Source organism: Rugamonas brunnea (assembly GCF_014042345.1).
Lineage (GTDB): Bacteria > Pseudomonadota > Gammaproteobacteria > Burkholderiales > Burkholderiaceae_D > Rugamonas > Rugamonas brunnea.
This window is the reverse complement of sequence record NZ_JACEZT010000014.1, coordinates 57,117-112,812: the sequence shown is the minus strand read 5'-3', so window position 1 is coordinate 112,812 and position 55,696 is coordinate 57,117. Positions and strand designations below refer to the sequence as shown.

At 66.1% G+C, this 55,696-nt stretch carries 53 protein-coding genes and 1 riboswitch (2 of these 54 only partly in view); of the genes, 27 read left to right on the top strand and 26 right to left on the bottom strand.

Annotated features, from left to right (window positions below; translation table 11 throughout):
- The 4 genes from murU to H3H37_RS19510 form a co-directional block, all read left to right on the top strand.
- Window positions 1–598, top strand: partial view of an N-acetylmuramate alpha-1-phosphate uridylyltransferase MurU gene (gene murU, locus H3H37_RS19525; protein WP_182165629.1) — the 3' portion only. The gene continues 134 nt to the left of window position 1, outside the view; only the last 598 of its 732 coding nucleotides appear in the window; its start codon lies beyond the left edge, outside the window; its stop codon occupies window positions 596–598.
- Window positions 514–1,932: an aminopeptidase P N-terminal domain-containing protein gene (locus H3H37_RS19520; RefSeq protein ID WP_182165627.1), complete on the top strand. Its 1,419-nt coding sequence runs from the start codon at window positions 514–516 to the stop codon at window positions 1,930–1,932. The genes murU and H3H37_RS19520 overlap by 85 nt, the downstream gene beginning before the upstream one ends.
- A gap of 8 nt (window positions 1,933–1,940) precedes the next feature.
- The gene (locus tag H3H37_RS19515) at window positions 1,941–3,137 is read left to right on the top strand and encodes a UbiH/UbiF/VisC/COQ6 family ubiquinone biosynthesis hydroxylase (RefSeq protein WP_182165700.1); all 1,197 of its coding nucleotides are present in this window, start codon (window positions 1,941–1,943) and stop codon (window positions 3,135–3,137) included.
- A gap of 105 nt (window positions 3,138–3,242) precedes the next feature.
- Window positions 3,243–3,346: riboswitch (SAM-I-IV-variant riboswitch) on the top strand.
- 41 nt (window positions 3,347–3,387) lie between these two features.
- Entirely contained in the window at window positions 3,388–3,714 is a 327-nt protein-coding gene (locus H3H37_RS19510; protein WP_182165625.1) for a hypothetical protein, read from the top strand.
- Between the two features lie 57 nt (window positions 3,715–3,771).
- Here the strand turns inward: H3H37_RS19510 and H3H37_RS19505 are convergent, their stop codons facing one another.
- The 3 genes from H3H37_RS19505 to H3H37_RS19495 are packed head-to-tail and all read right to left on the bottom strand — an operon-like array spanning window position 3,772 to window position 6,700.
- A complete protein-coding gene (locus tag H3H37_RS19505; RefSeq protein WP_182165623.1) occupies window positions 3,772–5,229 on the bottom strand; it encodes an NAD(P)(+) transhydrogenase (Re/Si-specific) subunit beta in 1,458 nt (485 codons plus the stop codon).
- Window positions 5,226–5,570, bottom strand: coding sequence for an NAD(P) transhydrogenase subunit alpha part 2 (locus tag H3H37_RS19500; protein ID WP_182165621.1), 345 nt, complete (start codon window positions 5,568–5,570; stop codon window positions 5,226–5,228). Before H3H37_RS19500 ends, H3H37_RS19505 begins: the two co-directional genes overlap by 4 nt.
- Window positions 5,571–5,587: 17 nt before the next feature.
- Window positions 5,588–6,700 carry a Re/Si-specific NAD(P)(+) transhydrogenase subunit alpha gene (locus H3H37_RS19495; RefSeq protein ID WP_182165619.1) on the bottom strand — a complete coding sequence of 371 codons (1,113 nt, stop codon included), beginning with the start codon at window positions 6,698–6,700 and terminating at the stop codon, window positions 5,588–5,590.
- A gap of 372 nt (window positions 6,701–7,072) precedes the next feature.
- Between H3H37_RS19495 and H3H37_RS19490 the strand changes: the two genes are divergently transcribed.
- Entirely contained in the window at window positions 7,073–7,561 is a 489-nt protein-coding gene (locus tag H3H37_RS19490) for an NUDIX hydrolase (RefSeq protein ID WP_182165617.1), read from the top strand.
- A gap of 31 nt (window positions 7,562–7,592) precedes the next feature.
- Window positions 7,593–8,699 carry a tRNA 2-thiouridine(34) synthase MnmA gene (mnmA, locus tag H3H37_RS19485; protein WP_182165615.1) on the top strand — a complete coding sequence of 369 codons (1,107 nt, stop codon included), beginning with the start codon at window positions 7,593–7,595 and terminating at the stop codon, window positions 8,697–8,699.
- Here the strand turns inward: mnmA and H3H37_RS19480 are convergent.
- The 3 genes from H3H37_RS19480 to H3H37_RS19470 form a co-directional block, all read right to left on the bottom strand.
- Window positions 8,682–9,152, bottom strand: a complete 471-nt coding sequence (locus H3H37_RS19480; RefSeq protein ID WP_182165613.1) for a response regulator — start codon at window positions 9,150–9,152, stop codon at window positions 8,682–8,684. The two genes, mnmA and H3H37_RS19480, sit on opposite strands and share 18 nt — an antisense overlap.
- A 33-nt stretch (window positions 9,153–9,185) precedes the next feature.
- Entirely contained in the window at window positions 9,186–9,962 is a 777-nt protein-coding gene (locus H3H37_RS19475; protein WP_182165611.1) for a 5'-3' exonuclease, read from the bottom strand.
- Window positions 9,963–10,032: 70 nt separating this feature from the next.
- Complete coding sequence (locus tag H3H37_RS19470) at window positions 10,033–10,704, bottom strand: glutathione S-transferase (RefSeq protein ID WP_182165609.1); 672 nt, start codon at window positions 10,702–10,704, stop codon at window positions 10,033–10,035.
- A 180-nt stretch (window positions 10,705–10,884) separates the two neighbouring features.
- On the opposite strand from H3H37_RS19470, the gene H3H37_RS19465 reads away from it, so the two are divergent.
- Window positions 10,885–12,495, top strand: coding sequence for an FMN-binding glutamate synthase family protein (locus tag H3H37_RS19465; RefSeq protein ID WP_182165699.1), 1,611 nt, complete (start codon window positions 10,885–10,887; stop codon window positions 12,493–12,495).
- A gap of 1 nt (window position 12,496) precedes the next feature.
- Here H3H37_RS19465 and H3H37_RS19460 read toward each other — a convergent pair whose 3' ends face one another.
- The 6 genes from H3H37_RS19460 to H3H37_RS19435 form a co-directional block, all read right to left on the bottom strand.
- On the bottom strand, window positions 12,497–12,790 hold the full coding sequence (locus H3H37_RS19460; RefSeq protein ID WP_182165607.1) for a BrnA antitoxin family protein: 294 nt from the start codon (window positions 12,788–12,790) through the stop codon (window positions 12,497–12,499).
- Window positions 12,756–13,043 carry a BrnT family toxin gene (locus H3H37_RS19455; RefSeq protein WP_182165605.1) on the bottom strand — a complete coding sequence of 96 codons (288 nt, stop codon included), beginning with the start codon at window positions 13,041–13,043 and terminating at the stop codon, window positions 12,756–12,758. The genes H3H37_RS19460 and H3H37_RS19455 overlap by 35 nt, the downstream gene beginning before the upstream one ends.
- 90 nt (window positions 13,044–13,133) lie before the next feature.
- Window positions 13,134–13,412 (bottom strand): DUF6587 family protein, encoded by a 279-nt coding sequence (locus H3H37_RS19450; protein WP_182165603.1) that lies wholly within the window; start codon window positions 13,410–13,412, stop codon window positions 13,134–13,136.
- 1 nt (window position 13,413) lies between these two features.
- On the bottom strand, window positions 13,414–15,306 hold the full coding sequence (feoB, locus tag H3H37_RS19445) for a ferrous iron transporter B (protein ID WP_182165601.1): 1,893 nt from the start codon (window positions 15,304–15,306) through the stop codon (window positions 13,414–13,416).
- A gap of 2 nt (window positions 15,307–15,308) precedes the next feature.
- On the bottom strand, window positions 15,309–15,575 hold the full coding sequence (locus H3H37_RS19440; RefSeq protein ID WP_182157048.1) for a FeoA family protein: 267 nt from the start codon (window positions 15,573–15,575) through the stop codon (window positions 15,309–15,311).
- Complete coding sequence (locus H3H37_RS19435) at window positions 15,572–15,847, bottom strand: hypothetical protein (protein ID WP_182165599.1); 276 nt, start codon at window positions 15,845–15,847, stop codon at window positions 15,572–15,574. The genes H3H37_RS19440 and H3H37_RS19435 overlap by 4 nt, the downstream gene beginning before the upstream one ends.
- Between H3H37_RS19435 and H3H37_RS19430 the strand changes: the two genes are divergently transcribed.
- Both H3H37_RS19430 and bfr read left to right on the top strand, forming a co-directional pair.
- A complete protein-coding gene (locus H3H37_RS19430) occupies window positions 15,828–16,049 on the top strand; it encodes a (2Fe-2S)-binding protein (protein WP_182165597.1) in 222 nt (73 codons plus the stop codon). The genes H3H37_RS19435 and H3H37_RS19430 overlap by 20 nt on opposite strands.
- Before the next feature lie 104 nt (window positions 16,050–16,153).
- On the top strand, window positions 16,154–16,624 hold the full coding sequence (gene bfr, locus H3H37_RS19425; protein WP_182165595.1) for a bacterioferritin: 471 nt from the start codon (window positions 16,154–16,156) through the stop codon (window positions 16,622–16,624).
- Between the two features lie 32 nt (window positions 16,625–16,656).
- On the opposite strand, the gene H3H37_RS19420 is transcribed toward bfr, so the two are convergent.
- The 6 genes from H3H37_RS19420 to H3H37_RS19395 all read right to left on the bottom strand — a co-directional run bounded on the left by H3H37_RS19420 (window position 16,657) and on the right by H3H37_RS19395 (window position 25,358).
- Window positions 16,657–18,042, bottom strand: coding sequence for an MFS transporter (locus H3H37_RS19420; protein WP_182165593.1), 1,386 nt, complete (start codon window positions 18,040–18,042; stop codon window positions 16,657–16,659).
- A 14-nt stretch (window positions 18,043–18,056) separates the two neighbouring features.
- Complete coding sequence (locus H3H37_RS19415) at window positions 18,057–19,013, bottom strand: PfkB family carbohydrate kinase (protein WP_182165591.1); 957 nt, start codon at window positions 19,011–19,013, stop codon at window positions 18,057–18,059.
- A 32-nt stretch (window positions 19,014–19,045) separates the two neighbouring features.
- Window positions 19,046–20,938: an alpha-amylase family protein gene (locus H3H37_RS19410; RefSeq protein WP_182165589.1), complete on the bottom strand. Its 1,893-nt coding sequence runs from the start codon at window positions 20,936–20,938 to the stop codon at window positions 19,046–19,048.
- A gap of 64 nt (window positions 20,939–21,002) precedes the next feature.
- A complete protein-coding gene (locus tag H3H37_RS19405; protein WP_182165587.1) occupies window positions 21,003–23,324 on the bottom strand; it encodes a TonB-dependent receptor in 2,322 nt (773 codons plus the stop codon).
- Between the two features lie 347 nt (window positions 23,325–23,671).
- Window positions 23,672–24,742, bottom strand: a complete 1,071-nt coding sequence (locus H3H37_RS19400; protein ID WP_182165585.1) for a LacI family DNA-binding transcriptional regulator — start codon at window positions 24,740–24,742, stop codon at window positions 23,672–23,674.
- A gap of 7 nt (window positions 24,743–24,749) precedes the next feature.
- Window positions 24,750–25,358, bottom strand: coding sequence for a glutathione S-transferase family protein (locus H3H37_RS19395; protein WP_182165583.1), 609 nt, complete (start codon window positions 25,356–25,358; stop codon window positions 24,750–24,752).
- Window positions 25,359–25,582: 224 nt separating this feature from the next.
- On the opposite strand from H3H37_RS19395, the gene purB reads away from it, so the two are divergent.
- From purB to H3H37_RS19375, 4 genes are all read left to right on the top strand, one after another.
- The gene (gene purB / locus H3H37_RS19390; RefSeq protein ID WP_182165581.1) at window positions 25,583–26,959 is read left to right on the top strand and encodes an adenylosuccinate lyase; all 1,377 of its coding nucleotides are present in this window, start codon (window positions 25,583–25,585) and stop codon (window positions 26,957–26,959) included.
- A 184-nt stretch (window positions 26,960–27,143) separates the two neighbouring features.
- Complete coding sequence (locus tag H3H37_RS19385) at window positions 27,144–27,668, top strand: cytochrome b (RefSeq protein ID WP_182165579.1); 525 nt, start codon at window positions 27,144–27,146, stop codon at window positions 27,666–27,668.
- A gap of 40 nt (window positions 27,669–27,708) precedes the next feature.
- Window positions 27,709–28,260 carry a YceI family protein gene (locus tag H3H37_RS19380; RefSeq protein ID WP_182165577.1) on the top strand — a complete coding sequence of 184 codons (552 nt, stop codon included), beginning with the start codon at window positions 27,709–27,711 and terminating at the stop codon, window positions 28,258–28,260.
- 33 nt (window positions 28,261–28,293) lie between these two features.
- Window positions 28,294–28,860 carry a YceI family protein gene (locus tag H3H37_RS19375; RefSeq protein WP_182165575.1) on the top strand — a complete coding sequence of 189 codons (567 nt, stop codon included), beginning with the start codon at window positions 28,294–28,296 and terminating at the stop codon, window positions 28,858–28,860.
- A 110-nt stretch (window positions 28,861–28,970) separates the two neighbouring features.
- On the opposite strand, the gene H3H37_RS19370 is transcribed toward H3H37_RS19375, so the two are convergent.
- Window positions 28,971–29,570 (bottom strand): DJ-1/PfpI family protein, encoded by a 600-nt coding sequence (locus H3H37_RS19370; RefSeq protein ID WP_182165697.1) that lies wholly within the window; start codon window positions 29,568–29,570, stop codon window positions 28,971–28,973.
- Between the two features lie 82 nt (window positions 29,571–29,652).
- Between H3H37_RS19370 and H3H37_RS19365 the strand changes: the two genes are divergently transcribed.
- The 7 genes from H3H37_RS19365 (at window position 29,653) to H3H37_RS19335 (ending at window position 35,417) form a co-directional block, all read left to right on the top strand.
- Entirely contained in the window at window positions 29,653–30,720 is a 1,068-nt protein-coding gene (locus tag H3H37_RS19365; RefSeq protein ID WP_182165574.1) for a GlxA family transcriptional regulator, read from the top strand.
- 110 nt (window positions 30,721–30,830) lie between these two features.
- Window positions 30,831–31,205 carry a hypothetical protein gene (locus H3H37_RS19360; RefSeq protein WP_182165573.1) on the top strand — a complete coding sequence of 125 codons (375 nt, stop codon included), beginning with the start codon at window positions 30,831–30,833 and terminating at the stop codon, window positions 31,203–31,205.
- Between the two features lie 73 nt (window positions 31,206–31,278).
- The gene (locus tag H3H37_RS19355; protein ID WP_182165572.1) at window positions 31,279–31,593 is read left to right on the top strand and encodes a hypothetical protein; all 315 of its coding nucleotides are present in this window, start codon (window positions 31,279–31,281) and stop codon (window positions 31,591–31,593) included.
- 164 nt (window positions 31,594–31,757) lie between these two features.
- On the top strand, window positions 31,758–32,105 hold the full coding sequence (locus H3H37_RS19350; RefSeq protein ID WP_182165571.1) for a type II toxin-antitoxin system RelE/ParE family toxin: 348 nt from the start codon (window positions 31,758–31,760) through the stop codon (window positions 32,103–32,105).
- Window positions 32,102–32,416 carry a helix-turn-helix domain-containing protein gene (locus tag H3H37_RS19345; protein ID WP_182165570.1) on the top strand — a complete coding sequence of 105 codons (315 nt, stop codon included), beginning with the start codon at window positions 32,102–32,104 and terminating at the stop codon, window positions 32,414–32,416. The genes H3H37_RS19350 and H3H37_RS19345 overlap by 4 nt, the downstream gene beginning before the upstream one ends.
- A gap of 125 nt (window positions 32,417–32,541) precedes the next feature.
- Window positions 32,542–34,698 carry a S46 family peptidase gene (locus H3H37_RS19340; RefSeq protein WP_182165569.1) on the top strand — a complete coding sequence of 719 codons (2,157 nt, stop codon included), beginning with the start codon at window positions 32,542–32,544 and terminating at the stop codon, window positions 34,696–34,698.
- A 143-nt stretch (window positions 34,699–34,841) separates the two neighbouring features.
- On the top strand, window positions 34,842–35,417 hold the full coding sequence (locus H3H37_RS19335) for an NADPH-dependent FMN reductase (protein ID WP_182165568.1): 576 nt from the start codon (window positions 34,842–34,844) through the stop codon (window positions 35,415–35,417).
- Between the two features lie 55 nt (window positions 35,418–35,472).
- Here the strand turns inward: H3H37_RS19335 and H3H37_RS19330 are convergent, their stop codons facing one another.
- Window positions 35,473–36,237 carry a hypothetical protein gene (locus tag H3H37_RS19330; RefSeq protein ID WP_182165567.1) on the bottom strand — a complete coding sequence of 255 codons (765 nt, stop codon included), beginning with the start codon at window positions 36,235–36,237 and terminating at the stop codon, window positions 35,473–35,475.
- A 205-nt stretch (window positions 36,238–36,442) separates the two neighbouring features.
- Here H3H37_RS19330 and H3H37_RS19325 point away from each other — a divergent pair, with 205 nt between their 5' ends.
- From H3H37_RS19325 to H3H37_RS19305, 5 genes are all read left to right on the top strand, one after another.
- On the top strand, window positions 36,443–38,131 hold the full coding sequence (locus tag H3H37_RS19325) for a M14 family zinc carboxypeptidase (protein ID WP_182165566.1): 1,689 nt from the start codon (window positions 36,443–36,445) through the stop codon (window positions 38,129–38,131).
- 227 nt (window positions 38,132–38,358) lie between these two features.
- On the top strand, window positions 38,359–40,527 hold the full coding sequence (locus tag H3H37_RS19320) for an FUSC family protein (RefSeq protein ID WP_182165565.1): 2,169 nt from the start codon (window positions 38,359–38,361) through the stop codon (window positions 40,525–40,527).
- A gap of 146 nt (window positions 40,528–40,673) precedes the next feature.
- A complete protein-coding gene (locus H3H37_RS25910) occupies window positions 40,674–41,300 on the top strand; it encodes a PEP-CTERM sorting domain-containing protein (RefSeq protein WP_229218921.1) in 627 nt (208 codons plus the stop codon).
- Between the two features lie 107 nt (window positions 41,301–41,407).
- Entirely contained in the window at window positions 41,408–41,716 is a 309-nt protein-coding gene (locus H3H37_RS19310; protein ID WP_182165564.1) for a YkgJ family cysteine cluster protein, read from the top strand.
- A 71-nt stretch (window positions 41,717–41,787) separates the two neighbouring features.
- Window positions 41,788–42,714: an EamA family transporter gene (locus tag H3H37_RS19305; protein ID WP_182165563.1), complete on the top strand. Its 927-nt coding sequence runs from the start codon at window positions 41,788–41,790 to the stop codon at window positions 42,712–42,714.
- 60 nt (window positions 42,715–42,774) lie between these two features.
- Here the strand turns inward: H3H37_RS19305 and H3H37_RS19300 are convergent, their stop codons facing one another.
- On the bottom strand, window positions 42,775–44,277 hold the full coding sequence (locus tag H3H37_RS19300) for a GGDEF domain-containing protein (protein ID WP_229218920.1): 1,503 nt from the start codon (window positions 44,275–44,277) through the stop codon (window positions 42,775–42,777).
- 261 nt (window positions 44,278–44,538) lie between these two features.
- Between H3H37_RS19300 and H3H37_RS19295 the strand changes: the two genes are divergently transcribed.
- Window positions 44,539–44,784 (top strand): hypothetical protein, encoded by a 246-nt coding sequence (locus H3H37_RS19295; protein ID WP_182165562.1) that lies wholly within the window; start codon window positions 44,539–44,541, stop codon window positions 44,782–44,784.
- Between the two features lie 257 nt (window positions 44,785–45,041).
- On the opposite strand, the gene H3H37_RS19290 is transcribed toward H3H37_RS19295, so the two are convergent.
- Window positions 45,042–46,517 (bottom strand): APC family permease, encoded by a 1,476-nt coding sequence (locus H3H37_RS19290; RefSeq protein ID WP_182165561.1) that lies wholly within the window; start codon window positions 46,515–46,517, stop codon window positions 45,042–45,044.
- Between the two features lie 273 nt (window positions 46,518–46,790).
- On the opposite strand from H3H37_RS19290, the gene H3H37_RS19285 reads away from it, so the two are divergent.
- A complete protein-coding gene (locus H3H37_RS19285; protein ID WP_182165560.1) occupies window positions 46,791–47,363 on the top strand; it encodes a glycine zipper 2TM domain-containing protein in 573 nt (190 codons plus the stop codon).
- Between the two features lie 154 nt (window positions 47,364–47,517).
- Here the strand turns inward: H3H37_RS19285 and H3H37_RS19280 are convergent, their stop codons facing one another.
- The 4 genes from H3H37_RS19280 to astD form a co-directional block, all read right to left on the bottom strand.
- Window positions 47,518–48,549, bottom strand: coding sequence for a succinylglutamate desuccinylase (locus tag H3H37_RS19280; RefSeq protein ID WP_182165559.1), 1,032 nt, complete (start codon window positions 48,547–48,549; stop codon window positions 47,518–47,520).
- Window positions 48,550–48,559: 10 nt separating this feature from the next.
- Complete coding sequence (locus H3H37_RS19275; RefSeq protein WP_182165557.1) at window positions 48,560–53,272, bottom strand: NAD-glutamate dehydrogenase domain-containing protein; 4,713 nt, start codon at window positions 53,270–53,272, stop codon at window positions 48,560–48,562.
- Between the two features lie 254 nt (window positions 53,273–53,526).
- Window positions 53,527–54,870, bottom strand: coding sequence for an N-succinylarginine dihydrolase (gene astB / locus H3H37_RS19270; RefSeq protein ID WP_182165555.1), 1,344 nt, complete (start codon window positions 54,868–54,870; stop codon window positions 53,527–53,529).
- 8 nt (window positions 54,871–54,878) lie between these two features.
- Window positions 54,879–55,696, bottom strand: the 3' portion of a protein-coding gene (gene astD, locus H3H37_RS19265) for a succinylglutamate-semialdehyde dehydrogenase (RefSeq protein WP_182165553.1). It continues 664 nt past the right edge of the window; 818 of the gene's 1,482 nt are visible here — the last part of the coding sequence; its start codon lies beyond the right edge, outside the window; the stop codon is at window positions 54,879–54,881.

The window sequence follows — 55,696 nt, the reverse complement described above, 5'->3', positions numbered from 1 at the left end:
CATCACCGACATCGTCATCAACCACGCCCACCTGGGCGACCAGATCGAACAGGCGCTGGGCGACGGCAGCCAGTACGGCGCGCGCATCGCCTACTCGCCCGAGCAGACGGCGCTGGAGACGGCCGGCGGCGTGGCCGCCGCCCGCCACCTGCTGGGCGACGAGCCGTTCCTGGCCATCTCGGGCGACATCTACTGCCCCTACTTCGACTTCGAGGAAGTCAAGGACGTGCTGCACGACGCCGACATGTGGGGCAACCCCTACCCGGCCGACAAGCGCGACGTGGCCTGGCTGTACCTGGTCAAGAACCCGCCGTTCCACCCCGAGGGCGACTTCGGCCTGACCATGTACTCGGTCACCAACGATGGCGACCCGCGCTGGACCTTCGGTAACATCGGCGTCTACCGCCCTGAGATCTTCGACGGCATCGCCGCCGGCGAGTACGCCAAACTGGGCCCGCTGCTGCGCCAGTACATCGAGCGCGGCCAGGTGGGCGGCGAAGTGTACGAGGGCGAATGGCACAACGTGGGCACCATCGAGCAGTTGGAGGCGCTCAACGTGACGCGCGCCCCTGCCGCCCGCAACGGAGCGGCCAAGTGACTGGCGCCTGCGCCGCGCGGCGCGCCCGCCTGATGGCGCAGATGGCGCCCGGCGCCGTGGCCGTGCTGCCCACGGCGCAGGAAGTGGCGCGCAACGCCGACAGCGACTACCCCTACCGCCACGACAGCTATTTCTACTACCTGAGCGGCTTCACGGAACCGGAGAGCGTGGTGGTGCTGGTGGCCGCGCGCGGCGATGCGCCGGCCCGCTCCATCCTGTTCTGCCGCGAGAAAAACGTGGAACGCGAGATCTGGGACGGCTTCCGCCACGGCCCGGAAGCGGCACTGAGCGCGTTCGGCTTCGACGCCACCTTCCCCATCGATGCGCTGGACGCGCAGATGGAACAACTGCTAGCCAATGCGCCGGCCCTGTACTACGCGCTGGGCAGCGACGCCGACCTCGATGCGCGCGTGCGGCGCTGGTTGCAAGCCGTGCGGCGCCAGGGCCGGCTGGGCGTGACGCCGCCCGCCGCCGCCCACGACCTGCTGCCGCTGCTGGACGAAATGCGCCTGCTCAAGGACGACAGCGAGCTGGCCACCATGCGCCGCGCCGCCGCCATCTCCGGCCGCGCCCACGCGCGCGCCATGCGCGCCACCCGCCCCGGCATGCATGAATACGAAATCGAAGCGGAACTGCTGTACGAATTCCGCCGCAGCGGGGCCCAGCATCCGGCCTATAGTTCCATCGTCGCCAGCGGCGCCAACGCCTGCGTGCTGCACTACAGCGCCAACAACGCGCCCTGCCGCGACGGCGAACTGCTGCTGATCGACGCCGGCTGCGAACTCGATGGCTATGCCTCCGACATCACCCGCACCTTCCCCGTCAACGGCCGCTTCACGGCGCCACAGCGGGACCTGTACGAGCTGGTGCTGGCGGCGCAGGCGGCCGCGCTGCACGCCATCAAGCCCGGCCACCGCTACACGGCCATCCACGACGCCGCACTGCAAGTGCTGGCCCAGGGCATGCTGGATCTGGGCCTGCTGGACAAGAACAAGGCCGGCAGCGTGGCCGACGTCGTCGCCAACAAGAGTTACCTGCCGTTCTACATGCACGGCACCGGCCACTGGCTGGGCATGGACGTGCACGACGTGGGCCAGTACCGCGACGTGAGCGCACCGGACAAGCCCTCGCGCCCGCTGCAGGCGGGCATGGTGGTGACGGTGGAGCCGGGCATCTACGTGCGGCCGGCCGAGGGCGTGCCCGAGCAGTTCTGGAACACCGGCATCCGCATCGAGGACGACGTGATCGTCACCCCGACCGGCCACACCATCATCAGCGCCGCCGCCCCCAAATCGGTGGCCGACATCGAACACCTGATGCAGCAAGCACCATGACCATCACCATGAATCCTGGCACCGCCCCGCACCATGCCGCCGCCGCGCACTCAACAGACCTCGACATCGCCATCTGCGGCGCCGGCCCGGCCGGCATGGCGCTGGCCGCACTGCTGGTCAAGCGCGGCGTGGCGCCGCAGCGCATCGGCCTGATCGATGCCAAGACGCTGGCCCAGGCCAGCAACGACCCGCGCTCGCTGGCCCTGTCCCATGGCAGCCGGCAGATACTGGAGGAGATCGGCGCATGGCCCGTGGCCGGCACGCCCATCCACCAGATCCACGTGTCGCGCCGCGGCCAGTTCGGCCGCAGCATGATAGACCGCGACGAACACGGCGTGCCCGCGCTGGGCTACGTGGCGCGCTACGGCGACCTGGTGACGGTGCTGGGCGCCGTGTGCGAACGGGCCGGCATCCGCATGCTGCGCCCCGCGCGCGTGACGGGCAGCGCGGAACACGCGGACCGCATCGACCTGCATATCCAGCACGAAGGCGAGCCCGATGCGCGCACGCTGAGCGCGGCCATCATGGTGCAGGCCGAAGGTGGCCTGTTCAGCGACCAGGAAAGCAAATCCGTGCGCCGCGATTACGAGCAGACGGCCATCATCGCCCAGGTGCGCACCAGCGCGCCGATCGCCCACCGCGCCTACGAACGCTTCACCGAACAAGGCCCGCTGGCGCTGCTGCCGCAGGACAGCCGCGACGGCCAGGCCGAATACTCGCTGGTGTGGTGCGTGCGTCCCGAACAGGCGCAAACGCTGCTGGCATTGGACGACGCGGCTTTCCTCGCGCAACTGGGCGCCGCGTTTGGCGACCGGCTCGGCAAATTCGTCGCCGCCACGCCGCGGCTGGGTTTCCCGCTGGGCTTGAACGCGGACGCGCGCAGCACGGCGCGTTCGGTCGCCATCGGCAATGCGGCGCAGACCATGCACCCGGTGGCCGGCCAAGGCCTCAATCTGGGTTTGCGCGACGTGGCCGTGCTGGCCCGCCTGCTGGCGCCGGGCGCCACGCCGGACAACCTGGCGCGCTACACGGCGCAGCGCCACGCGGACCGCAGCACCACCATGCGCGTGACGGACACCATGGCCCGCATCTTCGCCAACGACTCGCCGGCGCAGGCGCTGCTGGGCGTCTCGCTGGCCGCCATCGACCTGTTCCGCCCCGCGCGCAGCCTGCTGGCGGAGCTGATGATGTACGGCCGGCGCTAGCGCCCCCCCCCTATTGCCGATCCGGCGAAATTCCGCTATATTGAACACAAGTTCTGTATAGCGGATTTCGGCAACAAATCTCGGCACACCATACGGATATGAGCAAATTTGCATCAAGAGTCGGTTTACCCGACGCCAACCTGCCTACCCGGGCAAGGTGGATGCCTTCACGGCGATGCGGCCTATTAACGGCAACGAAGCGGGCGCGACATGGATTGCTCCGAATCGGGCCAGGATTTTTGGAGTGACCATGACCACGCAACCAACCTTCTCCCCCTCCGACGACATCAGCGCCTGGCGCAGCCAGTTCCGCCTGACGCACACCTTCCACGTCCTGCTGGGCACCAGCGAACCGGTCGCCGGCGCGCTGGAAGCGCTATTGAAGCGCGCCGGGGCGCGCATCGAAAAATGGGTGATCGTGCGCCGGGCCGGCTGCTACGAGCACTGCATCATTGTGGAAGGGATCGACGACGAGGCGGCGCGCGCCCTGCGCAAGGAGTTCGCCGGCCTGACGGGCCAGATCAAAGTGCACGTCGAGCACATGCTGCACCTCGACGGCGGCGTGGCGCGCCACTGATAAAAAAACCGCACCGCCGTGAGGCTGGTGCGGTTTTTCGCGGAGTGGCAATGCGGCTTAGTCGACCGCTTTCACCATGTCCTCGATGACCTTCTTCGCATCGCCGAACACCATCATGGTATTGGCCTGGTAGAACAGGTCATTGTCCAGGCCAGCATAGCCGGACGCCATGGAACGCTTGTTGACGATGATGCTCTTGGCCTTGTACGCCTCCAGGATCGGCATGCCGGCGATCGGCGACTTGGGGTCCTTGGCGGCCGGGTTGACCACGTCGTTCGCGCCCAGCACCAGCACCACATCGGTCTGGCCGAATTCGCCGTTGATATCTTCCATCTCGAACACCTGGTCGTACGGCACTTCCGCCTCGGCCAGCAGCACGTTCATGTGGCCGGGCATACGGCCCGCCACCGGGTGGATCGCGTACTTCACGGTTACGCCCTTGTGGGTCAGCTTCTCCACCAGTTCCTTCAGCGAGTGCTGGGCGCGCGCCACGGCCAGGCCGTAGCCGGGCACGATGATGACGGTTTCCGCGTTCGACATGATGAACGCCGCGTCGTCGGCCGAGCCGGATTTGACGGGACGCTGCTCCTTCGCGCCCGCCGGGCCGCTCTCGGCCGCGTCGCCGCCGAAGCCGCCCAGGATCACGTTGAAGAACGAGCGGTTCATGGCCTTGCACATGATGTAGGACAGGATGGCGCCCGAGGAGCCGACCAGCGAACCGGCGATGATCAGCATCGCGTTGTTGAGCGAGAAGCCGATGCCGGCCGCGGCCCAGCCCGAGTACGAGTTCAGCATCGACACCACCACCGGCATATCGGCGCCGCCGATCGGGATGATGATCAGCACACCGAGCACGAAGGCGATGGCCGTCATGACCAGGAACGGCAGCCATGCCGGCTCCGTGCCGCCGGCCGTCACGAACACCAGGCCCAGGCCCACCATCACGATGGCCAGGATCAGGTTCAGCATGTGCTGGCCCGCGAAGTTCACGGGCGCGCCCTGGAACAGGCGGAACTTGTATTTGCCCGACAGCTTGCCGAACGCGATCACGGAGCCCGAGAAGGTGATGGCGCCCACGAAGGTGCCGATGAACAGTTCGATGCGGTTACCGAACGGCAGCGCCTCGCCCACGGCGGCGATGCCGAAGGCGTGCGGTTCCGACACGGCGGCCACCGCGATGCAGACGGCGGCCAGGCCGATCAGCGAGTGCATCGCCGCCACCAGTTCCGGCATCTTGGTCATCTCGACCTTTTTGGCCAGCGTGGCGCCGATGCCGCCGCCGACCACCACGCCCAGCGCCACCAACGCGAAGCCCATCGAGCCCTGCTCCACTTCGGCCTTGAGCTTGAGGATCAGCGCCAGCGTGGTGATGGCGGCGATTGCCATGCCCGACATGCCGAACGCGTTACCCGTGCGCGCCGTGGCCGGCGAGGACAAGCCCTTGAGCGCCTGGATGAAGCACACCGAGGCGATCAGGTACATCATCGTGACCAGATTCATGGTGATGAAACTCATGCTTGGCTCCCTTGCACGATGCCTTGCGGTGCCTGCTTGGGTGCGGCCGCCTTAGGCTCTTTTTTCTTGAACATCTCCAGCATGCGCTGGGTGACGAGGAAACCGCCGAACACATTGACGGCGGCCAGCGCCACGGCCACGGTGCCGGCGATCTGGCCCACGGGGCCGGTGGTGAGCGCGGCCGCCAGCATGGCGCCCACGATGATGATGGCCGAGACGGCGTTGGTGACGGCCATCAGCGGCGTATGCAGCGCCGGGGTCACGGTCCACACAACGTGGTAGCCGACGTAGATGGCCAGCACGAAGATGATCAGATTGATGATGGTATGACTGACTTCCATGATTTCTCCAGGTTCGGTTATTTGCGCAGCACGTCGCCGCCGGCGCACACCAGGGTGGCCTTGATGATCTCGTCCTCGCGGTCGATCACGAGCTTGTCTTCCTTGTCGATGATCAGCTTGAGGAAGTCGAGCACGTTGCGCGCGTACAAGGCCGAGGCGTCGGCCGCCACCAGCGTGGCCAGGTCCGGCTCGCCCACGATGTAGACGCCGTGCTTGACCACCGTCTTGCCCAGTTCGGACAGCGGGCAGTTGCCGCCTTGCGAGACGGCCAGGTCGACGATCACGGAGCCGGGCTTCATGGCCTTCACGGTTTCCTCGGAAATCAGAGTCGGCGCGGGACGGCCGGGGATCAGTGCCGTGGTGATGATGATGTCGGCCAGCTTGGCCCGCTCATGCACCAGTTCCGCCTGGCGGCGCATCCAGTCGGCCGGCATGGGACGGGCATAACCGCCCACGCCCTTGGCGATTTCCTTTTCCTCCTCGGTCAGGAAGGGCACATCGATGAACTTGGCGCCCAGCGACTCGACCTGCTCCTTGACGGGCGGCCGCACGTCGGACGCCTCGATCACGGCGCCCAGGCGCTTGGCCGTGGCGATGGCCTGCAGACCGGCCACGCCCACGCCCATGATCAGCACGCGGGCCGCCTTCACAGTGCCGGCGGCCGTCATCAGCATGGGCATGAAGCGCTGGTAGGTGTTGGCGGCCATCATCACAGCCTTGTAGCCGGCGATGTTGGCCTGCGACGACAGCACGTCCATCGACTGGGCGCGGGTGATGCGGGGCACCGCTTCCAGCGCGAACGCCTGCAGCCCGGCGGCGGCCATGGCGGCGATGTTCGCGCTGTCGAACGGGTTGAGCATGCCGATCACCACGGTGCCGGCCTTCATCAGCCCGCGTTCATCGGCGTTCGGCGCGCGCACCTTGAGCACCACGTCGGCGGCGTAGGCTTCGGCCATGCCGACGATCTGGGCGCCGGCGGCCGCGTAGGCGTCATCCGTCACCGAGGCCGGCATACCAGCGCCCGACTGCACCACCACCTGATGTTTCGCTGCGAGCTTCTTGACTGTTTCGGGCGTCGCCGCGACGCGGGTCTCGCCCGGCCGGGTCTCGACCGGTATGCCTATTCTCATAAAAACTGCCTCCAAAGGATTGATAAACTGACTAGATGACGGAAATCTAACACGGAAAGTTGTGGCAAAACGCTATTTGTCCGGGCACTTCGATAGTGGTGTCCCACTAATTGAGGGGTGGACGGCTGCGCCGTTGGGCGCACTATACTTAGTAAGCATTTATCAATAAATAGGTCAATTATCACTACATTTATTACTATTTGTAATGAATTGACGTGGATTAACAACTATCTGACCACAAATTTCTGCTGCATAGCAACAAACCGGCACGAAGTTTGAGCAATTTCAATGCCAAGCTGTGTACAAGTCATACGGGTGTCATATCCGCTGCCCCAGAACAGGCTAAAATGGCGGCTCTTTCAAGGATGACCCATGCCGCGTATCTGGAAACCCTCTGTGACTGTCGCCGCCATCATCGAACAGGATGGCAAGTTCTTGCTGATCGAAGAAGAGACCAGCGAGGGCGTGCGCATCAACCAGCCGGCCGGCCACCTGGATCCGCACGAGTCGCTGGAACAGGCCGTGATCCGCGAGACGCTGGAGGAGACGGCGCACGACTTCACGCCCACGGCGCTGGTGGGCATGTACATGTCGCGCTACACCTCGCGCCGCACGGGCGAGGAAGTGACGTATTTGCGCTTCACCTTCTGCGGTGTGCCGGGACAGCGCCACGAGCGGCCGCTGGACGAGGGCATCCTGCGCACCATGTGGCTCACGCGCGACGAACTGGCCGCCTGCCGCGACCAGCACCGCAGCCCGCTGGTGCTGCAGTGCGTGGACGAATACCTGGCGGGCCGGCGCGCGCCGCTGGAACTGCTTCACACCCACGCTTCCGTGTTCAAGGAAGTGGTATCAAACTAACAAAGTAACGGAATCTGTAGGAATAAGTAAGATGAGCAAGAAAAAAGTCGTGATCGGTATGTCAGGCGGGGTCGATTCCTCGGTCGCGGCGTGGATGCTCAAGGAGCAGGGCTACGAGGTGGTGGGCCTGTTCATGAAGAACTGGGAAGACGACGACGATTCCGAATACTGCTCCACGCGCCAGGACTGGATCGACGCGGCCAGCGTGGCCGACGTGATCGGGGTCGACATCGAGGCCGTCAACTTCGCGGCCGAATACAAGGACCGCGTGTTCGCCGACTTCCTGCGCGAATACCAGGCCGGCCGCACCCCCAACCCGGACGTGCTGTGCAACGCCGAGATCAAATTCAAGGCCTTCCTCGACCACGCCATGCACCTGGGCGCGGACCTGATCGCCACCGGCCACTATGCGCGCGTGCGCCAGAATGGAACACAATTCGAATTACTGAAGGCGCTCGACCACACCAAGGACCAGAGCTACTTCCTGCACCGCCTCAACCAGGCGCAATTGTCCAAGACCCTGTTCCCGCTGGGCGAGATCCCCAAGACGGAAGTGCGCAAGATCGCCGAGAAACTGGGCCTGCCCAACGCGGCCAAGAAGGATTCGACCGGCATCTGCTTCATCGGCGAGCGCCCGTTCCGCGAATTCCTGAACCGCTACCTGTCGTACAAGCCGGGCCCGATGAAGACCCCGGACGGCAAGGTGGTGGGCGAGCACGTGGGCCTGAGCTTCTACACGCTGGGCCAACGCAAGGGCATCGGCGTGGGCGGCCTGAAAGCGTACAAGAACGACGACGGCAGCAGCGACGCGTGGTACGTGGCGCGCAAGGACATCGCCAGCAACACGCTGTACATCGTGCAGGGCCACGACCATCCGTGGCTGCTGTCGGCCACGCTGCGCGCCGACCAGGCCAGCTGGATCGCCGGCGCGCCGCCGGCGCCGCGCGCGCTGTCGGCCAAGACCCGCTACCGCCAGGCCGACGTGGCCTGCACCGTCACGCCGGAGGGCGAGGCCAACTTCTCGCTGCAGTTCGAGCAGGCCCAGTGGGCCGTCACGCCCGGCCAGTCGGCCGTGCTGTACGACGGCGACGTGTGCCTGGGCGGCGGCATCATCGCCGGTTCAGACTTCAGCGCCTGACGCGTCGCCGGCAGCACCGTCGCCGGGCTGGCCGCCATCGGCCGGCGCGGCGGCCGCCTGCTGGGCCGCCATCGCCGCGCGCTGGCGCTTGACCATGGCGATCACCGTGTTGCGGATGGTGTTGAGCACCGTGTCGGCCTTGAACGGCTTGACGATGAAACCGTTCACGCCCATCGCATGGGCGGCCTGGATGGTGGCGGCGTCGAATTCGCTCGACACCATGAAGATCAGCGTCTTGGGCCAGCTGCCCTTGATCTCGCGCACCACGCCGGTGTCGGCTTCGATCTGCTCGCGCGCGATGCAGACGATGTGGGGCTGGTGCTTGAGCAACAGCGCCATGCCGCTGGCGCAGGTGTGGCTCTGTCCCACCACGTCGTAGCCACCGTCGAGCAGGACGGTGTTGAGCAGGCCGCGGGCCACGGCGCTGCTGTCGATAATGACTGCCTTTAACATCGTAAAACCTTTCTCGTGAACGCCGCCGGCTTCCTAATGCCGATCCCAGGCCAGCATGTTCCAGCTCACGCCGACCCGCACGTCCGTTTTTAATTGCACCAGTTGTCGGGAAAGATACAACATTTCGCGCTCTTTTCGTAGGGTTTCGCCCAGCGTGTCCTTCAGAATGCCGGCGCCGGCCATGATGGCGTCCAGATTGCCGTATGTACGCAACAGTCGGGCCGCGGTCTTGGCCCCCACCTTGGACACGCCAGGGATGGAATCGGTGGCGTCGCCCATCAGCGCCAGCAGGTCCGGCAACTGCTCGGGCGGCACGCCCCATTTGCGCTCGACCCAGGCGTGGTCGTGCCATTCGCCCTTGAAGTGGTCCCACACGCGCGCGCCGTTGGCGATCAATGGATGCAGGTCCTTGTCGGTGGTGGCCACGGTCGCCTCGCCGCGGCCCTCGCCCAGCCAGCGCAGCACCACGGTGCCGATCACATCGTCCGCCTCCACCTCGGGCAGCGAGACCACGCGCAAGCCCCAGCCTTCCAGTTGCGCGTAGAACGCCGGCAGCGCGGCGCGCAGTTCGGCCGGCATGGGCGCCCGCCCGGCGCGGTAGCCGGCGTACAGCGCGTGGCGCCAGGTGGGGCCGCCGAAGTCGAAGGCCGGCAGCACATGGCTCGGTTCATGTTCGGTGATCAGTTTGCGGAACGAGGACAGCGCATGGCGCAGCGCGAGATCGGCCTTCTCGGGCGAATCCGGTTCGGGGCTCGCTTCGTAGACGCGGCGCACGATGTTGAGGCCATCGATGGCGAGGAGTCGGCTCATGAGGTTTTATACTGGCTGATTCAAGCGCGCATTCTACCGCAAGGGCACGGCGCCGCCGGGCCGTTTCCCCTTATTTCAGCAGCTCGTACGGCCCGCCGCGCTCCAGCGCGCGCTGGAACGCGGGACGCGCGTGGATGCGGTCGAGGAAGGCGCGCAAATGGGGCCGGCGGCCATCGAGCCCGGCGCGGGCGGCGGCCGCCTCCAGCGGAAAACTCATCTGGATATCGGCCGCGCTGAACTGCTCGCCGGCGAACCACAGGTGCTGGCTCAGCTCCGCCTCCAGATAGTCGAGATGCTGCTCGATCTGCGGCTGGATGTACATGGACTTGACCTTGTGCGCGATGGCGCGCGCCACCGGCTTGACGAAGAACGGCGCCGGCCCCGATTCGACCCGGTCGAACACGAGCTTCATCAGCAGCGGCGTCATGGCCGAGCCCTCCGCGTAATGCATGAAATACGTCCAGCGCCGCTTTTCCGCCGTGCCGGGCGGCGGCACCAGCATGCCGTTGCCGTAGCGCTCGACCAGGTATTCGACGATGGCGCCCGATTCGGCCACCGTCACGTCGCCGTCCGTGATCACGGGCGACTTGCCCAGCGGGTGGATGGCGCGCAGCGCCGGCGGCGCCAGCATGGTCTTGGGGTCGCGCTGGTAGCGCACGATCTCGTATTCCAGGCCCAGTTCTTCGAGCAGCCACAGGACGCGCTGCGAACGGGAGTTGTTGAGGTGGTGGACGACGATCATGGCGTTTCCTGTTCAAGGTTGGGCGGGCCTGCCGGCCTTGCCAGCTTAACACTGTTGCCGCCATCGCGCCGCCGATAGTTTGCTACGCGGAAAAAGCAGTACACTCCCTGACGGCGGCTCGCCATGACTGTCACCCACATGCCAGCCCCCGCCACCATCGTCACTCGCACCGGAGCGCCCATGAAGTTCCTGACCCTGCGTTACCTCGCCTTCCAGCTCGCCATCGCCACGCTGCTGCTGTCGCTGCTGATGGGCGCCAGTCCGTGGCTGCCGCTCACGGCCGCCGCGCTGGTGGCGGTGGGCGTGGCCGACCTGCTGCAGACCCGGCGCGCGCTGCGCCGCAACTACCCGATCCTGGCCCACCTGCGCTTCCTGCTCGAAGCGATCCGGCCCGAGATCCGCCAGTACTTCCTGGAGGACGACACGCAAGCGGCGCCGTTCTCGCGCAACCAGCGCAGCATCGTCTACCAGCGCGCCAAGGTGGAAACGGACAAGCGCCCGTTCGGCACCCAGCTCGACGTCTACCAGGACGGCTACGAGTGGATCAACCATTCGATCGCGCCCGCGCCAGAGGCCCACCACGATTTCCGCATCGAGATCGGCAACCACCCGGACTGCCCGCGCGCCCAACCCTACTCGGCCAGCGTGTTCAACATCTCGGCCATGAGTTTCGGCGCGCTGTCGGCCAACGCCATCCAGGCCCTGAACGGCGGCGCGCGCATCGGCCACTTCATGCACGACACGGGCGAAGGCAGCATCAGCCCCTACCACCGCATGCACGGGGGCGACCTGGTGTGGGAGATCGGCTCCGGCTATTTCGGCTGCCGCAACGCCGACGGCACCTTCTCGGAGGAGCGCTTCGTGGCCAACGCCTGCACCGAACAAGTGAAGATGATCGAACTCAAATTGTCGCAGGGTGCCAAGCCGGGCCACGGCGGCGTGCTGCCCGGCGCCAAGGTGACGATCGAAATCGCCACCACGCGCGGCGTGCCGCAGGGCGAGGATTGCGTCTCGCCGGCCAGCCATTCGGCCTTCTCCACGCCGCTGGAAATGCTGGCCTTCATCGACCGCCTGCGCAATCTATCGGGCGGCAAGCCGACCGGATTCAAGCTGTCCATCGGCCACCCGTGGGAATTCTTCGGCATCGTCAAGGCCATGCTGGCCACCGGCATCACGCCCGACTTCATTGTCGTCGACGGCAGCGAAGGCGGCACCGGGGCGGCGCCGGTGGAATTCACGGACCACGTGGGCACGCCGCTGCAGGAAGCGCTGCTGCTGGTGCATAACACGCTGGTGGGCGCCAACCTGCGCGAGCGGATCAAGGTCGGCGCGTCGGGCAAGGTGATCACGGCGTTCGACATCGCGCGCCTGCTGGCCCTGGGCGCGGACTGGTGCAACTCGGCGCGCGGCTTCATGTTCGCGCTGGGCTGCATCCAGTCGCAGCACTGCCACACGGACCGCTGCCCGACGGGCGTGGCCACCCAGGACAAGTTGCGCCAGCGCGCGCTGGTGGTGCCGGACAAGACCCAGCGCGTGGCCAACTTCCACCAGAACACCTTGAAGGCGCTGGCCGGGCTGGTGGCGGCGGCCGGGCTCACACACCCGTCCCAACTGAAGCCGTACCATCTGGTGCGGCGCATCTCGCCCAACCAGGTCAAGCTGGCGTCGGCGCTGCTGCCCTACCTGGACCCGGGCCAGCTGCTGGACCCGGCCCAACTGTCACGCCTGCCGCCCGTGTTCGGCATGTACTGGCCGATGGCGCAGGCGGAATCGTTTCATCCGCTGGCTTGATTCAGGCCGGGGGCAAATAACCGCGCCGTATCGCCCACTCGCGTAGCACAGCGTTCATGCCCTCTTCCCAACCCGCGCCGGTGGACTTGAACACATCCAATAAATCACTGTCATACGCGATGTTGACACTGACCTTGGATGTGCCAGCAGGAGCTTGCAACCACGGCTGCCACGGTCTGAACTGCGCGAGCTGCTCATCGGTCAATGGCGGCGCGTCGGAGTCCGGCGTTGCCGCCTCGTCGATTGCCCGTTGCTCCATGTCATCCACCTCGGAAGCCTTGCTCTGTTTCGGCATAACGTCGCTCCTCTCGTGGATTGGCCTTGCGCAAACTGATCATTCTTAAAGTGCCGGCGCGCGCCACGAACACCGCCACATGCACCCGGCCGGCGATGCGGCCCAACGCACACATGCGCTGTTCAAGATAATCGCGCCGCCGATCAATCCAGTATAGCGCGGTATCCCAATCGAATGCAGCGGCATCCGACAGCGAGATGCCGTGTTTGCTTCGGTTAAGCACGTCTTTCACAGGATCAAAAGTGATCTGCATTGGTCATGTTATCCGCGAATTTAAAAACTTCAACGGACACATTACCGGCACCGCGGCCAGCGCGTTTGCGCTGCCGCAGCCGACGGACGATCAGCGCTGCACGTGCAGTTTGATGACGCGCTGGGAGGGAGTGGATGGTGGCGGCGCGTCGGACGACGCAGCCGGGGCGGAATCGCAGGAACCGCAGCTCGAACAACCGTCGCCGCAGCTGGACTGGGTGCGGAACAGCCGCGCCATCCGGTTCTGGTCGAAGCCGCGCCGCGACAGGAAATAGACGATCTGGCGCCGCCACGCGGCCGGCAGGTAGCGCGTGCAGAAATGCAGCACGGCCGCCGCCACGATCACCGCCACGATCACTTGCTGCCACATATCAGGCTCCCGTCAACAACAGCGCGATGCGATAGGTGAGGAACGACGCCGTGTAGGCCAGCGCGAACATATAGCCGGCCATCAGCGCCGGGTAGCGCCACGTGCCCGTCTCGCGCCGCACCACGCTCAGCGTGGACATGCACTGCGGCGCGAACACATACCAGGCCAGCAGCGACAAGGCCGTCGGCAGCGCCCACGAGGCGGCGATGATGGGCTCCAGCGACGACGCCAGTTCCTCGCCCGTCTGCGACAATGCGTACACGGTGCCCAGCGCACCCACCGCCACTTCGCGCGCGGCCAGGCCGGGCACCAGGGCGATGCAGATCTGCCAGTTGAAGCCGATCGGCGTGAACACCACTTCCAGCGCGCGGCCCAGCATGCCGGCCATGCTGTAGTAGATCGGCGGATGGGTCGCCCCTGCCGGCGCACCGGGGAAGGTGCTGAGGAACCACAGCAGCACCATCAGGGTCAGGATGATGGTGCCGACCCGGGTCAGGAAAATCTTGGCGCGTTCCCACAGCCCCAGCGCCAGGTTGCGCAAATGGGGCCAGTGGTAGGCGGGCAGCTCCAGCATCAGCGGCTGCTGGTGGTTGGCGCCGAACGTGCGCTTCATGAAGTAGGCGACGCCCATGGCCGACACGATGCCGGCCACGTACAGGCCGAACAGCACCAGCCCCTGCAAACTCATCAAGCCTGCCACCTGGCGGTCCGGGATGAAGGCGGCGATGATCAGCGCATACACGGGCAGGCGCGCGGAACACGTCATCAGCGGCGCGATCATGATCGTCACCAGCCGGTCGCGCGGATTCTGGATGGTGCGCGCGGCCATGATACCGGGGATGGCGCAGGCGAAACTCGACAGCAGCGGGATGAAGGCGCGGCCCGACAGGCCCACGCCGCCCATCAGCCGGTCCAGCAGGAAGGCGGCGCGCGGCAGGTAACCGCAATCCTCCAGTACCAGGATGAAGAAGAACAGGATCAGGATCTGCGGCAGGAACACCAGCACGCTGCCGGCGCCGCCCAGGATACCTTCCACCAGCAGGCTGCGCAGCAAGCCCTCGCCCATGTGGGCCGTCAGGTACTGGCCCACGCTGTCCACGCCGGCCTTGATCATATCCATCGGCACATTGGCCCAGCTGAACACGGCCTGGAACACGAGGAACATCAGCACGGCCAGGATCACGGGGCCGAGCACCGGATGCAGCACCACGTCGTCGATCTTCTCGGTCAGGTTGCCGGTATCGTGGAAGTCGTTGCTGACGGCGGCCAGGATGCGGCGCACTTCGCGCTGCGTGTCCTCGACCGACACTTCATCGATGGCCGACAGCGGCTTGGCCGCCACCGTGCGCAGCGGCCACATGGCGTCCAGCGCGCGCAGCAGCGACTTCTCGCCGCCGCCCTGCACGGCCACCGTCTCCACCACCGTCATGCCCAGTTCCTCGGCCAGCCGGTCGGCGTCGATCACGATGCCGCGCTTGGCCGCCACGTCCACCATGTTCAGCGCCAGCACCATGGGCAGGCCCAGGCGCTTGATCTCCAGCACCAGGCGCAGGTTCAGGCGCAGATTGGTGGCGTCCACCACGCACACCACCACGTCGGGCGACTGCTCGCCCGCGCGCAGGCCGGCCACCACGTCGCGCGTGATGGCTTCGTCGGGCGTATGGGCCGACAGGCTGTAGGCGCCCGGCAGGTCCAGCACGCGGAACGGCCGGCCCTCGGGCGAGGTGAACATGCCTTCCTTGCGCTCGATGGTCACGCCGGCGTAGTTGGCCACTTTCTGGCGCGCGCCCGTCAGGCGGTTGAACAGCGCGGTCTTGCCGCAATTGGGGTTGCCCAGCAACGCCACCATCGGCAGTTGCGACACGGCCGCCATCGTCTTTTCCGCTGCGCCCATGGTCATTCCGGTTGAATCGAAATCAGCGCGGCCTCGAAGCGGCGCAGCGCGAACGTGGAATTGCCCACCTTGATGGCCAGCGGCTCGCCGCCGGGCATGCCGCGCTTGAGCAGGCGGATCTTCTCGCCCGGCACGAAGCCCAGCTCCATCAGCCGGCGCGCCAGGTCGGCGCCGTCGTCGGCCGGATCGCCGGGGGCCACGTGCACCACCGTGCCGCTGCTGCCCGTGGGCAGGGTGTCGAGTTTGATCAGCGTAGGCGCTAGTGTCATGGCAGTGTCCGCAATATCGGTGAAATGGCCGCAGGCGAGGCCGGCAGCGGCTTGCCGGCGCGCTGCAAGATCGCATTCCCGCCGGCAAGATCAATAGTAGCATTATAAACGGGAATGCGAATGGTTTCTATTTGCGCTTGCGGATTGCTTGATTTTGCGGCAGAATAAACCACGTAATGAGAATGATTCGCATTGGGAAATACGCAATGTTGTCCGACATTCTCTGTTTTTCTACTCCGCATAGGTGCTTCGATGATTGTTTGTGTCTGCAACAATATCTCCGACCGTGAAATCCGCCAGGCCGTGGAACTGGGCTTGCGCACCATGGACGAGCTGCGCGAGCAGCTGGGCGTGGCCACGTGCTGCGGCCAGTGCGCCGACTGCGCCCAGAGCGTGCTCGACACGCAACTGGCCAAGATGAACGCCAGCACGCTGAACGCCACCACGCTCAAGCGCCCGGTGCTGGCCGAATAAATCCATCCCTGCCGTATGCTGCGCCGCGCCACGTGCGGCGCTACGCGCCCCTGCCCTTTCATGGCAAAATGACAGCACTCCATCAACACAGGGAAGGCGACATCATGAAGGGCGACCAAGACGTCATCAAACAGCTCAACGCGCAGCTGACCAATGAACTGACCGCGATCAACCAGTACTTCCTGCACTCGCGCATGTACCGCCACTGGGGCCTGGGCAAGCTGGCCAAGAAGGAATACGAGGAATCGATCGGCGAGATGAAGCACGCCGACCGCCTGATCGACCGCATCCTGATGCTCGACGGCCTGCCCAACCTGCAGGCGCTGCACAAGGTGATGGTGGGCGAGAACACGGAAGAGATGCTCGGTTGCGACTTGCAACTGGAACGGGGCGCCCAGCTCACCGTCAAGGAAGGCATCGCCGCCTGCGAGAAGGCGGCCGACTACGTGTCGCGCGACCTGCTGCTGGAGATCCTGGAAGACACCGAGGAACACATCGACTGGCTGGAAACCCAGATCGACCTGATCGCCAAGGTCGGCCTGCAGAACTACCTGCAAAGCCAGATGGCCGAATAAAAAAAGCGGGCCACACGGCCCGCTTCTTCCATTCAGTGATGGCCGCCGCCCAGCGCCGGCGTGGCCACTCCCTGCGCCGCCTGCCCATCCGCCAGCGCCGCCGCCCCGTCCGCCGCGCGCGGCCGCAGCTTGACGAACAACACCGCCAGCGCGCCGCACAGCATCAAGCCCCCCGCCAGCCGGATCACGTTCTCCGGATTCCCGCCCAGCCAGCTGCGGTAGTACAGCGGCAGCGTGAAGATCTGGATGATCATCGGGATCACGATGAACATATTGAAGATGCCCATGTAGACCCCGGTGCGCTCGGGCGGAATGCTGCCGGCCAGCATCACATACGGATTGCCCATGATGCTGGCCCACGCCAGGCCGATGCCCACCATCGGCAGCAACAGCAGCAGCGGCGAGTGGATCAGCGGGATGCACAGCATGCCGGCGCCGGCCAGCGCCAGGCAGACGCTGTGCGTAAGCTTGGGGCCGTAGCGCCGCGTGAACGGCACCAGCACCAGCGCACCCACGAAGGCCACGCCGTTGTAGAACGCCCCCACCTGCCCCGTCAACAGCCCCGCGTCGCGGAAACCCTGCGTGGTCTGGTCGGTGGTGCCGTAGATGGTCGTGGCCAGCGACAGCATGATGTACTGCCAGTAGCAGAACATGGCATACCACTGGAATAGCTTGACCAGCGCCAGCTGCTTCATGGTGGGCGGCATCTCGCGCACGGCGTCCACGATGTCGCCCAGCGTGTGGCGCCAGCCGGCGGGCCGGGCGCGCAGCTCGGCCAGTTCCGCATCCGACAGCGGATGCTCGGGCGTGGTCCTGAGCGTCCACAGCACGGAGGTGATCGAGCACACGGCGCCGATCACGAACGCCACGATCACCACATGCGGGATGTGGTGGCCGTTGACGGCATCCTTGTCCATGCCCCACCACACCAGCAGCGACGGCGTCAGGTAGGCCAGCGTCTGCCCCAGCCCCGTGAAGGCGCTCTGGGTCAGGAAGCCGATCGAGTGCTGCGCCGGCGCCAGCTTGTCGCTGACGAAGGCGCGGTACGGTTCCATCGTCACGTTGTTGGCCGCGTCCAGTATCCACAGCAGGCCGGCCGCCATCCACAGCGCGGGGCTGAACGGCATCAGCAGCAGGCCGATACTGCACAGGATGGCGCCCACCAGGAAGTACGGCGTGCGCCGCCCCCAGCGCGTGACGGTGCGGTCGCTCATGGCGCCGATCAGTGGCTGCACCAGCAGGCCCGTCATGGGGCCGGCCAGCCACAGGTAGGGCAGGCTGGCTTCATCGGCGCCCAGGTATTTGTAGATCGGGCTCATGCTGCTCTGCTGCAGGCCGAAGCTGAACTGGATGCCGAAGAAGCCGAAGTTCATGTTCACGATCTGCCAGAACGACAGATGCGGTTTGATCGATGCCATGCCAGTCCCTCCGTTCAGGATGCCGCCGGCGTCGCGGCGCCGGTCTGCCAGCGCGCGCGCCATGGTTGGTAGAACTCCATGGACTGCGGCACCGCGCCGGAGATGCCGCAGATGGCGCCGGCGAATTCGTTGGCGCGCGCCAGCGTCAACGCCAGCGGCCAGCCCTGCGCGCGGCCGTGCAGGTAGACGGCGGAGAACGCGTCGCCCGCGCCCACCGTGTCCACCACGCGGGCCGGCGCATGGCTGGCCAGGCTGGCCGTCATCACCCCGTCGGCGCCGAAGTGGATCGCGCCGCGCGGACCCAGCGTGACGATCAGCCCTTCCAGCGAGAAGTTGCGTAGCAGGCGCGAACAAGCCGTGTGCAGCGCCGGGCTGGTGGCGTCGGCCGTGCCGGGCCGGTCGTGCGTGTACCAGTCGAACAGCGCCTGCAATTCCTCCTCGTTGACCTTGACGATGTCGGCCTGGTGCAGCGATTCGAACACGCTGCGCTCCACCACCTGGCCGTCGCGTACGTTCAGGTCGAGGAAGCGCTTGGCCGGCGACGCCGCCAGCATGGCGCGCAAGGTGCCGCGGCTGGCCGGATTGCGCTGCGCCAGCGTGCCGAAGTACAGCACGCCGGGGTCGACGGCACGCAGCGCCGCCAGCGCCGGCTCCGTTTCGATGTAATCGTAGGCCTGGTCGGCCAGGATGATGAAGCGGTGCCCGTCGGCGCCGCGCTCCACCACCACGCGGCCGGTGGCTTCGGTGGGATCGATTTGCAGGCCCGTTTGCGGCATGCCGTAGCGCTCGAATTCGGCGCGCACCAGCGCGCCGTTCTTGTCCTGTCCCACGCGCGTGATCATCAGCGTCGGCTCGCCGAACGCTGCCAGGTGGCGCGCCATGTTGAACGGCGCCCCGCCCACCACCTGCTCGGTGATGAAATCGTCCACCAGGGCTTCGCCGAACACCGCGATCGCTTTGCTGCCGTGCATACCGTGCCTTCCTTCCTTTGATGGCGCCGCGTTCATGCCGTGCGCTCCGTGTGAGTCTGTCCGGCGGGCCGCTCCAGCCACAACATGGCCCACGGTTCCAGCGTCGTTTCCTTAGTCAGTATGCGGCCGTCCTGGCAGCACGTCCAGTCGCCGTCCAGCGCCACCGTGTGGGCCTGGCCGGAGAAATTCATCAGCACCAGCAGCTGCGGGCCGCGCGCCAGCGACAGCACGGCCGGGTGGCCTGCGTCCAGCACGGCGCGCGGCGCGCCGGCGGCCAGCGCGTCGTGGCGCCGCCGCTGCAGGATCAGCTGGCGCAGCGCGCCGTACATGCGGCCCGGGATGGTACTGGCGTCATGGCGGACGGCCCAGCGTTCGCGGTCGAAGCGGGGCCGCTGCAGCCAGCGGCTGTCCATGGCGTGCTGCGGACGCGCCGTGTAGCTGTAGTCGTTGGTCTGGGCCAGTTCATCGCCCATATACAGCACCGGCAGCGCGCCGAAGCTGAGCGCCAGGCCATGCAGCAGCAGCACGCGTCGCAGCGCCAGTTCGCGCTCGCCGGCCGTGTCGGCCGATTCCAGCCCGGCCAGCGAGGCGGCCATGCCGTTGCTGCCATGGGCCGCGTTCGGATCGCTGCTCTGGAAGGCGGCGCCGCGCGCATAGCTGCCGTTCGCGCCGGCGAAGAACTGGGCCACGCGCGCCAGCCGGGCGTTCGGGTCCTGCCCATCCGCGCCCGCTTCCGCGCGCAGCACGTTCCAGCCGATGTCGTCGTGGCAGCGCACGTAACTGAGCCAGCTGGCCGCCGGCGGCAGGGCCGGCGTGTTGGCGGCCACGGCGCGCAGCAGGCCGGCGTCCTGCTCGGCCATGGCGGCCCAGCCGGCCGCCATCAGGCTGCTGTGGTAGGCGATGTGGCACTCGGGCGCCTGGTCCGAGCCAAAATAGGCGGGCAGCTCGCGCGTGGGCACGATGGCCTCGGCCTTGAGCAGCACGCCGGGCGCCACGATGTCGACGATGGCGCGCATGGCTTGCAGCAGCTGGTGCGCCTCCGGCTGGTTCATGCAGTTGCTGCCTTCGCGCTTCCACAGGAAGGCGGTGGAGTCGAGCCGGAACACTTCGATGCCGCGATTGGCCAGCCGCAGCAGGGTTGCCGCCATGGCCGCGAACACGGCCGGGTTGGCATAGTTCAGGTCCCACTGGTAGGGGTAGAACGTGGTCCACACCCAGCCGTCCAGCGCCTCGACCTGCGTGAAATTGCCGGGCGCGACTTGGGGAAACACCTGGCCCAGCGTGCGCTCGTAGCGGTCCGGCATGGCGCGGTCCGGGAATACATGGAACATGGCGCGCATGGCCGCGTCGCCGGCGCGTGCACCCTGCGCCCATACGTGGTCATCGGCCACGTGGTTGAGGATGAAGTCCGAGCACAGGCTGATGCCGGCCACCCGCAGTTGCGCCGTCAGCGCTTCCAGGTCGGCATTGCTGCCCAGTTCCGGCTGCACCTCGTCGAAGCTGGCCACGGCGAAGCCGCCGTCGTTCTCGCCGGCGCGCGCACGCAGGAACGGCAGCAGGTGCAGATAGCTCACGCCCATGGCCTGCAGGTGCGGAATCTGGCGCGCCACGCCTTGCAGGTCGCCGCCGAAGTTCTGCACGTAGGCGCAGTAGCCGAGCATGCGCTGGCTGAGGAACCAGTCCGGCTCGACGGCGCGCGCGGCGTCCAGAGCGCGCAGCCCTTCCGGGCGGGCCGCGTACAGCTGACCCAGGTTTTCCATCAGGTCGCCCAGCCAGGCGTCGAAGCCGGGGTGGCCACCATACAGACCGGCAAGCAGCCGGCGCAGGGCCGGTTCGTGGGCGGCCAGGCGGCGCGCGGCGTCCAGCTGCAACGACGGCGGCAACGCTGCCAGCAGGCGTTCGGCGGGAATCAAATGAGTTGTCATGGTGCGGGAAAGAGTGGGGAAAAAGCGCGGCCCGCCGACTGGCGGGCCGCGCCGGGCGCCTTGCTTAGAAGGCGTAGTTGAGGCTCAGCTTCACCGAGCGGCCGGTGATGGAGCGCGCCGCGTGGCCGTCGCCTTCCACTTCCGTGTAGCCGATCTTGTCGAACAGGTTGTTCGCGCTCAGCGACACCACGGCCTGCTGCGACAGCTGGTAGTTCACGAACGCGCTCACCACCTGGTAGGCCGGCATGTTGATGGTGTGGGCGTCGTCGGCCCACGACTTGCCGGTGCCGACGATGCTGCCGCCGACCGTCAGGTCATTCCAGGTGTAGGTCGGCGCCAGCTGGTACACCACCTTGGCCTGGCGGCGCGGCGTGTTGCCGATCACTGCCACGTCGCCAGGCGCGGTGCCGGTGATCTTGGCATCGGTGTAAGTGAGGCCGCCGTTGACGCGAAAGTCGCCCGCGTTGTAGGCCGCTTCCAGTTCCACGCCCTTGGCGTCGTAGCTGTTGGCCGTGCTGCGCTGGGTGGTCGCTTCGTAGTTGGTCTCATCCGTCTTGGCCTGGAACAGCGTGACGAAGGTGCTCACGCCGCCGCGCCGCCATTTCAGGCCGCCTTCGAGCTGCTTGACGGTGTTGATGTTGATGGGCGCCGTGCCGTCCAGCGGGGTGCCAAACAGGATGCGATCGGCGTTGAAGGCCACACCGTCGCTGACGCGGGCGAACAGCGCCAGGTCCTTGGTCAGGCGATAGTTGCCGCCCACCGAGTACGAGTTGTGGTTGATCTTGTAGTCCACCATCTGGGTGTTGGCGGCGTCGTAGTGCAGGCCGGCGGTGGCGATATTGGCCGTGCCGCTGGCGCGCTGGCGGTCCTGGCGCACGCTGGCGTCCACATTGAGCGGGCCCTGTTCAAAGCCCACGTTCAGGTACGGCGATGTCAGCTTGTACTCCATGTCCACGGCGCGCATGCAGCAGCCGCCCCAGGCCGGGCCCACGTAGCCTGGCGTGGCGCTCGACGTTTGCAGCAGCGCCGGTTTGTCGCCGGTCGCCTGCAGCAGGTACTGGTTGAAGTTCCAGGTCAGGCCCAGTTGCTGGGTCGAGGCGTACAGGCCGGCCGTGCCGGTCAGCTTGCCGCCGCCGGCCAGCTGGAAGGTCTTGGACAGTTTGGTGTCGTTCAGCGTGTTGCCGGCATCGTCGATCGAGGTGTTGAACACGACGGCGTTGAACGCCAGGCCGTTGTAGGCCTTGCCCTTGTTGGGGCCCGTGGCGAACACATAGCTGCCGACGGTGCCATTATCGGCCGGGAACACGCCGGCGAAGCGGCCGCTGTTGCTGGCCTTGCGGAACTTGTCGCTCAGGGTCCAGCCGCCGCCAAGGTCGAACGAGCCTTCCAGGCCCAGCGCATCGCTCTTCACGCGCAGGCCGTCGTTGACGTTGGTGGAGACGGGGTTGTTGTTCTTGTCCAGCACCACGTCGCGCACCCAGTACGGCGAGTAGAAGCTGACCTTGCGCGGATCGATGCCGGGGATCTCCGTGACCTGCTGGTTCACCACGCGCACCGGCACCGGCAGCGCGGTGGGCGACTTGTCGTCCAGGTGCTTGAACGAGATGCGGATGAAACCATTGTCCAGGTCATGGGTGACGTTGCCGCGGATCTGGCCGCCGCTCTCCGTGCTCAGGCCCGTGTTGCGGATGCCTTCGCCGCTGCGGTAATGGCCGCCGATGAAGAAGCGGGTCTTGTCCGAGATCGGCGCGCCGTAGTCGAAATCGTAGCGGGTCTCGTCGTAACCGAGGCCGCGGCTGATGCCGATATGGCCGCCCTTCTCCTCGCCGGTCTTGCTGATGAAGTTGATGATGCCGCCCGGCGAGTTGGTGGCCAGGGTGGAGGCCGAACCGCCGCGCACCACTTCCAGGTGGTCCAGCGTGCCGTCGATCTTCACATAGCTGTCGGGCGTGATGAAGTTGAAGTCGCCCGATTGCAGCACGGGCAGGCCGTCTTCCTGGATCTGCACGTAGCGCGCGCCGCCGGCCGAGATGGGCACGCCGCGCACGGTGATGTTGGCGTTGCCTTCGCCGCCCGACGATTCCGAGCGCACGCCCGGCACGGAGCGCAGCACCTCGGCCGCGCTGGTGGGCACGGACTGCTTGATGGCGTCCGGGTCCATGGTGGAGATGGAAACGCTGGACTTCATCTTGGTCGCGCCGCCGGTGGTGCCGGTGACGACGATGCGCTCCAGGTTCAGGCCATCGGCCGGCTGGGCGGCGGGAGCGGCGGGGGCGGCGGCCGGGGCGGCGGCATCAGCCTGCTGCGCGTGGGCGGCGCCCAGCTGCAGCATGGCCAGCGCGACGGCTGCGGCGACGCCGCTCAGTTTGACTTTCGATGATTCCATGGTTCTCCTCCAGGTGTGTATGCACCGCGTCTTGGCGGCGGTTGGACTCGCGTTCAGCGCAACCTGTTGAGCCGGTTGTCATTGTGCTGAATTACTGAGCAGGTGCGCCATTATTCCCCGATTACGAAATTATTGCAATCGATTGCAATGGAGCGGCGCAGCATGCGGAAAGCAATGAAGGCAAGGAGGCTTCTCTCTATGAAGCGGACTGAACTACTGGGGAATTATGTGATGCAACGCAAGTAAATATGCTGCGCCGCAGCATAAAAATGTCGCTTATTTGCAAATAAAATTGCAAACGGTTGCAAGATAGTTGAGTACACAACTATCCGGGCCAGCAAGGAAGATCAGCGGGAAGTCGGTGCCACGCTGCTGTCGCGCACGACGAGCTCGGTGGGCAGCAGGCGCGAAGGCGCGGGCCGGCCTTCGGTCAGTTCCAGCAGCGCCGCGACGAGCGCGCGGCCCGCCTCGCGCATGGGCTGGCGCACGGAACTGAGCGGGGGATGGAAATAGCTGGACAGCTCGATATCGTCGTAGCCGACCACGGCCACCTGCGCCGGCACGTCCACGCCATGCTGGCGCAGCGTATTCACGGCCGTCATGGCCAGCAGATCGCTGCACGCGAACACGGCGTCGAACTCGACGCCGCGGCGGCGCAGTTCCAGCACGCCCTCGCCGCCCGCCTGCGGCAGGAACGACACGTCCACCTGCAATTGCGGATCGGGCGCCAGGCCGGCGGCGGCCAGCGCCTCCGTATAACCCTGGTAGCGCTGGGCCACCTCGGGCAGTCCCGTGTCGCCCAGGAAGGCGATGCGGCGCCGGCCCTGCTGCAGCAGGTGGGCCGTGGCCAGCCGGCCGCCGGCCACGTTGTCGCCGCCGACGGTGCAGTACAACTGCTGCGGCAATTGCGCGCCCCACACCACCATGGGCACATGGCGCGCCGCCAGTTGATTGAGCTGGTCGTGGTGGCGCCACTGGCCGATCAGCACCACGCCGATCACGCGGCCCGTGTCGAACGGCGCGGCGGCCGCGTCGAGCTGCTCGGCGTCGACCCGGCTCACCAGCATGTCGAAGCCCTGCTCGGTGAGCGCGTCGGCCAGGCTGCCCAGCATGGCCAGGAAGAAGGGATCGGTCAGGTGCTGGCGCGTGGCCGAGTCGAACGGGATCACCACGCCGATGGTGCGGTTCTGCTTGAGGCGCAGGTTCTGCGCGCCGATGTTGATGGTGTACTTGAGCGAGCGGGCCAGCTCCATGATGCGGGCCCGGGTCTCGTCGTTGACCAGCGAGCTGCCGCTCAGCGCGCGCGAGACGGTGGACGTGGACACGCCCGCCAGGCGGGCGATGTCGGCCATCTGCAGCCGCTGTTGCTGCGCCGGGCTGGGTTGGTCTGCCGCTGGCCGCGGCGGCGTCTTGGGCATGGCGCGCTTACTGCGGCACCGTGTCCTTGAACGATGGCCGCTCGGCCAGCTTGTCGTGCAGGCGGGCCAGGTTCGGGTGGGTGTCGCGCCAGTCGATTTCCGGGAAGCGGAAGGTGAGCCAGCCCAGCGCGCAGCCAACGGCCACGTCGGCCAGCGAATAATGGATGCCGGCGCAGTACGGCTGGTCGCCCAGCTTGTCGGCCATCGACGCCAGGCCCAGTTCCACCTTACGCAACTGGCGCACGATCCAGTCCTCGCTCTGCTGCTCGGGCGGGCGCAGCGTGCGCTCCAGGCGCACCAGCACGCCCGCGTCCAGCACGCCGTCGGCCAGCGCTTCCCAGCACTTGATGTCGGCGCGCTCGCGGCCGTTGGGCGGCAGCAGCTTGCACACGGGCGTGAGCGTGTCGAGATACTCGACCATCACGCGCGAGTCGATCATCACCGTGCCATCCTCCATGATCAGGCTCGGGACCTTGCCCAGCGGGTTCAGTTTCTGGATGGTGGTCTCGGAGGCCCACACATTTTCGAGTTCAAACTGATAGTCGAGCTTCTTTTCCGCTAACACGACACGGACTTTGCGTACATAAGGACTGGCGAGGGAACCGATGAGTTTCATAGACGCTACGAGTAGAAGATTAGGTAACAGTATAGCATCGGGCCATCGGGATGGCGGCGCGCATGGTCAAGCCGGCGTGGCGCCGCAACAGCCGGCCCGGCCCGGCCAATGGTAAAATGCGGGTTTGCCCGCGCTTGGGCGGCGTCGCCAGCCTCGCTGGCCCGGCCTGAGCGCCCCGCCGCACCGATGTTTTCCTGGTTTTCTTAACTTCTGCTGCCCTGTCCATGACTACTACTCCTTACTCCACGCTGTCGGCCCTGTCCCCGCTCGACGGCCGCTACGCCGCCAAGACCGACAAGCTGCGTCCCATCCTGTCCGAATCGGGCTTCATGCACCACCGCGTCAAGGTGGAGATTTCGTGGCTGCAGGCGCTGTCGCTGGCCGGTTTCGACGAGATCAAGCCGTTCTCGCATGAGGCCATGAGCCTGCTCGACAAGATCGCCCACGAGTTCTCGGAGGAAGACGCGGCCCGCATCAAGGAGATCGAAGCGGTCACCAACCACGACGTCAAGGCCGTCGAATACTGGCTCAAGGAACAGGTCAAGGACATGCCGGAGCTGGTGGCCGCGTCCGAGTTCATCCACTTCGCCTGCACCTCGGAAGACATCAACAACACCTCGCACGGCATGATGCTGAAAGCGGCCCGCGACGGCGTGATGCTGCCGGCCCTGCAAGCGGTGATCGCCAAGCTGACCGAGATCGCGCACGCCAACGCGGCCCTGCCAATGCTGTCGCGCACCCACGGCCAGACCGCCAGCCCGACCACGCTGGGCAAGGAAATGGCCAACGTGGTGGCCCGCCTGCAGCGCGCCATCAAGCGCATCGAGCAGGTGGAAATCCTGGGCAAGATGAACGGCGCCGTCGGCAACTACAACGCCCACCTGTCGGCCTACCCCGGCTTCGACTGGCCCGCGTTCTCGCAGAACGTGATCGAGCAGCGCCTGGGCCTGGTGTTCAACCCGTACACCATCCAGATCGAACCGCACGACTACATGGCCGAACTGTTCGACGCCTTCGCCCGCGCCAACACCATCCTGCTGGACCTGAACCGCGACATCTGGAGCTACGTCTCGCTGGGCTACTTCAAGCAGAAGACCAAGGCCGGCGAGATCGGCTCGTCGACCATGCCGCACAAGGTCAACCCGATCGACTTCGAAAACTCGGAAGGCAACCTGGGCCTGGCCAACGCTGTGCTCAAGCACCTGTCGGAAAAACTGCCCGTCTCGCGCATGCAGCGCGACCTGACCGATTCGACCGTACTGCGCAACATCGGCGTGGGCTTCGGCTACACGCTGCTGGCCTACGACAGCTGCCTGCGCGGCCTGAACAAGCTGGAAGTGAACCCGGCCCGCCTGGCGGCCGACCTGGACGCCAACTGGGAAGTGCTGGCCGAGCCGGTGCAGACCGTGATGCGCCGCTACGGCATCGCCAACCCCTACGAGCAGCTCAAGGAACTGACCCGCGGCAAAGGCATCTCCAAGGACGCGCTGCGTGAGTTCATCACCGGCCTGGCCATCCCGCAGGACGCCAAGGACCTGCTGCTGGCCATGACGCCGGCCAATTACATCGGTATCGCCGAGCAGCTGGCCCAGGCCATCTAAACCATCGGGGACGGCCCCGAATTCCTAAAACCGGGGACGGTGCCCAATTTTCAAGCATAATTGCTGGGAAATTGGGAGCCGTCCCCGGTTTTCGCATTTTGGGAGCCGCTCAGCACGTCCGGCGATTCTTTGGTATATTGGCCTCCCTAGTTAGTCCTAACACGTACTATTTTCTGGATCGCCCATGCAACGCTATACCAAACCCGCCATGCTGCTGCACTGGCTGACCGCCATCCTCATCATCGCCGCCTTCTTCCTCGGCCTGACGATGACGGAAATCCACGGCATCACCCCCACCAAACTCAAGTACTACTCCTGGCATAAGTGGCTGGGCGTGACGGTGCTGCTGGTCGCCTGCGTGCGCGTGCTGTGGCGCAAGGCCAATACGCCGCCACCACCACCGGCCGGCATGCCGGAATGGCAAGTCAAGGCCGCCGACGGCGTGCACTACCTGCTGTACTTCCTGATCTTCGCCGTGCCCGTTTCCGGCTACCTGTACAGCTGCGCGGCCGGCGTGCCCGTGGTCTACCTGGGGCTGGTGCAACTGCCCTCGCTGATCGCGCCCAACCCGGAGCTTAAGCCTGTCTTAAAAAGCGTCCATTATGTTCTCACCATGACCATGGCCGGCGTCGTCGTGCTGCATGCATTGGCCGCGCTCAAGCACCACTTCATCGACCGCGACGATGTGCTCAAGCGCATGCTGCCTTGATCGCCCTTCCATCCGACACCCCACACAGGAGTTAGTTGTTATGAAAAAAACCGCACTCGTTTCCCTGCTTGGCCTGGCGCTCGCCGCCAGCGCCGGCGCCGCCGTGCTCAAGACCGATGCCGCCAAGAGCACCGTGACGGCCACCTTCAAGCAGATGAACGTGCCGGTCGAATCGCCGTTCAAGAAGTTCGACGCCGCCATCGACTACAACCCGTCCGCGCCCGACGCGGCCAAGGCCACCGTCAACGTGGACACGGCCAGCCTGGATCTGGGCGAGGCCGACATGAACAAGGAAGTGGCGAAAAAGGAGTGGTTCAATTCGGCCCAGTTCCCGAAAGCGAGCTTCGTCTCCACCGGCATCAAGAGCGCCGGCGCGGGCAAGCTGACCGTGACGGGCAAGCTGACCATCAAGGGCAAGGTCGCCGACGTCACCTTCCCGCTGTCCGTCAAGACGGAAGGCGGCAAGCAGGTGTTCGACGGCGCGCTGCCCATCAAGCGCCTGGCCTACAATATCGGTGAAGGCGAGTGGAAAGACACCAGCATGGTGGCCGATGAAGTCACCATCAAGTTTCACGTCGTCGCTGGCCAGTAGTTCATTCATTAACTCGTACCGGAGTACCGTTTCATGAAATTGCAGATCCTGATCGCCAGCGTGCTGGCCGCGTCCACCGCCTCCGCCGTCGCCGCCACCTACAACATCGATCCAAGCCACACCTACCCCAGCTTCGAGGCCGACCACATGGGCCTGTCCGTCTGGCGCGGCAAGTTCGACAAGACCAGCGGCACCGTCACGCTGGACCGCGCCGCCAAGACCGGCGCCATGGACATCACCATCGACGCCGCCTCGATCGACTTCGGTTTCGAGAAGATGAACACGCACGCCAAGTCGCCAGACATGTTCAACGTGGAGAAATTCCCCACTGTGACCTACAAGAGCAAGTCGTTCAAGTTCAACGGCGACACGCTGGTGGGCGTGGACGGCGAGCTGACCATGCTGGGCGTGACCAAGCCGGTATCGCTGACGGTCAACAAGTTCAAGTGCATCATGCACCCGCGCTTCAAGCGTGAAGTGTGCGGCGCCGACGCCACGGCCGAATTCAAGCGCACCGATTTCGGCCTGAACATCGCCACCCCGGCCTTCTCGCCGGAAGTGAAGCTGGCGATCCAGGTCGAAGCCATCAAGTCCGAGTAAGCGGACCAACAGCGCGCACCGCCAGCGCCGCACACGCGGCGCGCGTTCGCCACCGCCCCCGCTGGGCCGGCATGCCGGTATCAGCGGGGGCGTTTTCATTTGTACCCCGGTCACTCGCGCCAGTCGTAGTCCATCTGGCGCGCCGTCTCCAACGCCAACGCGCGCCCCGCCAGCCGCTCCACCAGGTGCAGCGACATATCAATGCCGGCCGAGATGCCGCCCGACGTCACGATATCGCCCGCATCAATCCAGCGCCGCTCCTCGCAGACCCGCACCTGCGGGAACAACGCGCGCAATTGAGCAATATCGGCCCAATGCGTGGTCGCCTGGCGGCCATTCAACAATCCGGCCTGCGCCAGCAGCAGGGCGCCGGTGCAGACGGAGGCCACCAGTTCGCATTGGCCGGCCATGCCGGCGATCCATCTGATGACGTCGGGCTTGTCCAGTTCCGCCGTCACCTCGCCGCCCGGCACAATCAATATGTCGATGGCAGGGCCATCGTCAAACTGCGCCTCGGGAAAGACGCTCAATCCGGCCCGCGCGCGCAACATGGCCTCATGGCGGCCTATCGTCACCACCCTGAACGGCGCTGGTGTGCGAGGCGCCAGCCTGGCGCTGACCCGCGTAGCGCAGGTAAACACTTCGTATGGCCCGGCGAAATCGAGCACTTCAACGTCGTCGAAGACAAAGATGCCGATGGTGCGTGTCATGCGGGCTCCCGTGGTTGAATGGGTCCATTGTCGCGCCTGATCCGTTGACATAAATGACAATAAAGGATGAATATCTGCCATCATGAAAAAGACACAAACTGCACTCGCCGCAGCGCCGGCGCGCGCCGGCGCCGGCGCAGGCGCAAGCACGGCCACCGACGTATGGGTACTCGTGTTCCCCGGCTTCCTTCTGCTCGACGCCAGCGGCCCGATCCAGGTCTTCTCCAGCGCGAACGACGAGGCGCGCGACGCGGGCCTGCCCCCGCCTTACCGCATTCACCTGATCACGCCGGGCGGCGGCGCGGTCGCCTCGTCGGCCGGCGTCAGCATGCTGGCTGGTCCGCTGCCGCGCCGCAGCCTGGCCGGCGCTACGCTCATTGTGGCGGGCGGCCAGGGCTTGCATCTGCCGCCATATGCAGACGTGCGCGCCACGGCAGCGCCAGGCGACGCCGTCCTGCGCTGGATCGCGCGCACCAGCGACAAACTGGCGCGCTGCTGTGCCGTCTGCACCGGCGCCTTCGTGCTGGCGCGTGCCGGCCTGCTGGACCAGCGCCGCGCCGTCACGCACTGGCAAGACGTGGCGCAACTGCGCGCCCAGCATCCGGGCGTGCTGGTGCAGGACGACGCGATCTACGTCAGGGACGGCAAGTTCTACACCTCAGCCGGCATCAGCGCCGGCATGGACCTGGCGCTAGGACTGGTCGAAGAGGATCTGGGCCACGCGGCGGCGCTGAGCGTGGCCAAGCGGCTGGTGCTGTTCCTGAAGCGTCCCGGCGGGCAACGCCAGTTCAGCACCGAGTTGCTGGCGCAAGCGCAGCCGCAAGGTGTGAGCGCGCAGTTGACGGCGTGGCTTCGTCCTCGCCTGAGGCAGCAGATGGACATCGAACAGATGGCCGCTGCCTGCGCGATGTCGGTGCGAACATTGCACCGCAAGCTACGCCAGGAAGCCGATCTCACACCTGCCCAGCTGCTGGCGCGGTTGCGCATGGAACTGGCCTGCGACCTACTGGAGAGGCGCGGCATGACGATCAAACAGGCCGCGCGCCAGAGCGGCTACGGCACGGAATACAACCTGCGGCGCGCATTCGCCGCGCACTTCGGCGTGCTGCCCAGTGAATACCAATCCCGCTTCGGTTGTAAGCGAATGTAAGACTCGGTAAGAGGTTGTAATCCCCGTCAACTGGAGCGTGGCGGGCCCCGTTTTCTGCTCAATGACACGGGAATTGTCCCGGCGCAGAAACCAGAAAAGGATTACACATCATGACCAAGATTATCGCTTCCCTGATCGCCGGCCTGTTCGCAACCGCAGCCTTCGCACAAACGCCAGCCGCCACCCCTGCCGCCTCCAGCGCACCGGTCGCCGTGAAAGCTGAAGCTAAAGACAGCAAGGCCGCCGTCAAAGCCGACGTCAAGGAAACCAAGGTCGCAGCCAAGACCGAAGCCAAAGCCGACGTGAAGGCCGCCAAAACGGAAGCCAAGAGCGTCAAGGCTGAAGCCAAGACCGAGGTGAAGGCAGACGCCAAGGCCGAAAAGACCAATGAAGCCAAAGAACACAAGAAAGGTGAAGAAGGCAAGACCAAGGCCGCCGCCGAAGCCGGCAAGGTCGCAGGCAAAGAAGTCGCCGTCACCAAATAAGTACCAGTCAGCAGCACCAGATTTGCAGTAAGCGCAGCACCCAACCCAAACAACTGTTTAAAGGAATACTGAAATGAGCAAAATCGTCGCCGCCCTGATCGCTACCCTGTTCGCCACCGCCGCTTTCGCCCAGGCGCCGGCTCCTGCCGCCAACGCCACGACGGCCAGCAGCGCGCCGGTCGCCGCCAAGGTCGCCGCCACCGACACCAAGGCCGCCGTCAAGACCGAAGCCAAGGAAACCAAGGCGACTCCAGCCGCCGAGGAAGGTGCCAAGCCAGTGGCCAAGCACGCCAAGGTGAAGAAGCACCACAAGGCAGTGAAAGTGGCCAAGGCCGACACCAAGGACGCCGCCAAGACCACCGAGCCGGCAGCGCCCGTAGCGAAATAATCGCCGCAACGCCGTAACACAGAAGGACAGGGTTGACGCCCTGTCCTTTTTTTCGTTCCTCCCTTTGATCTGGCGCGGCCCCTGGTCGACCACAAAGACTACGATGAACCATCTTCCCGCTATCACCCTCAGCTTGCCAATCCCATCCAACCTGGATATATTTAATGAAGGCGACGTTTTGGGAGCTGCCCTCTTTCGCGCGCCGCCGGGAGCACTATCTCGACGACAATGAATATCGCGCACTGCAAATTGAACTGATGCGATTTCCCGCTAAGGGTGTACTCATCCAGGGTTCCGGCGGCTTGAGAAAACTGCGCTATGGAGATGTCGCACACGGCAAGGGCAAACGCGGTGGCCTGCGCATCATTTATTTTTGGCGCGAAAACGCCGCGCAATTCTGGCTGTTCACGCTGTATGGCAAAGACGAAGTCGTCGACCTCACATCGGCACAACTGCAAATACTGCGCACTAGGCTGCAGCAGGAGTTACAAGCCAGGAGCCATGAAAAATGACTAAACGGATACTCTTCGACGAACTCTTGGAAGGCTTCGACGCGCTGGATGGGGCGCGCAACGGCAAACTCACACTCAAGCAAGTCACGCTTGAGTATCAACCGATGCCCAAAATGACGGCGGCCGAGGTAACACAATTGCGGCACAAACTTAACTTGTCCCAACAAGTATTCGCGCGTCGGCTGCGCACCGAAGCACGAACCATCGCCAACTGGGAGCAAGGCGTTTCCGCTCCGAACGCGCAGGCGGCCATCCTGCTCAAATTGGTCGACAAATATCCTCAACTGCTCGACGAAATCGCCGCCCTGTAGCACGCCGCGCCAGGAGTGGCGCGTCAATTATCCGGTTGACGAACGGACAGGCACTGCCGATACTCACGGTCGCCGCACGCCACCCAATTCGCGCGGCGCCCATCAACGTCCAACCCGGAAACCGTATGAACAAATCTGTCATCGCGCTCGCCATCCTGAGCGCCACCGCAGCCCATGCCGACGAAGGCATGTGGATGCCCCAGCAGCTGCCACAAGTAGCCAAGGAACTGAAAGCGGCCGGCCTCAAGCTCGACCCGGCCACCCTCACCAAACTGACCGAATTCCCCATGGGCGCCATCGTCAGCCTGGGCGGCTGCTCGGCCTCGTTCGTGTCGCCGCAAGGCCTGGTCGCCACCAACCACCACTGCGTGTACGGCAGCGTGGCCCACAACTCCACGCCGCAGCGCGACCTGCTGGCCAACGGCTTCCTGGCAAAAACTCTGGACGAGGAACTGCCCGCCGCACCAGGCTCGCGCATCTACGTGACCAAGGAAGTGCGCAACGTCACGGCCAAGATCATCAACGCCGACGTGGCCAAGCTGACCGGCAAAAAGCGCAGCGACGCCATCGAGAACAACCAGAAAGCCATGGTCGCCGCCTGCGAGCAGGACGCCGGCCACCGCTGCACCGTGTCGTCCTATTACGGCGGCCTGGAGTTCTACCTGATCAAACAACTGGAAATCCGCGACGTGCGCCTGGTGCACGCGCCACCGGCCGGCGTGGGCAAATTCGGCGGCGACACCGACAACTGGATGTGGCCGCGCCACACGGGCGACTACGGCTTCTACCGCGCCTACGTCAGCAAGGACGGCAAGGCCGCCGACTACAGCAAGGACAACGTGCCCTACCTGCCGCAGCACTTCCTCAAGCTGGCCAAGGAAGGCGTGAAGGAAGGCGACTATGTGATGGCGCTGGGCTACCCCGGCCGCACCAACCGCCACCGCCTGCCTTCGGAGGTGGCGTTCACCTTCGGCTGGAGCTACCCGGCCTACGTCAAGATGTCGGGCGAGAACCTGGCCATCATCGCGGCGGAAACGAAGGACAACAAGGACACGGCGCTGAAATACGCGGCGCAGGTGGCCAGCACCAACAACTACTACAAGAACCGCCAGGGCATGCTGGACTCCTACGCCGGCAGCGACATCCTGGCCCGCAAGACGGCCGAACATGAAGCGCTCAAGGCATGGGTCAACGCCGACCCGGCCCGCAAGCAGGAGTACGCCGCCGGCATCGCGCGCGTGGAGCAACTGATGGCCCAGCGCGACGCGCAAACCAAGCGCGACTTCTTCCTCGGCTACGCCCATCCGCGCCTGCTCAACACGGCCCGCACGCTGTACCGTCTGGCCAACGAGAGCGCCAAGCCGGACGCCGAACGCAAGGCCGGCTTCCAGCAGCGCGACCTGCCGCGCATCCAGGCCAGCGTGGCCGCCCTCGTGCGCAACTACGACGAGCGGGTCGACAAGGCGCTGGTGCTGCACGCGCTGACCAAGTATGCGGCCCAGCCCCAGGCTGAACGCAACGCCGCCTACGACGCCGTGCTGGGCATCCACGACGGCATGAGCGAAGCCGAGCTGCGCGCCGCACTCGATACGCTGTACGCCGGCAGCAAACTCGGTGACGCCGCCGAACGCGCCGCCTGGCTGACCCGCACGCCGACCGAGTTCCAGGCCAGCACGGACAGCTTCATCAAGGCCGCCGTAGCCATGTACGGCCCCGGCCTGCAGGATGAAGCGAAGGACGAGGAATTGGGCGGCAACATCCAGCAAGCCTACGCCACCTACATGAAGGCCAAGATCGCCCACATGCACAGCAAGGGCCAGGCCGTGTACCCGGACGCCAACGGCACCCTGCGCGTGACGTTCGGCCGCATCGCCGGCCGCGACCACGGCGCCGACGGCACCGCGTGGACCGCCTTCACCACCGTCAACGGCGTGCTGGCCAAGGCCACCGGCAAGGGCGAGTTCAACGCCCCGGCGGCGCAACTGGCGGCCATCAAGGCCAAGGACTTCGGCCAATACGCCGATCCCAAGCTGAAGACGGTGCCGGTGGACTTCCTGGCCACGCTCGACATCACGGGCGGCAATTCCGGCTCGGCCGCGCTGAACGCCAAGGGCGAGTGGATCGGCTTGGCCTTCGACGGCACGCTCGATTCCATCATCTCGGACTGGGATTACAACAAGGCCAACACCCGCGACATCCAGGTCGACCTGCGCTACATCCTGTGGAACATGAAGCACGTGGACCACGCCGACAACCTGCTCAAGGAGATGCACGCCGAATAAACCCGGCCCCGCTCCGAGATCGCGCCATGGGGGCGGGCCGCCGGCCCGCCCCCGTTTTTTTCGTCCAGCGACATACGATTGCCAAATGCGCTACATTTAAGGTCTGTTCCCCCCTCTGTTCAACCCACTGAGAAGGAGTTGTGATGACCGCGAAGAAAATTGGCATTCTGGTAGGTAGCCTGCGCAAGGATTCCTATACCCGCAAGGTGGCGCAAGCGCTGGTGTCGCTGGCGCCGTCCACGCTGACGTTCGAATTCATCGACATCGGCGAGCTCCCTCTCTACAACCAGGACCTGGAGGAAAACGGCGCCGTGGCGCCGGCCGCCTGGACCGCCTTCCGCCAGCGCGTGCAGGGCTGCGACGGCGTCCTGTTCTTCACCCCCGAATACAACCGCTCGGTGCCGGCCGCGCTGAAGAACGCCATCGACGTGGGCTCGCGCCCCTACGGCAGCAGCGTCTGGGGCGGCAAGCCGGGCGCCATCCTGAGCGTGTCGCCGGGCGCCATCGGCGGCTTCGGGGCCAACCACCACCTGCGCCAGTCGATGGTGTTCCTGGACGTGCCCTTGCTGCAGCAGCCGGAGGCCTACATCGGCGGCGCGGCCAAGCTGTTCGACGATAGCGGCAAGCTGGCCAACGAAGGCACGCAACAGTTCCTGCAAAAGTTCGCCGCCGCCTACGCGCATTGGGTGGACACCAACGCGCGGCCAGCGAACGCCTGACCGCCGCGCCGGCGCGCCGCCCACCCTGCGGTGGCGCGCGCGCCAGTCCGCCACCTTAGCGCCGCACCAGCGCGAACGGATAGCGGCCACCGGGCGCCGCGACCGGCACGAACAACGCACGTTCGCCGGCGCGGCGCAGCAGCACCATCGGGTGGCCGTCGCCGTCCGGCGCCAGCACCCATTCCGCGCCCGGCAAACGCTGGGGCAACGCAGCCAGTTCTCCGGCCGTCAACGGCGTGCCGCTGACGTAGATGCGGCTGGTGGCGTGGAAGGTGCCTATCTCCAGCATAAAGCCCGCCGTAGCCGCCATACCTGGCCCGCCGGGCATCGCGGTTACCCGCAAACGCGCCTGCCCCTTGCGCAGGTAGAGCGTGTCCCACACCCGCATGGGATGGCCGGCAGTCGCCCTCTCCGTCTCCGCCTGCGGCCCCGTCGCGGGCGGCTGCGCGTACACCAGCGGCACGGCGCGCGCGGCGCCGGCCGGAATGCCGGACACCGGGACCGCGCCCGGCGGCAGCACGGCCAGATCGGCCGGGTCGGTCTGCCCGGCCTGCCCTGTTTGCCCTGCCTGCCCGCTCCGCCCTGCCTGCCCGAGCCAGCCGTCCTGTCCCGCCAACGCCACCGTCAGGCCATAACAGCGTATCGTCGCCCGCCCATCCGGCGCCAGCGCGATACTGCCCCCATCCGGCGTCGCCCCGCCGTGGCGCGCGGCCGGCAGCTCCAGCACATAGCGCGGCCCGATCTGGGCCAGCCCCACCCGGCAGCCCAGCGCCAGCAGCGCCACCACGCACACCAGCCGCCATCCATACCAGCCGCCCATCGCATCCTCCGCGCGTCACGACGAAAAGCCAGTAATAGCACCGCCGCGACAGCCGGCATTTGAAGCAGCGCAAGCACCATCGGCCCAGGTGGACGGCACGCTGTCGCCGCTCAAAAATCAGGCACGAATGATACAATTCCGCCCTCGGCGCCGTGCTTACCCAGCGCGCGCGTGTTGAACAACCACCCTCTGAGATCCAGACGCCATGCACCCAGCCATGCCCACGCCTTACGAAAAAGGCAACCATAACCAGACCACCGAGTGGAGCGAATGCATCGCCTTCTACCAGGAGCTGGCCCAGCGCTTCCCGCAAGTTCTGCGGTTCGAGCAGATCGGCGTGTCCGATGGCGGGGTGCCGGTGCATGCGGGCGTGGTCAGCGCCGACGGCGTGTTCGACCGCGAACAGATCAAGCGTGAAGGCCGCCCCGTCTTCTTCAACAACAACGGCATCCACCCGGGCGAACCGGAGGGCGTGGACGGCTGCATGGCCATGGTGCGCGACCTGTGCTTCGAGCCGGCCAAACTGGCCGCGCTGGGCCGCACGGTGCTGCTGTTCGTCCCCGTCTACAACGTGGACGGTTGCCTGAACCGCGCCAACACCTCGCGCGTGAACCAGGACGGTCCGGAGCAATTCGGCTTCCGTGGCAACAGCCGCCACCTGGACCTGAACCGCGACTTCATCAAGTGCGACACCCTCAACGCTCGCCTGTTCAACGAACTGCTCACCAGCTGGGACCCGGACGTGATGGTCGACACCCACACCTCCAACGGCGCCGACTATCCGTACACGATGACGCTGATCCATACCCAGGCCGACAAGCTGGGCGGCGAACTGGGCGCCTTCCTGCGCCACACCATGCTGCCCCACATCTACGCCCAGATGGACGCGCGCGGCTGGCCCACCTGCCCCTACGTGAACCCGGTCAAGGACAGCCCGGACGAAGGCATTGCCGAATTCCTCGAAGTGCCGCGCTTCTCGACCGGCTTCGCGGCCCTGCACCACGTGATCGGCTTCATGCCCGAGACGCACATGCTCAAGCCTTTCGCCGACCGCTACGAATCGATGCGCGCGCTGGTGGACGTGACGCTGGCCTTCACCGTCGCCCACGGTGAGCAGATCCGCGCGCTGCGCGCCGCCGCGCGCGCGCAGGACCGCCGCCGCAGCCACTGGCCCGTGACGTGGAAGATGGATGAGCAAAACCCCTCCACCTTCCGCTTCAAGGGCTACGCGGCCAAGCGCAGTCCCAGCCTGCTGGGTAACTACCAGCGCCTGTGGTACGACCGCAGCCAGCCATGGGAACAGGACATCGCCTACTTCAACCACTTCCCGGCCGACGTCACCGTACGCGCGCCCAAGGCCTACATCGTGCCGCAGGCGTGGCGCGAAGCGATCGAGCGCCTGCAGTGGAACGGCGTGCAGATGCGCCGCCTGGAAACGGCCACCACCTTCGAAGCGCAGTACTACCACATCGTGTCCGTGAGCTCACGCCCGCACGCCTACGAAGGCCACATGTTCCACGACGAGGTGCAGGTGGAAGCGCGGCAAGGCCGCTTCACCGCGCAGCCGGGCGACTACTACATTGCGCTCGACCAGGACAACGCCCGCTACGCCGTCGAAACGCTGGAACCGCAGGCGCACGACAGCTTCTTCCGCTGGGGTTTCTTCAACAGCGTGCTGGAAAAGAAGGAAGCCTATTCGGACTATGTGTTCGAAGACCTGGCCCTGCACATGCTGGAAACGGAACCCGCCTTGAAAGCGAAGTTCGAGGCATGGAAAGCTGCCAACCCGGCCCTGCTGACCGACCAGGCCAAGGTGCTGGACTTCATCTTCGAACACGGCCAGCGCCACGCGGAGCCGGAATGGCGCCGCTACCCCGTGCTGTCCATCTTCTGATGCAAGGCCGGCCCGCCGCCAGACGGGCCTGGCCAGGTTTACCCCACACCCGTCCCGCCCACGCAGGACGCCGCCGCGCCGTCTGCATTGACGACGCGGCATTCCACGCCAGCGCCGGCGATCCCGGCGCGCGCGTGACACGTGCGGCGCGCCCACCGGCGCAGCCGCGTAGCTCACAAGTACCGACTCCAGACCACTGGACCGCCGTTGCCCACAAGGTCACCGACATGCATTACGCACTCAACCTGCGCACATTTTTCTACAGCCATTACTTCCACCTGGGGCTGCGCTTCGCCGCCGGGCTGGTGGGCGTCACCCTCGTCACGCTGCAATTCGCCGGCATGGCCACCGCCATGACGGTCTGCATCGGCGCCCTGTGCACGGCCCTGATGGACATGCCCAGCCCCCTGCGCCACAAGTTCAACGAGATGTCGGCCTCGGTGCTGCTGTGCAGCGCCGTCACGCTGCTCATCAGCCTGTGCGGCCCGGTGCGCTGGCTGCTGATGACAATGCTGGTTCTGGTCAGCTTCATGGCCTGCATGATGGTGGTGTATGGGAAGAAGTCGATGCCGCTGCAACTGGCCACGCTGTTCATCATGACCATGTCGATGGAACACGACATGACGGCGCGCGAATCGTTCATCCACGCCGGCCTGTTCACGCTGGGCGCAGTGACCTACCTGGGATACTCGATGGCCGTGTCCTGGCTGCTGCGCCACCGCATCAAGCAGCAGGTGCTGGCCGAAGCGCTGTTCGAGCTGGCGGCCTACATCGACATCAAGGCCGACTTCTACGACACGCGCTACAACCTCTCGGAGCAGTTCAACAAGCTGGTGCGCCACCAAAGCCTGCTGGCCGATCGCCAGCAAGCGTCGCGCGACCTGATCCTGCGCAGCCACCAGGACAGCAAGGACGCCATCGTGGTGCAGGTCCACGTCTGCATGCTGGACCTGTATGAGCTGATCCTGTCCACCCACACCGACTATGCCCAGTTGCGCGCCCACCTGGCCGATTCGCCGGTGCTGAAAACGCTGCACGACCTGGCGTGGAAGGCGGCGCGCGACATCGAATCGGCGGCCTATGCCATCACCCGCAAGCGCGCCTCGTATCAGCACGTGAACTACGACGCGGAACTGGCCGCGGTGGAGGACGAACTGCGCGCCCTGCAGCGCAAGGTAGACGAGGGCAAGCCGGCGCAGGAAGCGCTGGCCGTGCTGCGCGCCCAGCGCAACAAGATCAAGGCCATCCTGCACATGATCGGCCAGCTGCACCTGGCCAGCCAGAAGGCCTACGACAGCACGCCGTTCTGGAGCGACGCCGACATGGGTCCCTTCCTGTCGCAGCAAAAGTACGAATTCAAGATGATCCTGTCGCACCTGCGCTGGGACTCGCCCATCTTCCGCTTTTCGCTGCGGGTGGCGATGGCGATCTCGGTCGGCCTGCTGGTGGGCGCGCACCTGCCCTACGCGGCCCACAGCTACTGGATCGTGCTCACCATCGTCATCATCCTCAAGCCCAGCTTCAGCATGACGCGCCAGCGCCGCAGCGACCGCATCGTCGGCACCGTGATCGGCTGCGTGATAACAGCCCTCATCATCCGCTACCTGAACTACCCGGCCGCCATCCTGGCCTTCCTGATCCTGTCCACGGTGGCCACGCCCACCTTCATCTACCTGCGCTACCGCTACGCCGCCATCACCGTCAGCGTGATGATCCTGCTGCAGATGCACCTGCTGGCGCCCGGCAACCACAACCTGATCGTGGAGCGGCTGGTCGATACCATCATCGGCGCCGCCGTGGCCACGGCGTTCAGCTTCGTGCTGGCCAACTGGGAATACCAAAGCCTGCCGCGCCTGATCCGCCAGGTGCTGGACGCGAACCTGCGCTACATGCAGGCCGCGTTCGACCTGTTGCAGGGCAAGGGCCGGGACGACTTCGCCTACCGCATCGAACGCAAGCGCCTGATGGACAGCCTGGCCGCGCTCAGCGCCGCGCTGGTGCGCATGCTCGACGAACCGGCCAGCAAACAGCGCGCCGTGGAGGACATCAACCTCTTCATCGTGCAGAACTACCTGCTGGTGGCGCACGTGGCGGCGCTGCGCGCCATCCTGCGCCGCCACGGCGCGGAACTGCCGGCGGCGGCCGTCAACGCGAAGCTGCGCGACAGCCACCGCGACGTGGTGGCCATCCTGGTCGCGGCGCTGGCCCAGCACGGCCACCCCGGCGCCAATACCAGCGTGGACCGCGCGCCGGCGGCCGGTGGCGATGGCGAGCGTGCCGCGCCGGCCGTTCCCTGGTCCGGCTGGCCGCTGGTGCAACGGCGCATCCGCCTGCTGCAAGCCGACGCCGCCAAAATCATCGTCCACAGCGAAGCGATCGTGCGCGACGTGGCGTGAGGCGACCAGCAGGCGACTAGCAGGCGGCCAGCCAATTCAGTCCATTTGGACTATAGGGTGATCAATTCAGCAATGATATTCTGCAAACAAATTTTTTGCCCGCGCCCTTCCTGGCCGGGCCCGTCCAGTATCTTGCGGAGAAAGCCATGCATCCCCTGTTCAAAACCACGCTGTCAGCCGGCCTGCTCGCCCTGTCGCTGAGCGCACACGCTGCGAAAACCAACATCGACTTCGACAACTTCGACCTGCACGGCGAGGACAACCTCTCCATCTACAATGGCTACGCCGGTCTGAACTGGAACAACTTCGGCGTGGTCAAAGGCGGCGGTGATTCGTTCGCCGGCACCGGCTACGATTACGGCACGGTGACGGGCATGAACGCGGCCTTCAACCAACGGGGCGACGATGCCTCCTTCTCCAGCGCCTCCACCTTTAATCTGTACACGATGTTCCTGACGGCCGCCTGGACGCCAGGCACCGTGGAATTCTACGGCTACCACGGCAACACCCTGACCCAGCAAATGGTCGTCAACACCAGCCCGACTTCGCCCGTCCTCGTGCATTTCAACTGGAGCGGCATCGACCAGGTCCGCATGCACGTCCAGGGCTTTCAATTCGGCCGGCAGCAAGTGATCGACAACCTCAAACTCGAATTCACTGCCGCGCCGCCGGCGCCGCTGCCCGTGCCCGAGCCGGAAACGTATGCGATGCTGCTGGCAGGCCTGGGCCTGGTCGGCTACGCCAAGCGCCGCAAGGTCGCCAGCCGCGTCTGAAAAGACTGCCGCCCGGCCAATGCCGGCCGGGCATAACGGCGCGCGCTTGAAACGTGCGCGCGCCGCCATTATCATCGCAGGCACTGTTCGTTCAAACTGCACTTGCGATGTCTGAAGCCTGCCAGCATTGCGGCGCCTGCTGCGCCGCCTTTCGCGTCTCGTTCTACTGGGCCGAAACGGATGCCCATCCGGAAGGCAGCGTGCCGCACGGCTTGACCGTGCCCGTCTCGCCCCACCACGCCGCCATGCGCGGCACCGAGCGCGTGCCCGTGCGCTGCGTGGCGCTGGAGGGCGAGGTGGGCCGTTCGGTGGCGTGCTCGATCTACGCCCAGCGCTCGTCCACCTGCCGCGAGTTCGACGCCGGCACCCAGCGCTGCAACGACGCCCGCGCCCGGCACGGTCTGCCGCCGTTGTAGCCGCTGCGCGCCTAGGGGTGGCCACGATGGCATGCCCTGCACGCCGTGCCGATCGCTGCTACCATGGCCTGATGAGTTCATCCAACCATCTTCCTCTGAGCGGCCGCGATCTGCTGGCCGCGTTATGCGTCGTACTAATCTGGGGCACCAACTTCATCGCCATGAAAGTGGGCCTGCGCTCCCTCACCCCGTTCCAGCTGGGCGCCGGCCGCTACCTGTTCGCCGTGCTGCCGCTGATCCTGTTCATCCGTCCGCCACGCCTGCCGGCGCGCTGGGTCGTACTGTATGGACTGTGCCAGGGCGTGGGCCAGTTCGGCCTGCTGTTCCTGTCGCTCAAGGTCGGCATGTCGGCCGCGTTGGCGTCCGTGCTGCTGCAGACCCAGGTCTTCTTCACCGCCTTCTTCGGCTTCGTCCTGCTGGGCGAGCACGCCAGCCGCGCCCTGCAAGGCGGCCTGCTACTGGCCGCATTAGGGCTGGCCTGCTTCGGCGCCAACTATCTCGCACCAGGGCAGGCCGGCGCCACCACGGCCGGCGGCTTCGCGCTGTGCCTGGGGGCGGCGGCCATGTGGGCCGCCTCCAATATCGTCGTGCGCCGCGCCCAGAAAGCCACGCCGCAATTCGACGTGGTGGCGTTCATGGTGTGGAGCAGCACGGTGCCGATGCTGCCGTTCGTGGCGCTGTCGCTGGCCTTCGACGATCCGGCAACGCGCTGGCAGTGGCTGGCCGCGCCGGCCGGCACGTGGGTGTCGCTGGCCTACCTGGGCTGGATGGCCACGGTGCTGGCCTACGCCCTGTGGACCGGCCTGCTCAAGCGCCATCCCGTCAACCGGGTGGCGCCGTTCAGCCTGGGTGTGCCCGTGGTGGGCATCAGCGCCGGCATGCTGGTGCTGGGCGACCGGATCACCGGCTGGCAGTGGACCGGCACGGCGCTGATCGTCGCGGCGCTGGCGTGCGTGATGTTCGGCGGCCGCTGGCTGAACCGGGCCATCCGCGCCTGAAAAAGGCGCGCAGTCTCAAGCTAAACACACGCAGGCTGAACACACCCAGGCGAAACGGGCTCAGGCGAAGCACACCTGGTTGCGGCCCCCCTCCTTGGCGCGGTACAGCAGCGCATCGGCCTTTTGCAGCATGGCTTCGGCCGTGCCGGCCGCCAAGTCGGCGTACACGCCCATGCTCATCGTCACCTTGAGGCCGGGCTGTACCTCATGCCATGGGAAACCTTCGATCAGGTTGCGCAGCTTGTCGCACAGGGCGGCCGCCTGCGGCAGCGCCGTCTCGGGCAGCGCGATCACGAATTCCTCGCCGCCGTAGCGGGCCACCAGATCCGTCAGCCGCATGTGGCCGCGCAGGATCTCGCCCACCTGGCGCAGCACGGCGTCGCCGGTGGCATGCGAATACTGGTCGTTGATGCGCTTGAAGAAGTCGATGTCGCCGATCACCAGGCTTAGCGGCCGCTTGTGGCGCACGGCCTGGTTGAACAGCGTGGTGGCCTGCTCGTCGAAATGGCGGCGGTTGTACAGCTTGGTGAGCGCATCGCGCACGCTCAGTTCGCGCAACTGGTCGGCCTGTTCCAGAATCGTCTGGTGCGAGGCGCTCAGCTCCTCGTGGCTGCGGGCCAGTTGCTCGCTCATGGCGTTGAAGGCGTTGGCCAGCGCCGCCACCTCATCCTTGCCGTGCACGGGCACGCGTTGCAGCAGCGAGCCGCCGTGCATGGCGCGCACGGCATCCGTCAGGCTGCTCAGCGTGCGGCTCAGGCGTTTGCTCAGCAGCACGCCGAGCACCAGCGCCAGCACGGCCGCCCCCGTCACCCCGGCCAGCAAGGCTTCACGCATGGCCGCCAGATATTGCAATTCTTCCTTGCTGGGAGTGAACACGCCTTCCGGTGAGATATACGCCGCCACCTTGCCCGCCACCATGACGGGTCGCGCATCCTTGCGGGCGGCGTCCGGCAACGGTTCGCCGGGCCGGTACACGCCCGCGCCCAGCAACACCTTGTAATCCTGGTCGGCGACGATGAAATGGAAAGGCGGTTCGTTGCCCGGACGGGGTCCCGGCGGCGGCGGCCGGTTGCCCGGACGGGGGCCGCCCTGGTCGCGGCCACCGGCATCGGGCGGCGGGGGCGGCGGACCGCCATCGTCGCCCGGCATGGGGCGGGGGCGTCCGCCTGGCCCATCGAAGTCCGGCTGGAACCGGGGCCGGCCATCCGGCGGCATGCCCGGTCCGCCTTCATTGGGCGGAAACGGGCGCTCGCCTGGCGGCGGACCCGGTTCGCCATTCGCGGGGCGGGGCGCGTCCGATGGCGCAGTGCGCGCCCCATTCTGCTGCATCGCAACATCCAGACGCTCGGCCGCCTGTGAGCGATGCATGAAGCGCTCGAACGGTTCCGCCGTGGTGGCCGCCTGCCAGCTGCCGTATTGCGTCAGGTAGGCGCTCAGGTATTTGTAGAAGTGGTCGGCCGCCTGCTGGCGCCGTATCACGTCCACCTTTTTATTCATCCCCACGTACGCCAGGCCGCCCACCATTGCCACGGCGGCCAGCCCGCTGAGCAGCAATGCAAGCATAAATCGTATGCGTAAGGACATAGTTCACCCCGTCTTCGTCTTATTGCAAATTGGACAGTAATCATACCCCAGCGCAGTCCCGATCCCAGAGGGAAAACGCGGTGTTGGCCGTGCTTTTTTGTTGCTCGAAAGAATAAAAGAATTACATTACTAAATCAAAGTTATGTGGTTTCTGTATGGATACCATCACGAATCAAAAGTTTGTTTATTACTGAATCAGTCCTATACTGCACTGCAACAACGGACGAAAAGGAGCTAAACATGAGCACTGCACACACCCACCTGAGCTACAACGACTATGCCGCCGGCGGTTACGCCAGCAACGTTGCCCACGCAGCACGCGGCCTGCTGGCCGCCCTGTTCGCGGTCAAACCGCGCGCAGAAGACCAGGCTTTGGAAGAGCAGCGCCATAGTGAGGCGACCTACCTGTCCCGCATGGCCGACGACTACGAGCACATCGCCCCCAACCTGTCGGCCGAACTGCGCTTCATGGCGTCGCGGGGCTGATCATGCAAGTCCTGCCTATGCTTCCCGCCATCCTGGCAACCGTGGGCCTGGTTCTGCGCCTGTATCTTGGTTCTCAATCGGAGTAAAACTATGCTGACCATCATCGAAAATCTGCCTGCCGCCATCGCCCTGTCGGGCCTCGTACTGCGCCTCTACCTGGGCGCCAAGCCCGAGCAGATCGACGCGCAATAAGCGCCAGTGCATAAAAAAAGACCCGGCCGCTCACGCTGCCGGGTCTTTTTTTTTGTGCTGACGAATCAGTTGCGCGGGGCGCCGTTCAGGTGCGAGTTGCGCATACCGTACAGGAAATAAGTCAGCACCGCCGCCGTCATCCAGATCGTGAAGATGGTGAAGGTGGTGCGCGACAGGTCGCGCATGATGTACAGGCAGGCCAGGATGCTCAAACCCGGCACTACATACGGGCCGAACGGCACGCGGAAGCCATCTGCGCCCTTGCCGTTTTCCTTGCGGCGCATCACCGGCACGGCCAGCGAGACGACGATAAAGGCCGTCAGCGTGCCCATGCTGACCATGTCCCACAGGAAAGTCGCGTCCACGAAGCCGGACACCAGCCCCACCACGCTGCACACGATCAGCGTATTGCTCACCGGCGCGGCCGTGCGCGGATTGACGGTCTGGAACGCCTTCGAGATCAGGCCGTCGCGCGAGATGGCGAACAGGATGCGGGTCTGGCCATAAATCGTCACCAGCGTCACGCTGAACACGGAGATGACGGCGCCGGCCGCCAGCACCAGTGCCGGCCAGGTCTTGCCGGTCACGTTCTGCAGGATCACGGCCAGGCCCGCTTCCTGGCCTTCAAACTTGGACGCCGGCTGCGCGCCCAGCGCCGCCACGGCCACCAGCATATAGAACACGGTGACGATGGCCAGCGCGGCCAGGATGCCGATCGGCACGTTGCGGCGCGGGTTGCGCACTTCCTCGCCGGCCGTGGCCACCGTATCGAGGCCGATGAACGAGAAGAACACGGTGCCGGCCGCCGCCGTCACGCCCTTCATGCCGGCGAAGCCCTTGCTGTTGTCGGTATTAAAGAAGGGGAAGAAGTTATGCGAATCGAAACCGGCGAACGCGATCACGACGAAGAAGACGAGGATGGCCAGCTTGATCATCACCATGATGGCGTTGGTGGTGGCCGATTCCTTGGTGCCGCGCAGCAGCAGGAAGCAGCACAGGCACACCAGCATGATGGGCGGCAGGTTGATATGGCCGGGATGGAATTCGATGCCATTCGCGCCGGACACGATCATCGGCGACCGCAGCAAGGATGGGATATGCCAGCCGAACGCGTTGACGAGGAAATTATTCAGATAGTCGGACCAGCCGATCGCCGTGGCGCTGGCCGCCAGCCCATATTCAAGCAACAGGCAGGCCGCCATGATGAAGGCCAGGAATTCGCCCACCGTGGCATAGGCGAACGAATACGAGGAACCGGAGGCGGGGATGCGGAACGACAACTCGGCATAGCACAGCGCCGTCAGGCCGGCCGTGATGGCGGCGATCAGGAACGACAGGATGACGGACGGGCCGGCCTTGGGCACGGCTTCCACCATGGTGAAGAAAATACCGGTGCCGATGGTGGCGCCCACGCCGATCATGGTCAGCGGAAACAGGCCGATCGAACGGTTCAAGCCGCTGCCGGAATTGCCTTGCGTATGCTCAGGGGTGACATCGACCGGCTTGGTACGGGTCAGTTTTTGGCCCAGTGTTTGGTTCACAGGCTATCCTTGTATCGGTTGCAACGGCAGCGCGGGTAACGCTCCGGCGAAATGGTCGGTCAAAAAAACTAAGCGCGATTATAGGGCTTCTTGCCGCCGGCCCCTACAGTAATTTATGTGCATAAGCAGCAACAGAGGGGCCCTGGTCTGGCCCCCCTTTCCCCGCCACGGTTACACATGCTTACTTTTGATACAGCGCAATGTATAGCTTGTAGCGGGCCGGGCCGTTAATCTGGCGTCATGCATTACCCAATGACAACCAGGAGCCCAGACATGGAAAAGATCCCAACCGTAACCCGCCGCATTCACCCCCTGATCGCAGGTGCTGCGATTTCGGTCACCGTGTTGAGCCTGGTGGGCACCGCCGCCATCGCCGGCTGGCTGCCTTCGTCCAAGGCCAAGGGCGACATCAATCCCGCTGCGAACAACGGCATGACGTCCGACCTGGCGCCGGGCCAGACCCAGCAGTTGCCGCCCGCCGCACTCCAGCAGGCGCAGAACGAGCAACCGCAACAACAGCAGCAACAATACCAGCAGCAATACCAGCAGCCGCAGCAACAGCCGGTCGTGCACCACACGGCCCGGGTGCACCACAGCACCCAACTGGCCCAGGCGGACGACTATGACCGCCGCGCCCAGTCGGCGCCGCAGCCTGCACCGGCTCCAGCCCCGGCCAACAGCTCGCCCAACTACGTGGGCATCGGCGCCGGCGCCGTGATCGGCGGCCTGCTGGGCAACCAGGTGGGTGGTGGCCGTGGCCGCACCGCTGCCACCATCGCCGGCGCCATCGGCGGCGGCCTGCTGGGCAACCAGATCCAGGAACAACAGAAACAGCAGCAACGCTGATCCGGGCGGGACCGCCGTCCCGCCACACCACTCACACCAGGGCCGCCGCGCTACATGCCGGCGGCCCTGTCTGTTTTGGCGCTTGCGCCACGCGCTGTGGCGCGGCGCAAGCCGGTCGGGATTCTCAAGGTCGCCGGGCGGCGACCGGGCGGGGTCAGGAGGCGCGCACCACCATCAGGCCCGCACGCAGCCCCACCCGCACGTCCGGGTTGGGGAACACGACGTATTCCTGTTCGTGCTGCACGGTGTAGATGGTGTCGCCGTCGCGCGCGATTTCGGCGCCCTGCGGCAGCGCCGTGAAGTTCTGCGTGTCGCGCCCGAACGCCATCGTGAACTGGTCGCTCAGCTTGATGATCTGCTGGGCCGTGTTGAAGATGTGCGGCTGGTGCCCGGCCGACGCGGGCGCCACGCCGCGCAGCAGCGCGTCCAGCGCCTGCGCCGCCTCGGCGAACTGGCCGATGTCGTTCTGGCCCAGCGTGCCGATGCGGCCCAGCTCCACCGTGGTGCCGGCCGCGCCGTGGTGCTCGGACGCGTAGTAGCTGTAGGTGCCCGCCGACTGCGGGTTCATGATGATGGCGCCGATGCCGGCCGCACCCAGCCAGGCTATCAGGCGGCCGCGCGCGCCGGCCTCGATCAGCTCGGGCACGATGGCGAAGGTCGGATAAACGGACGGCCGGATCGCCGTGTGCAAATCCAGGTGCCAGCGGTCCGGCCCGGCGCCGTCGAAGAAGGCCGTGGTGGCGGCCATCATCACGTCGGCCCGCGCCGCCTCGGCGGTGCCGGCCAGCGTGCCCCGCTCGGCGCGGAACATGCGGTTCAGGTCCGCGTCGATGAAGCGCTTGCCGGCGCGGATGGCGCCGATATTGCCGACGCAAAGCATCAAATCCACCGCCAGCGCAGCCGCGTTCACCGCCACATCACGCGACAGCGCGTCCAGCAGGTGGGCCACCACTTCGATCGGTCCCGTCTCGTCGCCATGCACGCCGACCGACACCAGCACGCTGGCGCGGTCGGGCGCGCCCGCACGCGAGGGCCCCTTGATGGTGAGGATGCCGTCGGCCGGTTGCGCCACCGTGAAGCCGGCGCGGGTAAAGCGCCCGGCCACGGCGCTGAAATCCGCCTCGGCCAGGGCCCGCACGGCCTCCGGCAACGGGGCGGCAGATGCGGAGGAAGTCGTTTGCGTCATGCTCATCCGCTTATGCCGCCACGGTTGCGTTGCTGGCCTCGGACAAGGCCCACACATCGAGCATGGCCTGCTCCAGGTCCGCCACCGGCGCGTAGCCGGACAGGCCCAGCGTGCAGGTCACCAGTTCCACCGCCTCGCTGGCGTCATGGCCGCCCGTGGCGCGCTCCAGCACCTGGGTCAGCAGACGATGCTGGGTGCGGCGCAGCGCCTGCTGGGCGTAGCTGCGCAACTGTTCCTGCGACTTGCTGCGGGCCGGCATTTTCAGGCCGCGCTCCAGCGTGTCGATGCCGGCCTGCGCGCGCAGGTTCAGGCCCACTTGCAGGAAGGCCGGCAAGTCCATGCCGGCTGGCCGGTTGACCGACAGCGCCGCGAACACGAAACCGGCCACCGCCTCGATCGCGTCGACCGCCTTCCACGCTTGCGCGAACGCGGGGCGCAGGCCGGGCACGGCGTCGGCATCGGCCGTGCCTTCGGCTGGCATCAGTTGCTTGAGCAGATCGGGCTGGGCGAACACGCGGGTCAGCTCGGCCAGGCCGCCGGCAGCGCGCAACTGTTCGGCGGGCACCGACAGCACGCCTTCGATCACGGCCTTCTGCAGGCTGCGGGTGCGGCCATCGACCTTGATCGAGACCACGCGCGGAATCTTCAGTGCGTCAGCGTCCAGCGTGTCGAACACGGACGCCAGGCTCAGGGCCGACCATGCCTGCCCCCAGGCCTGGATCACGTCCGCCTCGTCCACGTTGTGGGCGGCCGCCAGGTCGCGCAGCATCAGCGGGCCGCAACGGTTGACGGCTTCATTGGCCAGCACGGTGGCCAGGATGGCGTTGGCCAGCGGGTGCGCCAGCGCGCTGCGGGTGGACACCAGCAGCGCCGGGAAGTACGGCTTCAGCACCGACTCGGCCCAGCTGTGCTCCGTCAGCGGCAGGGCCGACAGGATGCGCTTGTAGCGGTTCTTGACGTTGGCGATCACCACCGCCAGTTCCGGCGTCGTCAGGCCGCGGCCATCGGCCTTGCGGCGCGCCAGTTCAGCCACCGTGGGCAACTGCTCCAGTTCGCGCGACAGGGCGCCCTCTTCCTCCAGGCTGGCGATCAGGGCGGCGTAGCCATCCTGCACCGCGGCGCCCGACTGGTCCTGTGCTTCGCGCACCAGCAAATGGGTTTGCAGCGTGTTGTCGCGCAGGACCAGGCGTTCGATGTCGGCCGTCATGTCGTTCAGGAGGCGGTTGCGGTCCGCTTCTGCCAGCTGGCCGGCATTCATTTCCACGTCAAGCCACATCTTGGCGTTCACTTCATGGTCGGAGCAATCGACGCCGGCCGAATTGTCGATCGCGTCCGTGAAGATGCGGCCGCCGGCCAGTGCGAACTCGATACGGCCAGCCTGGGTCGCACCGAGGTTGCCGCCTTCGGCCACCACCTTGCAGCGCAGCTGGCTGCCGTCCACGCGGATATGGTCGTTGGCGCGGTCCTTGACCTGGGCGTGGGTTTCAGCCGAGGACTTGATGTAGGTGCCGATACCGCCGTTGTAGAACAGGTCTACCGGCGCCTGCAGGATGCGGTGCATCAGTTCCTCAGGCGAGAGCGCCGTCTCCTCGATGGCCAGCGCGGCGCGGATCTGCGGCGACAGCTCGATGCTGCGCAGCGTGCGCGGATAGACGCCGCCGCCAGCCGAGATCAGTTCCTTGTTGTAGTCGTCCCACGACGAGCGTGGCAGTGCGAACATGCGGGCGCGCTCGTTGAACGAGGCTTCCATGTCCGGGTTCGGATCGAGGAAGATGTGGCGGTGGTCGAACGCGGCCAGCAGTTTCAGTTTGCGCGACAGCAGCGCGCCGTTGCCGAACACGTCGCCCGACATGTCGCCCACGCCCACCATGGTGGTGGCGGTGGCGTGGATGTCGTGGTCCAGTTCATAGAAGTGGCGCTTGACGGCTTCGAACGCGCCCTTGGCCGTGATGCCCATCTTCTTGTGGTCGTAGCCGTTCGAGCCGCCGGACGCGAACGCATCACCCAGCCAGAAGCCGCGCTGCACGGCGATGCTGTTGGCGATATCGGAGAACGTGGCCGTGCCCTTGTCGGCCGCCACCACCAGGTAGGGGTCGGCGCTGTCGTAGCACACGGTGTCGGTCGGCTGCACGATCTTGCCCAGCACGCGGTTGTCGGTCATCTCCAGCAGGCTGGCGATGAACAGGCGGTACACGGCTTCGCCTTCGGCCGCGATGGTTTCACGCACGGCGTCCTTGGGCATCTGCTTGCACACGAAGCCGCCCTTGGCGCCGGCCGGCACGATCACGGCGTTCTTCACCATCTGCGCCTTGACCAGGCCCAGCACCTCGGTGCGGTAATCTTCCATGCGGTCGGACCAGCGCAGGCCGCCGCGCGCCACCGGGCCGCCGCGCAGGTGCACGCCTTCGAAGCGGCGCGAGAACACGAAGATCTCGCGGAACGGCCGTGGCTCCGGCACCAGCGCCAGGTTGCTGGTGTCGAATTTGAAGATGATCTTGTCGCCCTTCTGCGCGTTCTGGAAGTAGTTGGTGCGCAGCGTGGCCAGCATCAGGTCGATGATGGCGCCCAGGATTTCCTCGCTGTCGGCGTGGTTGATGGCAGGCAGGCCACGCTTGATGTCGTGCATTGCCTGCTGTGCCGCCATGCGGCGCGCCTCGTCCAGCGCCGGGTCGAAGCGCTGCAGGAAGGCCTGCACCAGTTCGCGCACCACGGCCGGCTGCTTGCGCAGGCACTCGGCCACGTAACGCACGGAGAAGCGGCTGCCGGCCTGGCGCCAGTAGCTCATGTAGGCGCGCACCAGCTGCACTTCGCGCATGCTGAGGCCACCTTCGATCACCAGGCCATTCAGGCGACCATCCTCGGCGTCGTTGTTGAACAGGGCCGTGAACAGTTCCTGCGCCACGTGCACCACGTTAGGCTGCGCCAGCTTGGCGGCGCTGGCAGCGTCCACCGACAGGCTGCTGACGAAGTGGCGCTGGCCGCCCACGTTGATCGAATGGGCGCGCTCGCGGTCGATGGCCACGCCCGCGTTGTGCAGGGCCGGCAGGATGGTCGACAGGGCTGGCACCTTGTCCACCGAGTACAGGCGGATGGTGGTCGCTTCGTCAGCCGTCTCGATGCGCACGGCCACGCGCGACGGGTCTTCCATGCGCAGCAGGGAGCCGAGGTCGCGGAAGGCCACGGCTGGCGCGGTGGCGGCCACGTAGTCGGCCGGCAGCGTGGCGCACAGCTTGCGCAGGCTGGCGCGCATGGGCACGTCGAACACGGCGTCGGCCAGCGCGGCGAACTGGTCGTGCCAGCCATCGAGCACGGCCAGCAGCGGTTGCTGGATGTCCGTTTCCAGGTCCAGCGGGTAGCGGGCCGCGTGCGCGATCAGGTACACGCGCGCCAGCGGACCGTCCGCCACCAGGGTCTGGGAGCTGATGTGGGTGGCGCCGGAGCTGCCTTGCAGCGCCTTGGCCAGTGCCGAAGCCACGCTGGCGCTGTAGCGTTCACGCGGCAGGTAGACCAGCACGTTCAGGTGGCGCGCATACACGTCGCGGCGCGCAAACACCTTGGTGCGCGGCTGCTTGTACAGCGACACGACGGCGCCGCACACTTCGGCCAGCCATTCCGGTTCCGCTTCCAGCGCTTCCGTGCGCGGCAGCGATTCCAGGATCTCCACGAACTTCTCGGCGCGGAAGCCTTCCTGGCGCACGCCGGCGATGCTCAGCACCTTGGCGATGCGGCCGCGCGCGAACGGCAGGCGCGCCAGCGGGGTGGATTTGGCGGCGCGCGTGAACAGGCCCACGAAGCAGTATTCGCCGAGGATGGCGCCTTGCGCGTTCACATGGCGCACGCCGATGAAGTCGAGCTGCTGGTCGCGGTGCAGCGTGCCTTCCACGTCGGCCTTGACGATGGACAGCGTGTGGTTGCGCTTGGACAGGGTGTCGAAGTCGCCGGGGATGTTGGCCAGGCAGGTGCCGTAGACGGGGTGGCTGGTGTCCTGCAGCACGCCGATGCGGCTGGGGATGTCGCGTTCCAGTTCGCGCTCGCCCGGTTTCACCTGGTAGTAGGCGTAACCGAACGGTTCGAAGCCCTCGGTGCGGGCCCAGTCCAGGAAGGCCGCCACTTCCTGGCCTTCCTCGCCGTTGACGGCGGCCGCTTCGGCCGCCACGGCCTTGAAGTGTTCCAGCATGGCGGCATGGTCGCGGTGCACCACGGCGGCGTCGCGCGCCACCATCTCGATGCGGGCCAGCAGCGCGTCCAGTTCGGCCTGCGGCAGTTCCTCGGCCAGCAGGCACATGACGTAGGATTCGGCCTTGTCGCCGGGCTGGCCGACGGCCGTCACCACGCCGTCGGCGCCGCGGCGCACGGACAGCACGGCGTTCAGCACGCCGTTGGCGGCCACGCGCTGGTGGCGCATCGCCATCACGATGGAGTCGACCAGGTAGGGCATGTCGTCATTGAGGATCAACAGCGCGGTGGCCATGCCGCCACGGCCGTCGGCGTAGCGCAGCGCGGCGATCTGGCAGCCGGCGGCGGCGCGTTTGGACGCCCGCGTGAAACCATCCCACAACGCCGGCGCCAGGCTGTCGGGCGCGATGCCCGCGAAATCCTCAACGTCCAGGGAACCGAGCCAGGCGCTGATCAGGGCCGCAACCTGGCTGCTGTCGGTAGCAGGCTTGCTGGCGTTGACCAGGTCGAGCGTCTGCTTGCGCAGGTCTTGTGGCATTTGTTTCATCTGTTTTCTCCGTTAGTGTTTTGAGTCCGGCCGCGCGCTCAGGCTTGTGGCCTGGCGCAGCGGCCGGATGCTGCTAAAAGAACGGGGTTGGCCCGTTCAAATTCTTTTCTAACCTATGCAGTGTATTTAACCGCTTTCGCTCTGCTCCGTCCACTTAAACCGGGGACAGACCCCGCGCTTCAAGCGCCCCGGCCTTTTTCCTGCGGCGCTGGTCGCGGGGTCAGGCCCCTTGCTGGCGGCGGCGGTGCACTGCCTTACAAATCGTACAAACCGGGCAGGCCCAGGATGCGGGTCAGCTCATCGAGCGCCGTGTGCACTTCGATGGCCAGCGCCGGATCGGCCAGGTCGGCCGGCTCCAGCCGGTCGCGGTAGTGCTTCTCGACCCAGGCCACCAGCGTGTGGTACAGCGGCTCAGTCATCACCACGCCCTGGTGCATGGCGCGCGCCTCGGCGTCCGTCAGCGCCACGCGCAGGCGCAGGCAGGCAGGCCCACCGCCGTTGCGCATGCTCTGGCGCAGGTCGAAGTGGATCAGCTCATCAATGGGGCCGCCGCTGGCCACCAGCTCCTGCAAATAGCTGGCCACGGCCGCGTTTTCCTGGCACTCGTGCGGGATCACCAGCGCCATCTTGCCGCCATCCTTGGACAGCAGCTGGCTGTTGAACAGGTAGCTGGCCACGGCGTCCGCCACTGATACCTTTTTGGTATCAACGCGGATGGCGTTCAGCTGCGCACCCACGCCTTCCATGGCACGGCGCAGTTGCGCCAGGCCGCCGGCCTCGTCCGCGAACGCCTGCTCGTGGTAGAACAGCACGTTGCCGTTGCCGACCGCGATCACGTCGTTGTGGAACACGCCCTGGTCGATCACGTCCGGGTTCTGCTGCAGGTAGACGGTGCGCTCACTGTTCAAGCCATGCAGGCGCGCCACGGCCTGCGATGCTTCCAGCGTCTGGCGGGCCGGGTAGCGCTTGGGCGCGGGCGCTGAGGCGTCGAACTCCACGCGGCCGTACACGAACAGTTCCACGCCCTGCTGGCCATGGCTGGCGCACAGGCGCGTGTGGTTGGCCGCGCCCTCGTCGCCGAAGGCCGGGGTGCCGGGCAGCGCGTCGTGCACGGCGAAGTGCTGCTCGTCCTTGAAGATGGCGCGCAGGCTGCGGGCCGACTGCGCATGTTCATACGCGCGGTGCAGCTTGTTGTTCAGGTTGGCGGCCGTGAAATGGGTGCGGCCATCCGCGCTGTCGGCCGACGGGCTGACCGTGGCGGCGTTGGCGGTCCACATGGGCGAGGCCGAATAGGCGCACGCCAGGATCACGGGCGACTCTTTGTAGGCGCGGGCCAGCACTTCCGCGTCCGTGCCGGTGAAGCCGATGCTGCGCAGCAGGCGGAAGTTGGGCCGGTCCTGCGGCGGCAGCAGCGCCTGGGCGAAGCCGCGCGCGGCCAGCGCGCGCATCTTGGCCAGGCCCTGCAAGGCCGCCTGCCTGGGATTGGAGGCGCTCTTGACGTTGCTGAACGAGGCCACGTTGCCGAACGAAAGACCGGCGTAGTTGTGCGATGGCCCGACCAGGCCGTCGAAGTTGAATTCGCGTGCGGAGTTGCCCATGATGGTCCTTAGAAGTGCATGCCCGGCGACAGCTTGGCCGGCATTTCAAGCGCGCTGTTCTCGATCGAGGCGACCGGGTAGGCGCAGTAGTCGGCCGCGTAGTACGCGCTCGGGCGGTGGTTGCCGGACTGGCCCACGCCGCCGAACGGCGCGCTGCTGGCCGCGCCCGTGGTGGGACGGTTCCAGTTGACGATGCCGGCGCGGGCGCGCACCTGGTAGGTCTTCCACAGCGCCTCGTCGTTCGAGATCAGGGCCGAGGCCAGGCCGAAGGCGGTGGCGTTGGCGGTCTTGATGGCGGTGTCGAAATCGGCCACGCGGATCACCTGCAGCAGGGGGCCGAACCATTCCTCGTCCGGGATACCTTTGGCGTCGGTGACGTCGACGATGCCGGCCGTGACGAAGCCGGTGTTCTCGTCCAGCTGGCGCATCTGCAGCAGCGATTTGCCGCCGCGCGCCACCATGTCGGCCTGGGCCTGCACCAGCCGGCGCGCCACGGCGGCCGACACCACGGGGCCCATGAACGGCGCCGGTTCCGCGTCCGGCGCGCCCACGGTCAGGCTGCTGGCCACGTCCACCAGGCGGTCGATGATGGCCTGGCCTTGCGCGTTGTCGGGCACGATCAGGCGGCGCGCGCAGGTGCAGCGCTGGCCGGCCGAGATGAAGGCCGACGAGATGGCCATGAACACGGCCGCGTCGATGTCTTTCACGTCCCAGATCACGAGCGGGTTGTTGCCGCCCATTTCCAGCGCCAGCATCTTGCCCGGCTGGCCGCCGAACTGCTTGTGCAGCGCGGTGCCGGTCTGGCAGCTGCCGGTGAACAGCACGC

What these genes read in the sequence shown, in the direction of transcription:
- H3H37_RS19520 (WP_182165627.1), top strand. Translation starts at nt 514, where the DNA reads ATGGCACAACGTGGGCACCATCGAGCAGTTGGAGGCGCTCAACGTGAC.
- H3H37_RS19515 (WP_182165700.1), top strand. Translation starts at nt 1,941, where the DNA reads ATGAATCCTGGCACCGCCCCGCACCATGCCGCCGCCGCGCACTCAACA.
- H3H37_RS19510 (WP_182165625.1), top strand. Translation starts at nt 3,388, where the DNA reads ATGACCACGCAACCAACCTTCTCCCCCTCCGACGACATCAGCGCCTGG.
- H3H37_RS19505 (WP_182165623.1), bottom strand. Translation starts at nt 5,229, where the DNA reads ATGAGTTTCATCACCATGAATCTGGTCACGATGATGTACCTGATCGCC.
- H3H37_RS19500 (WP_182165621.1), bottom strand. Translation starts at nt 5,570, where the DNA reads ATGGAAGTCAGTCATACCATCATCAATCTGATCATCTTCGTGCTGGCC.
- H3H37_RS19495 (WP_182165619.1), bottom strand. Translation starts at nt 6,700, where the DNA reads ATGAGAATAGGCATACCGGTCGAGACCCGGCCGGGCGAGACCCGCGTC.
- H3H37_RS19490 (WP_182165617.1), top strand. Translation starts at nt 7,073, where the DNA reads ATGCCGCGTATCTGGAAACCCTCTGTGACTGTCGCCGCCATCATCGAA.
- mnmA (WP_182165615.1), top strand. Translation starts at nt 7,593, where the DNA reads ATGAGCAAGAAAAAAGTCGTGATCGGTATGTCAGGCGGGGTCGATTCC.
- H3H37_RS19480 (WP_182165613.1), bottom strand. Translation starts at nt 9,152, where the DNA reads ATGTTAAAGGCAGTCATTATCGACAGCAGCGCCGTGGCCCGCGGCCTG.
- H3H37_RS19475 (WP_182165611.1), bottom strand. Translation starts at nt 9,962, where the DNA reads ATGAGCCGACTCCTCGCCATCGATGGCCTCAACATCGTGCGCCGCGTC.
- H3H37_RS19470 (WP_182165609.1), bottom strand. Translation starts at nt 10,704, where the DNA reads ATGATCGTCGTCCACCACCTCAACAACTCCCGTTCGCAGCGCGTCCTG.
- H3H37_RS19465 (WP_182165699.1), top strand. Translation starts at nt 10,885, where the DNA reads ATGAAGTTCCTGACCCTGCGTTACCTCGCCTTCCAGCTCGCCATCGCC.
- H3H37_RS19460 (WP_182165607.1), bottom strand. Translation starts at nt 12,790, where the DNA reads ATGCCGAAACAGAGCAAGGCTTCCGAGGTGGATGACATGGAGCAACGG.
- H3H37_RS19455 (WP_182165605.1), bottom strand. Translation starts at nt 13,043, where the DNA reads ATGCAGATCACTTTTGATCCTGTGAAAGACGTGCTTAACCGAAGCAAA.
- H3H37_RS19450 (WP_182165603.1), bottom strand. Translation starts at nt 13,412, where the DNA reads ATGTGGCAGCAAGTGATCGTGGCGGTGATCGTGGCGGCGGCCGTGCTG.
- feoB (WP_182165601.1), bottom strand. Translation starts at nt 15,306, where the DNA reads ATGGGCGCAGCGGAAAAGACGATGGCGGCCGTGTCGCAACTGCCGATG.
- H3H37_RS19440 (WP_182157048.1), bottom strand. Translation starts at nt 15,575, where the DNA reads ATGACACTAGCGCCTACGCTGATCAAACTCGACACCCTGCCCACGGGC.
- H3H37_RS19430 (WP_182165597.1), top strand. Translation starts at nt 15,828, where the DNA reads ATGATTGTTTGTGTCTGCAACAATATCTCCGACCGTGAAATCCGCCAG.
- bfr (WP_182165595.1), top strand. Translation starts at nt 16,154, where the DNA reads ATGAAGGGCGACCAAGACGTCATCAAACAGCTCAACGCGCAGCTGACC.
- H3H37_RS19420 (WP_182165593.1), bottom strand. Translation starts at nt 18,042, where the DNA reads ATGGCATCGATCAAACCGCATCTGTCGTTCTGGCAGATCGTGAACATG.
- H3H37_RS19415 (WP_182165591.1), bottom strand. Translation starts at nt 19,013, where the DNA reads ATGCACGGCAGCAAAGCGATCGCGGTGTTCGGCGAAGCCCTGGTGGAC.
- H3H37_RS19410 (WP_182165589.1), bottom strand. Translation starts at nt 20,938, where the DNA reads ATGACAACTCATTTGATTCCCGCCGAACGCCTGCTGGCAGCGTTGCCG.
- H3H37_RS19405 (WP_182165587.1), bottom strand. Translation starts at nt 23,324, where the DNA reads ATGGAATCATCGAAAGTCAAACTGAGCGGCGTCGCCGCAGCCGTCGCG.
- H3H37_RS19400 (WP_182165585.1), bottom strand. Translation starts at nt 24,742, where the DNA reads ATGCCCAAGACGCCGCCGCGGCCAGCGGCAGACCAACCCAGCCCGGCG.
- H3H37_RS19395 (WP_182165583.1), bottom strand. Translation starts at nt 25,358, where the DNA reads ATGAAACTCATCGGTTCCCTCGCCAGTCCTTATGTACGCAAAGTCCGT.
- purB (WP_182165581.1), top strand. Translation starts at nt 25,583, where the DNA reads ATGACTACTACTCCTTACTCCACGCTGTCGGCCCTGTCCCCGCTCGAC.
- H3H37_RS19385 (WP_182165579.1), top strand. Translation starts at nt 27,144, where the DNA reads ATGCAACGCTATACCAAACCCGCCATGCTGCTGCACTGGCTGACCGCC.
- H3H37_RS19380 (WP_182165577.1), top strand. Translation starts at nt 27,709, where the DNA reads ATGAAAAAAACCGCACTCGTTTCCCTGCTTGGCCTGGCGCTCGCCGCC.
- H3H37_RS19375 (WP_182165575.1), top strand. Translation starts at nt 28,294, where the DNA reads ATGAAATTGCAGATCCTGATCGCCAGCGTGCTGGCCGCGTCCACCGCC.
- H3H37_RS19370 (WP_182165697.1), bottom strand. Translation starts at nt 29,570, where the DNA reads ATGACACGCACCATCGGCATCTTTGTCTTCGACGACGTTGAAGTGCTC.
- H3H37_RS19365 (WP_182165574.1), top strand. Translation starts at nt 29,653, where the DNA reads ATGAAAAAGACACAAACTGCACTCGCCGCAGCGCCGGCGCGCGCCGGC.
- H3H37_RS19360 (WP_182165573.1), top strand. Translation starts at nt 30,831, where the DNA reads ATGACCAAGATTATCGCTTCCCTGATCGCCGGCCTGTTCGCAACCGCA.
- H3H37_RS19355 (WP_182165572.1), top strand. Translation starts at nt 31,279, where the DNA reads ATGAGCAAAATCGTCGCCGCCCTGATCGCTACCCTGTTCGCCACCGCC.
- H3H37_RS19350 (WP_182165571.1), top strand. Translation starts at nt 31,758, where the DNA reads ATGAAGGCGACGTTTTGGGAGCTGCCCTCTTTCGCGCGCCGCCGGGAG.
- H3H37_RS19345 (WP_182165570.1), top strand. Translation starts at nt 32,102, where the DNA reads ATGACTAAACGGATACTCTTCGACGAACTCTTGGAAGGCTTCGACGCG.
- H3H37_RS19340 (WP_182165569.1), top strand. Translation starts at nt 32,542, where the DNA reads ATGAACAAATCTGTCATCGCGCTCGCCATCCTGAGCGCCACCGCAGCC.
- H3H37_RS19335 (WP_182165568.1), top strand. Translation starts at nt 34,842, where the DNA reads ATGACCGCGAAGAAAATTGGCATTCTGGTAGGTAGCCTGCGCAAGGAT.
- H3H37_RS19330 (WP_182165567.1), bottom strand. Translation starts at nt 36,237, where the DNA reads ATGGGCGGCTGGTATGGATGGCGGCTGGTGTGCGTGGTGGCGCTGCTG.
- H3H37_RS19325 (WP_182165566.1), top strand. Translation starts at nt 36,443, where the DNA reads ATGCACCCAGCCATGCCCACGCCTTACGAAAAAGGCAACCATAACCAG.
- H3H37_RS19320 (WP_182165565.1), top strand. Translation starts at nt 38,359, where the DNA reads ATGCATTACGCACTCAACCTGCGCACATTTTTCTACAGCCATTACTTC.
- H3H37_RS25910 (WP_229218921.1), top strand. Translation starts at nt 40,674, where the DNA reads ATGCATCCCCTGTTCAAAACCACGCTGTCAGCCGGCCTGCTCGCCCTG.
- H3H37_RS19310 (WP_182165564.1), top strand. Translation starts at nt 41,408, where the DNA reads ATGTCTGAAGCCTGCCAGCATTGCGGCGCCTGCTGCGCCGCCTTTCGC.
- H3H37_RS19305 (WP_182165563.1), top strand. Translation starts at nt 41,788, where the DNA reads ATGAGTTCATCCAACCATCTTCCTCTGAGCGGCCGCGATCTGCTGGCC.
- H3H37_RS19300 (WP_229218920.1), bottom strand. Translation starts at nt 44,277, where the DNA reads ATGCTTGCATTGCTGCTCAGCGGGCTGGCCGCCGTGGCAATGGTGGGC.
- H3H37_RS19295 (WP_182165562.1), top strand. Translation starts at nt 44,539, where the DNA reads ATGAGCACTGCACACACCCACCTGAGCTACAACGACTATGCCGCCGGC.
- H3H37_RS19285 (WP_182165560.1), top strand. Translation starts at nt 46,791, where the DNA reads ATGGAAAAGATCCCAACCGTAACCCGCCGCATTCACCCCCTGATCGCA.
- H3H37_RS19280 (WP_182165559.1), bottom strand. Translation starts at nt 48,549, where the DNA reads ATGACGCAAACGACTTCCTCCGCATCTGCCGCCCCGTTGCCGGAGGCC.
- H3H37_RS19275 (WP_182165557.1), bottom strand. Translation starts at nt 53,272, where the DNA reads ATGAAACAAATGCCACAAGACCTGCGCAAGCAGACGCTCGACCTGGTC.
- astB (WP_182165555.1), bottom strand. Translation starts at nt 54,870, where the DNA reads ATGGGCAACTCCGCACGCGAATTCAACTTCGACGGCCTGGTCGGGCCA.